Raw genomic sequence first — 57,425 nt, 5'->3', positions numbered from 1 at the left:
CTTCTTCTTCTGGGACTTCTCGCTGCCACTCGGCGTCACCGTGCTGCTGTCGATGATCGGCGGCGCGCTCGTCATGGCCTCGGTGGGCGGCGTGCGCATCCTGCAGCTGCGCCGCGCGGCCAAGAAGGTCTGACGCGCCGGATCACAGCAGCGTGGACAGCACCAGCCAGGAGACGAACGCCGAGGGGAGCATGGAGTCGAGGCGGTCCATGATGCCGCCGTGGCCCGGCAGCAGCGTGCCCATGTCCTTGATGCCGAGTTCGCGCTTGATCTGCGATTCGATCAGGTCGCCGCAAGTGGCCACCAGCACCAGGCCGACGCCGAGGACGACGCCGATCATCGAGTTGGCATCCAACAGGAGCGTCACCGTGAGCAGACCGCCGATCACGCTGAACACCAGGGAGCCGCCGAAACCCTCCCACGACTTCTTCGGGCTGATCGAGGGCACCATCGGATGCTTACCGAACAGCACGCCCGCGACATAACCGCCGACGTCGGAGCAGACCACCAGGATCATGAAGGTCAGCACCCGCAGATTGCCGTCCGGCTCGAGCAGCAGCAGGGTGGCGAACGAGGCGAGCAGCGGAATCCAGGCCAGCGTGAACACCGTGATAGCGGTGTCGCGCAAGAAGTTTCGTGGAGCTGTCCGTAAGCCGTGGTCGAACAGCCGCCACGCCATGCAGATCAGCGTGGTCGCGGCGAACGCGCCCGCGACACCGCTGGCGCCGTACGGCCAGCCCAGCCAGAACACCGCTTGGCCGCCCACGATCAGTGGAATCCGCGGGACGAGCACATCGGCCTCGCGCAGGCGCTTGGCGACCTCCCAGGTGGCCACGCCGACCCCGGCCGCCGCGACGCCGATGAACACCTTCGGCACGAACAGCAGGATCGCGATCAGCGAGAGGCCGAGGCCGAAGCCGACGGCCAGCGCGGCGGGCAGATTGCGACCCGCCCGCGAACCACTCGAGGCGGGAGCGGTGTGCGCCGCAGCGGGATTCGCGGGACCGCCTAACCGTTCATAACCGGAAGCACCAGCATCGTGCGCGTGCTGTCGCATCGCATCGGCTGTTCCGTTCACCGGCGGCTCCTCTGCCGCACCGGTCGCGGCGGCGTTCTCGGCCACGATTGTCCCGTCGCTCAACTCGTCGTTCCGTTCGTCCCCCGCCCGGGCGGGCCTCGGCGCTGTCACGGGCGGCACTCGCGGTGACTTGGGCCTCCTCCGGGCCCGGTCACGCCTGCCGACCGATCCGCGTCAGACCTCGAGCAGTTCGGCTTCCTTGTGCTTGACCAGTTCATCGATCTGGCCGACATACTTGGCGGTGGTCTTGTCGAGCTCCTTCTCGGCACGCCCGACCTCGTCCTCGCCCGCCTCGCCATCTTTCTGGATGCGGCCCAGTTCGTCCATCGCCTTGCGACGGACATTGCGAATGGCGACCTTGGCGTCCTCGCCCTTGCCTCTCGCCTGCTTGGCGAGCTCACGGCGGCGCTCCTCGGTCAGCTGCGGCACCGAGATGCGGATGATGTCCCCGTTGTTGGTGGGGTTGACGCCGAGATCCGAATTGCGGATCGCGGTCTCGATCGGCCCGAGCTGGGCCGCCTCGTAGGGCTTGATCACGACCATGCGCGGCTCCGGCACCGTGATGCTGGACATCTGGGTGATCGGGGTCGGCGATCCGTAGTAGTCGACCACGACCCGAGAGAACATGCCCGGATTCGCGCGACCGGTGCGAATGGTTCCGAGATCGTCCTTCGCCACCGAGACGGCCTTCTCCATCTTCTCCTCGGCGTCGAAGAGCGCTTCTTCAATCACGACCGTTTCCTCCACAGCGTCGTCATGTCATGATCCGCGGTCGGCGGGTATCAGGACCGAACCAGTGTGCCGATCTTCTCACCGGCGACCGCGCGGGCGATATTGCCCTTGGTCAACAAATTGAACACCAGAATCGGCATCTGGTTGTCCATGCACAAGCTGAAGGCGGTCGCGTCCGCGACCTTGAGGTCGCGCTCGATGACCTCTTTGTGGGTGATCTCGGTGTACATGGTCGCGGTCTCGTCGACGCGCGGGTCGGCGGTGAACACTCCATCGACCGCCTTGGCCATCAAGACCACGTCCGCGCCGATCTCCAGCGCGCGCTGCGCGGCGGTGGTGTCGGTGGAGAAGTACGGCATGCCCATGCCCGCTCCGAAGATGACCACGCGGCCCTTCTCCAGATGCCGCTTGGCGCGCAGCGGGAGGTAGGGCTCGGCGACCTGGCCCATGGTGATCGCGGTCTGCACCCGGGTGTCCACGCCTTGCTGCTGCAGAAAGTCTTGCAGCGCAAGGCTGTTCATCACCGTGCCGAGCATGCCCATGTAGTCCGAGCGCGCGCGTTCCATGCCGCGCTCCTCGAGTTCGGCGCCGCGGAAGAAGTTCCCGCCGCCGATCACCACGGCCACCTGGACGCCGGTGGCGACCACCTCGGCGATCTGCTCGGCCACCGTCTGCACCACGTCCGGGTCGAGTCCGACCTTCCCGCCGCCGAACATCTCTCCGCCGAGTTTCAGCAGTACCCGGCGATATCCTGGGCGATCGGTCCCCGGGTCCGTCATGGGTCTCCAGTCTCCTTCGGCGAGGGATTGTCGTTCTTCCGGCGATTCGTTGCTCACGGCAGGCGCCTGTGACGTAGAGCAAGGCAGAGCGGCATCTATCCTGCCTTATTCGGTTGGAGCGGCAGCAGAAGGCCCCCCGTCAACCGGCGTTCGTTCGGTCGGCGGGGGGCCTGCACGCTGAAGGTGCGGCGAAACTCAGTTCGCGCCGACCTCGAAGCGGGCGAAGCGGGTGACGGTGACACCGGCCTCGTCCAGCAGAGCCTTGACGGTCTTCTTCGAATCGGTGACCGACGGCTGCTCGAGCAGCACGACGTCCTTGAAGAAGCCGTTGACCCGGCCCTCGGTGATCTTCGGCAGCGCGGCCTCAGGCTTGCCCTCCTCGCGAGCGGTCTGCTCGGCGATGCGGCGCTCGTTCTCCACGAGGTCGGCGGGAACCTCGTCGCGGGTCACGTACTTGGCCTTGAGCGCGGCGACCTGCATGGCGGCGGCGCGAGCGGCCTCGGCCGCGGCGTCGCCCTCACCGGTGTACTCGACCAGCACGCCGACGGCGGGCGGCAGATCGGAGGCACGCTTGTGCAGGTAGGTGGCGACCGGGCCGTTCAGCGAGATGACGCGGCGCAGCTCGAGCTTCTCGCCGATCTTCGCGGCGAGCGCCTGCACAGCCTCGTCGACGGTCTTGCCGCCCAGGTCAAGAGCCTTCAGCGTGTCCAGGTCGCCCGGCTTGGCGGACGCCGCCGCGGCGACGACCTGCTCGGCCAGCTGCTGGAACTCCGCGTTCTTCGCGACGAAGTCGGTCTCGGAGTTGATCTCGACCATGACGCCGTCCTTGGCGGCGACCAGGCCTTCGGCGGTGGTGCGCTCGGCACGCTTGCCGACGTCCTTCGCGCCCTTGATGCGCAGCAGCTCGACGGCCTTGTCGAAGTCACCGTCGGTCTCGGCCAGCGCGTTCTTACAATCCATCATGCCGGAGCCGGTCAGCTCCCGGAGCCGCTTCACGTCGGCAGCGGTGTAGTTCGCCATTCTCGGCGAGCCTCCTTTGGAGAAGTGTGGATGTTGACAGCGGCGATCACGATGGCACTGGCTCGTGATCGCCGCCGAAACAGCTGGTTACGAGTCCGCTCAGGCCTCGGCGGAGGTCTCTGCGGCCTCGGCGCCGGGGGCGGCCTGCGCGAGCAGCTCCTGCTCCCACTCGGCCAGCGGCTCGCCCGCGCCCGCCTCCGGCTTCTCGTCGCCCGAGGACAGACCGGCGCGCGCCTGCACGCCCTCGGCCACCGCGGAGGCGACGACCTTGGTCAGCAGTGCGGCGGAGCGGATCGCGTCGTCGTTGCCCGGGATCGGGTAGTCGACCAGGTCGGGGTCGCAGTTGGTGTCCAGGATCGCGATGACCGGGATGTTCAGCTTGCGCGCCTCACCGACGGCGATGTGCTCCTTGTTGGTGTCGACGACCCAGATGGCCGAGGGCACCTTCTGCATGTCGCGGATACCGCCGAGGGTGCGCTCCAGCTTGTTCATCTCACGCGTCAGCATGAGGATTTCCTTCTTGGTGCGACCCTCGAAGCCACCGGTCTGCTCCATGGCCTCGAGCTCCTTGAGGCGCTGCAGACGCTTGTGCACGGTGGAGAAGTTGGTGAGCATGCCGCCCAGCCAGCGCTGGTTGACGTAGGGCATCCCGACGCGAGTCGCCTCGGCCGCGATCGACTCCTGGGCCTGCTTCTTGGTGCCGACGAAGAGGACGGTGCCACCGTGGGCGACGGTCTCCTTGACGAACTCGTAGGCCTTGTCGATGTAGGTCAGCGTCTGCTGCAGGTCGATGATGTAGATGCCGTTGCGGTCGGTGAAGATGAACCGCTTCATCTTCGGGTTCCAGCGCCGGGTCTGGTGTCCGAAGTGTGCGCCGCTGTCGAGCAGCTGCTTCATGGTTACGACAGCCATAGCTCCCGTATCTCTCTTTCGTTTGCCGGTTGACGCAGCGAATCGGCGATCCGCTGCCCTGGCGCCACCGAATCGTCGGACCCGACCACGAAGGTGGGGACCAGCCGGCGATTCCCTGTTCCGAACACGCTGCCGCGAACCCAATTTGTCTCGAGCTCGATTCGAACAGCGCCGCTATGAACAAGCACGGTGGCGCGCGAAGTCGGTCCATGCACGCACAGACCGCTCGATCAGTTTACGACCTCGGGGCACCAGATCTAAATCGGTCCGATCCGAAGCCTCCGACCAGGCGGAACGGCGGCTTTCCACAGTCGAGCGGGTTATCCCCATTCCACGGATCGAGCCCTCGGCGACGCCGGAACCGCGGAAGGGTTGAGCCATGAAACCGATCTCCACCGCGACAACCCTTCTTCTTCCGCTGTTCTTCGCGCTCGGCATAGTGACCGCGCCGCCGGTCGGGGCCGAGACGCCTGCCGCGAAACCCGGGCTCGGGGCCTGCACGGGCTCCGTCTGCCTGCCGTCTCTGTCCGGCCTGCCGCGTCGCGCGCCGCTGCCCTTCCGGCAAGCCGGACTCGGAGGCGGTAAGGACGACCGGCATGAGACGAGTTCCGCCCCCGGTAGCGACCTGTGCGCACCGCCCGCACCCCTCTGCGGGCGGTAGTCGGCCCTCCCGGCGCGGCGCGAATGACCAGGTCGAATGCGATGCGGCGGCGGTCTTCTTCGGCGCTGGCTCTCGGCATCGCCGCAATCGTCGCGGCGGCGCCGACCGCGACAGCCCGACCCGAAGGGCGATTCGACTGGCCCCTGCAGCCGCGCCCCGCGGTGGTTCGGCACTTCGACAAACCCGCGCAGAACTGGCTACCGGGGCATCGGGGGGTCGATCTGGCAGGCGCCGAGGGGCAAGCTGTGCTCGCGGCGGGAGAGGGGATCGTCATTTTCGCCGGAACGGTGGCCGACAAGCCGGTCGTTTCCATCGACCACTCCGGCGGGCTGCGCACGACATACGAGCCCGTTCGCGCCGAAGTCCCCGTGGGAAGGCGGGTCGGACGAGGTACCCGGATCGGCACGCTGGAGTCGGGGCACCTGGGATGCGTGGCGGTGTGTCTGCACTGGGGAGCCCGCGTCGAGGGCGGTCTCCACCGCAACCGTGAGTATCTGGACCCCCTCGGGCTTCTGCATCTCACTCCCCTGCGGCTCAAGCCGGTGCGTCCTGGTTCCAGCGTCGGACGATCCGCCGCGTCGCAGCGCATCGGTCGGCGGCCTCGGCGCCCCCGGACCGGCGTGTCTGCGGCAGAAGGTGGCGAGACCGTAGGCCGTGGGGCGAAGATCAGGACATGGCGGATGGACTGGAGCCGTTCACGTACTCCGAACTCGGCGCGACCCGGGGTGTGGCGCCGGAGGGCTATCACGGGTTACGGCTGCGGCGGCGCATCGGCCGGGGACGCGCGCTGTTCGAGCAGGCGGGGGCGCAGATTCTGGCCTACCGCGTGCAGAAGGGCACCGGGATCTTCCGATCCGCCGATACTCCGACGGCCGAACCCGGCACCGCCGTCACCGTGCGGCTCGGAGTCGGGCCGTTCGGGATCACCGCTCCGTGCCGGGTGGTGTACGTCCTCGACGAACCCGACCGGCGGGGTTTCGCCTACGGCACCCTGCCCGGGCACCCGGCCTCCGGTGAAGAATTGTTCGCGGTCGAGTACGACTCCGCCGACGACATGGTGTACGGGCTGATCGTCGCGTTCTCCCGCCCAGCCACCTGGTACACCCGGCTCGGCGGACCCGTGATGCGGCTGACCCAGCGCTTCGTTGCGGGCCGATACCTCGCGACATTGCCGACGTCCGATTGAACGATGACGGAACGGCCGTACGTTCGGAACAACCGAAAAGTGCTTTGTATCAGAACTTTTGATCAACCAGCAGGGCAGCGACGACGGGGCGATACTGTTCCGGTGACCGGCGAACCCGAAATGGCCGAGGGTCCTGTGAATTTCCCTGTGGACAGCGATCCGGCCTCGCCCATTTACGGCGAGGCACTCGACAGCCGTGCCGAGATCCAGGAGATCATCGAATCTTCTCGACTGATGGGCGTCGAGTCCCTTTCGTTCGACCAGATGATGACCTACATCACGGCGAAGCGCGAATACCAAGCATCGGCCTATGCCGACACCGAGGCCGTCGACCGAGCTCGGCGCGACCATGAACTGCAGGCGGAGTCGCGCCGCACCGAGCTGATCAAAGAAGAGGCGGAGGCGAAGAACAAGATCCTGGAGGCGCGCTACCGCGCAGGACTCGCCGCCGCGCTGGTGGCGGGCACGGTGGCCGGAGTCATGTTCGGCATCGTCAAAGGTCTGCCCGCACAGGAACTGACGCAATACCTGGCGCCGGTGTCGGGCCTCGCCGGGATCGTGGTCGGATATTTCTTCGGCCGCGAGGCGAGATGAGCGAAGCGCGAACTATGGTGTGACGATCGCGAAATCGGGGTCCGGGGCGTCGAAGATGTCGACCAGTTCGGCGAGCTTGGTGACGTCTCCCTCGATGACGATGTCGCCGGCGGCCGCCGCGACGCCGAAGTCGTCGCCGGCCAGCAACACGCGGATCAGTGTTGCCTTGGCCAGCGTGAAGGTGGCATCGGCTTCCGGCAGGGACATGCCCGGGGCGACGTCGAAGTGGGTGAGGCGGCCGTTGCGCAACTCGAGCCGATGGGTGCGGTCCTGGTCGGTGAGGATCCAGTCCGTCACCAGCCGATGGTTCCACGCCTTCGGGCCGTCGACGCGCAACGCCAGCGCGTCGAAGATCTGGTCGACGGACAGCGCCGCCGCCATGGTGGCCGATTCCGTCTTGGTGGGCGTGCCGAACGAGCCGTAGCGCAGTTCGTAGGCGCCGCTGAGATAGAAGTTGCGCCACGTGGCGTTCTCCGCGCCGTAGCCCAGTTGCTCGAACGTGCTGGCCTGCAATTCTTTCGCGGCGTCGTTGTCCGGATCGGCGAAGATGACATAGTTGACCACCTGCGCCACCCAGCGGTAGTCCCCGGCGTCGTAGGAGGCCCGCGCTTTGCGGAGCACTTCTTCCGCACCGCCCATGAATTCCACGTGCCGCCGGGCGGATTCGACCGGCGGATGCTCCCACAGATGTGCGGGGTTGCCGTCGAACCACCCCATGTAGCGCTGATAGACAGCCTTCACGTTGTGACTGACCGAGCCGTAGTACCCGCGCGCGTGCCAGGCCTCCTCGATGGCGGGCGGGAGGGCGACCAGCTCGGCGATCTCCGCGCCGACGTAGCCCTGGTTCAGCAGGCGGACGGTCTGGTCGTGCAGATACCCGTACAGATCCCGTTGCAGGGAGAGGAACTCCACCAGGCGGTCGGTGCCCCAGGTCGGCCAATGGTGCGAGGCGAAGACGACGTCGGAGTCACGGGCGAACAGGTTGATCGCCTCGGTCAGGTATTTCGCCCAGACATGCGCGTCACGCACCAGCGCGCCGCGCAACGTGAGCACGTTGTGCAGGGTGTGGGTCGCGTTCTCCGCCATGCACAGCGCGCGACGGTCGGGGAAGTGGAAATTCATCTCCGCGGGCGCTTCGGTGCCGGGCGTGAGCTGGAAGACCATCCGTATGCCGTCGATCGTCTTCTCTTCCCCGGTGGCGGTGATGTCGACGGTCGGGGGGATCAGCGTGACCGTGCCGACCGACGTGGTCTGGCCCAGCCCGGAGCCCACCGCGCCCAGCGGACCGCGCGGCAGCACGGCGCCGTACATGTACCCCGCACGGCGCGCCATCGCCGTGCCCGCGTAGATGTTCTCCGCCACCGCGTGTTCCAGGAATCCGGCAGGCGCCAGTACCGGGCAGCGTCCCGTCTCGACCTCCTCGGCGGTGATGACGCCGCAGGCTCCGCCGAAATGGTCGGCGTGCGAATGCGTGTAGATCAGACCGGTCACCGGGCGGTCGCCACGATGCGCGCGGTAGAGCGCGAGACCGGCCGCGGCGGTCTCGACCGAGATCAGCGGATCGATCACGAGGACTCCGGTCTCGCCTTCGACCAGCGTCATATTGGATATGTCGAAACCACGGATCTGATAGATGCCCGCGCACACCTCGTACAACCCCTGTCGCACCGCGAGGCCGGACTGCCGCCACAGGCTCGGATGGACCGAGGGCGGGCAGGGTTCGCGCAGGAACGAGTAGGAGTCGTTGTCCCAGACGACGGTTCCGTCTTCGGAGGTGACCACCCCGGGTTCCAGCGCGGCCACGAAGCCGCGATCGGCGTCGGCCAGGTCGGTCCTGTCGGCGAATGGCAGCGCGGCGATCGCACGCTCGTGCTCCGCGACGATGAAGCCGCTCGGCTCGCTCGCTGTGCACATTGTCGTCCTCCTGTCGTCTCGGCCAACTTTGCTGGGCCGCTACCCGATCAAGGCAGCGGTTCGAGAGAACCGGCCGCCGCGGCGGCCAGCGCGACCACGACCACGGCCGCGGCCGTCGCGGCGATGACGCGACCACCGTGGGCGTAGCGGCCCCGGCGAAGACCGCGGTTGCGCAGATAACAAGCCCCCGTCAGCGCCGCCATCGCGATCGCGGCTCCGATGGGCGCGACCGCGGCCGCACGCCATCCGCTGCCGAGAGCCTGATGCAGGAACAGCGTGCCGACGACCATCGCCGACACGGCGGTGCGCCGCCACGCCAGTGCGGTGCGTTCGGCGGATAGATGTGGCGCGCTCACCGCAGCAGCACCGCCACCGCCGCCAGTACCGAGACGATCGCGATGCCCGCCGACAGGATCGGCACCAGCACCGTCTCCGGCAGCGGATCGCCGCGCCGCATGGCCACGCCGATGCGCCGCCAGTGCCCGTACGCGCCGATCGCGACGACCGCCGCCAAGACCAGGCAGCTGAGCGCGATCGCGCGCCGCAATCCCGCGATCCGGAACGACTGAACCAGTGTGTGCACCGCGACGCCACCGGCCAGCAGTCCGAGCGAGGTCCGCATCCAAGCCAGGAAGGTGCGCTCGTTGGCGAGCGTGAAGCGGTAGTCGAGCTCCTCCTCACCCTCTTCCCCTTCGGCTCCGGGGTTCGGGTTCGGGAGCGTCACGCCGCCTCGGTTCGGGTCGAACGACATCGGGCGTCCGCCCACCTGCGCCTCGCGAGGGCGACCCGCTCGCGCCCCGCGGGTCTGCATGTCGTTGCGCCAGGCGGTGTTCCGATGCGCAGGAGGACGCCGGACTGCACGGTGGTCACGACACACCACGCTAGTGGGGATCGGGGCAGCTCGCGGCGCACCATCACCGGCGGCGGGAACGCGACCGACTCCGTCACGTGTCCTGAGAATCTTGTCCGGGCGAGCACACTGACCATCGAGCGGTCCGGTCGGCCGGCCGAAGACCCGAACGTTTCTGAATAACTCAGCAACCAGAGTTTCGGCGCGTATCCGGTACCGGAAATCACTTGCGCAAGCCACCCGAAATCGTGCGATATCCGCTGTTCACAGCGCCCATCAGCGACGCAGGTCCGGTCGGCGACGATCACGGGCACACTCCATAACTTAGAGCGCTGGCAAACAATCCGCTAAGCCAGGCTAACCGCAGCCGCGCCGGACCGTCCACGTACCCCACCCGCCCGTGACCGGGTGGTTATGCGGAAGGCACGTCAGATCGAGATCGCGTCTTCGAACGTCATCGCCAGCCGCGAGACGGACGACGACATCGACGCACGCCGCGGCAGACCGAGCGACCGGAGTTCCGCGGCGATCGCATGGTCGCCCAGCGTCAGCTCCGCCCCGCCGAAACGCGCACGCATGCCGGAAGGCCGCATCTCCCAGCGCGTGCAGCGAGTGACGCCGTCGATGTGCGAGTAGGCGTCGAACGAGGACGCCGCGGCGCGACCGTTCGGGGTCGCGAATCCCGGCCGCACCGTGAGATCGGCGATGAGCTGCCCGTCCTGGTGCAGCGCGCCGCTGCGCGTCCGGCCGTCGTGATCGACGACGAATTCGGCGAGTTCCTTCGGAAAGCCCCAGATGCCACGCCCTGCGGCCAAAGTGAACTCGCCGTCCACCGGCAGCTTGTGGATGAACACGCCGGCCTGCCCGGTCACCAGCGCCCGCAGGTCGCCGATTCCGGAGGGCGCCCCCGCGGTGTGGTGGCGCACCATGAACGAGACGCCGAACTCGTTGTACGGACCCAGATCGCCGTCGACGTAGTCGACGAAGACCAGCGTGCACATCGCCCGCCCGCCCGGGAGCCGGAGAATCCCCAAGCCGGAGTAGTCGATGAGGCGCTGCGCCCGTTCAGCGGGCACCAGATAGGTGGCCATGAACGCGTGCGCGAGCCGGATGCGGACCGGCATGCGCACCTCTCGGCCGAGAACGGTGTGCGTGCTCACGTCAGACGCCTTTCTGCGCATCGGCGCTCGGGCGCGCCGCGTGGCCATGCGTGATCCGGTACCGGATCACGTCTATAGAACACGTTTCAATTTATCGGCACAATCCCGATTTTCAGCCCGTTTCAACTACCGATAACCTGTTTCATGTTTGTTCAGCGTCACCCCCGGGCGATCCTGCCGCCCGCGACTCTTGCCCGGGTTCCCGCAGGTTGCGCAGGCGAGCTTCCAGGCCATCGAGGACGCAGAGCAAGCCGAAGTCGAACGCCATCGCACGCCCGGCCTCCTGGTCGGTCGGCACGGTCGCCCGATAGTCCGCCAGCATCTCGGGATAGTCGCCGGCCACGTCCTGCATCACGCGCAGCACGCCGTCGGCGTCGATCTCCATCCCCTCGGATACCTTGTCCCATGCGATCTCCGGAATCACCTGGCCTAAGACGAAACACATCACCGTGCCGCTCGCCAGATAGATGTCCACGCCATGAAAACCCGCCCGGACGAACGCGCGGCGCAGCCGATCGCTCAGACGCAGCGAGTTGGGGCCGATGCTCGGCAGTTGCCCGACCAGCGACGCCATCCATGGGTGCTCCCTGATGGACGCGCGCAAGTTGTAGGCGAAGGTGTTCAGCAGTTCACGCCAGGACGCCTCCTCGGGCTCCGGGGTCCGGACCAGACCCCAGAACTCGTCGAGCACCAATTCCAGCAACTCGTCCTTGTTGGAGACGTGCCAGTAGAGACTGGTCGCCCCCGCACCCAGTTTCGCGCCGAGCTTGCGCATGCTCAGCGACTCCAGCCCCTCGGCGTCGAGAATCTCGACGGCCGCCGCGATGATCTGCTCGCGGCGCAGCCCGGGCGATTTGGGCTGGCGCGGCTGCTTGGTCCATACCGACGCGAACTGCTTGGTCACAACACGATCTTATAATCGCTCGCACACTGTTCGAGTTTCTCGTACGCTGTGCGAGTGGAATCGAACATTGTGCGAGACCCCCGGCGCTGGTGGGTCCTGGGGGTCCTCTGTCTGTCCTTGCTGGTGCTGATGCTCGACAGCACCGTGCTGAATCTCGCCATCCCCTCGCTGATCCGGGAACTGGGCGCGACACCGTCGGATGTCCAGTGGATCCTGGACGCCTACGTGCTGGTCTTCGCCGGGCTCCTGCTCACCGCGGGCAGCTTGTCCGACCGGTTCGGCAGGCGACGAGCGCTGATCACCGGGCTCGCCGTGTTCGGGATGGCCTCGCTGGCCGCCGTACTGGCGACCGAACCGTGGCAGGTCGTGGCCGCCCGCGTCGCGATGGGCGTCGGTGGGTCGCTGTTGATGCCGTCGACGCTGTCGATCCTGATGACCAGCTTCGCCGAGGACGAACGGCGCACGGCGATGGCGGCGTGGTCGACGGTCTCCATGGTCGGCATCGTCGCCGGTCCCACGCTGGGCGGCTTCCTGCTCCAGCACTACTGGTGGGGATCGGTCTTCCTGCTCAATATCCCGGTGGCGGCGCTCGCGATCATCGCGGCCGTCGTGCTGATGCCGGAGACCACCGGTGAGCAGCGACCGGTCGACATCGTCGGCGTCGTCCTTTCCGTCGTGGCGCTGAGCGCCACGGTCTACGTGATCATCGAACGGGAATGGAACTTCGGCGTGCTCGCGCTGGCCGCTGTCGCGGCGACCGCCTTCGTCATCTGGGAGAGCCGTTCGGCACATCCGATGCTGCCGTTGGCGGTGTTCCGCAGCCGCGATTTCACCGGCACCTGTTTCACCCTGTTGCTGATGGTCTTCGGCATGGGTGCGGTCATGCTGATGCTCACTCAGTACTTGCAGTTCGTACTCGGCTACGGCCCGATGAAGGCCGGACTGGCGTTGCTCCCGTACGCCGTGGCCGCCGCGGTCTGCAACGGCCTCGGCGCGACGCTCGGCAAGACGCTGAGCAACAAGACACTCGTCGTGTCCGGCCTGCTCGTCATGGGAGTGGCCTTCGGCATCCTCGCGCTCGGGAGCGGATATCTCTGGGTGCTGGTCAGCATGCTGGTGATGGGTGTGGGCGGCGGCTTGGCGGGTCCGGCCGCCTACGCGGCCATCATGAGCGCCATTCCGCTGGAGCACGCCGGTGTCGGCTCCGCGATGAACGACACGATCCAGCAAGTCGGCATGGCGATCAGCATCGCCGTCCTCGGTAGCGTGCTGGCCGGTGTGTTCACCTCGAACATGCCCGCCGACGCGCCCGACACGGCGCGTGAATCCATCGGCGCCGCCTTCCAGCTCGGCTACGTCGAGCCCGCCAAGGACGCCTTCACCGCCGCGATGTCCACGGGCGCGTGGATCAGCGCCGGATTCAGCATTGCCGCCGCCGCGCTCGGCGCGGTGCTGCTGCGCGCCCGGCGTCCGCAACCGGCCGAGCAGCCGGATCCCGCTCCGGTCGCGCACGGCTGATCGTTTCGGCGGGCCGCGCCGGGCAGGTGAGATCACCGTCCGGCGCGCCGCCGCCTGATTCGACGGCCACATTCGGTTCGCGCAGAATAGCGATTCCGATGTCATCTCGCCTCCTCCGGTATGAATGATTCCGACCCGGAGGCTGATGGCCTCTTGCGCTTGCTCCGAGCAGAGTTGGTTGTGTGTTCACACTGAGGCCTTCAACAAACGAGGGCTGGTGAAGCAATCAACCACTGGAGACACATCATGATCACGAACAAAATGCGCGTAACGGCGGCGGCGGTAGCGCTCGCACCGATCATCGCCCTCGGGTCAGGTTTCGCTTCCGCAGCCCCGGACGTAGCACCGGGACCGGTGCAAGTGGCGGACCATCCGGTACCTGTTCAGGTCGAGCCCGCGACACTGGGCCTGATTTGGCCGCTGGGCATTTTCTGCGCTCCTCTGTTGCTGCTTCCGCCGGTGGCCAATGCGGTTGCCGTGGCCATTTGCGCCGCCTGATCGCGTTTCGTCATAAGCTCGTCGAACACGAGTGCGCCTCGGGCGTAGACCCGAGGCGCATCACTTCTGACCATCGATTCCCGTCCCGATGAAGAAATTCGTTTCGAGCCGTATCCCTGCCACGTGAACATCTGGGAATCGACGGTGACGCACGGACAAGTGCGGTTGAATTACCGGATGACCAAGTTCAGGAAACTCGTGGGCGCTGCGGCGGCATTCGCCGCGCTGACAGCGCCGTTCGGAGCACCTGGGACCGCGCAGGCCGCGACGCCATCCGTGCTGGGTGGCGGCTCCGGCATCGTCGTCGGCGGTCAGAACATCTGCACTCTGACCACGATCGGACGCGACTCCGGTGGTCGGCTGGTCGGGTTCACGGCGGGGCATTGTGGTGGGGCGAATGCCGCCATCGTCTCGGAGAACGATCGCGATGCCGGCACCCTCGGCACCATCGTCTACGCCAACAACGACATGGACTACGCCGTCATCGAATTCGATCCGGGGAAGGTGACGCCGGTCAACCAAGTGGGCGGAACCACCATCACCGGCCTGGGCGGACCGGCTCGATTCCCGGACACCGTCTGCAAGGAAGGCAGGACGACCGGCCGGACCTGCGGGCCTGCCTACGGCGATATGTTGACGGGCGGCAATTCGACGTGGAGCCAAACATGTGTCGCCGAGGGAGATTCGGGCGCTCCGCTCGTCGTCGGAACGACACTCGTCGGCATGGTCAACGGTTACTTGGGGGTGCCGTGTCTCGGACCGGAACTCGGCGCCGACATCACCGCGGTCGTCGCGGACGTGAATGCACGCGGCGGGGCAGGGTCCGGTTTTCAGCCGATCTGATCGGATTTCATTTCGTTCCCAGCCGGAGCCTTACCTCTCCTGGTCGGTTATGATGCCGAATTCGATAGCGCGTTCGACCAGGAACAGCCTTTTCTGGTTCGGGGGTAAGGCTTCGACCTGGAATATCCGGAACAGCGCCCGCATATGCGTCTTCACCGTGGACAGACTCAGACACAAATTGTCCGCGATCTGCCGGTTGGAGGCGGGGTACGAGTACGCGTCGCGCGCGTCGTACGGGTGACACAGAGCCTCGAGAACCACGTACTGGGCCGGGGTAAGGGAGTTTCGGGTCGGCAATGGTGAATGGGCGAGAGTCATTTCCTCGTCGAAGGACTCGTCGACCCGCAAGACGAATACCGATCGACCCACGCGAATCATGTCGCCGGAACCGAGCTTCCGCCGACCGCCCACACGTTCGCCATTGACGAATGTCCCATTCTTGGACAATCCGTCGTCGACGATGGTCCAGCATCCGCCCACTCGCTCGAGAATGGCGTGCAGCCGGGACACGGTCGGGTCGGAAGTCACGATGATGTCGGCGGCGACGGAGCGCCCGATCGTCATCCTGGACGCGCCGCCGTCGAGGGAGATCTCCCGCGCCCCGTCCGGTGCGGCGGGCTGCGGCGAGGCGGAAGCGATGGCCGAGCGTCGCCACGCGGACTGCCCCACCAGTGGGTACAGTTCGCGACGCAGGGCCTCCGGTCCGCTGGACGTAGACATCGCTCGTCTTCCCACTCGAAGTACGCCGTGAACTGCGGGCACTGATTCGCTACCTCAAGGGTGCCCTTTCTCAACGCCGATCACATGCGTATTCGACTACTTCGCTGCGCGAGCGAGGCGGTACCGGACCGCAGTGCACGACAATGAACGGAAATCCAACCGACCGGTCTGAATAATGCTGCCTCCAGCGTGGGGCAGTAAGAATGGTCGAGATGAGCGTCATCATTCGACCGCGCACCGAGGGTGATCTCGACGCCTGCGCCGCGGCACTGCGGCACGTCCACGACAGCGATCGGTATCCGGACGTGTGGCCTGCGAACCCGGCAGGCTGGCTGTCGCCGCCCAAACTCCTCGCGGCCCTTGTCGCCGAACACGACGGAGCGGTGGTCGGGCACGCCGGACTCGGCACGGGCGGCGGAATGCCGGAGGTCGTGCGCGAATCGGTCGGCGCGGAGACTGTCGTCTCGGTGATCCGGCTGTATGTCGTCCCGGCCGCGCGCCGGGTGGGAGTGGGTTCGCAGTTGCTGACCGCGACTGCGCGCATGGCCGCGAGCCTGGGGCACCGTGCTGTACTCACCGTGGCCTCCGACAGTGGCGCGGCGATAGCGATGTACGAGCGGCACGGTTGGCGGCAGGTGTACAGCGGGCTCGGCGGTTGGCATACCTCGGATGGACAAGAGGCGCGGGTGCATTACTACGTCAGCCCGTGACGGGTCGGATGTTGTCGCTTGTCCACTCACTCCCTTCCGGGAGATCGCGGCCTGCGACGATGCCGGGTGTCGTAGTGGCGGCGCGCGCCGCCTGGGCGGAACCGGCGACCGCACTGCGAAGGTGCGGGTTCGGCAGGGGCGCGACGAGCAAAATGGATGCGGCTCACTCGATAAAGCCCACACGGCCTCCCACGCACACGCGCCGGCAGGCAGGCAAGCTAAGGCACTGGCCCCGCCCACACTCGCACAGTCCAGCAGGCCAAGAGCACCGGCCGCCCACACTCCGGTAGGCCAACGCACAGGCCACGCCTCCCTCACCCACACTCTCCAGCAGGCCCACGCACGAACCGCCGCCCCCACACACTCCAGCAAGCCAAGGGCACTAGCCGCCCACACTCGCACACGCTTCGGCAGGGCAAAGCACGGACCGCCGCCCCTCACACACTCCAGCAGGCCAACACACGAACCGCCGCCCCCAGACACTCCAGCAGGCTTACGCACGAACCGCCCCCACGCACATTCCAGGATGGCCAGCACGGGCCGCCAGCACTCGCACACGCTCCAGCAGGCCAACCACACAAACCACCGCCCCAGACACTCCAGGATGGCCAGCACGGCCCGCCAGCACTCGCACACGCTCCAGCACAGGCCAACACACGAACCGCCGCCCCCACGCACACTTCAGGATGGCTAGCACGGGCCGCCAGCACTCGCACACGCTCCAGCAGGCCAACCACACGAACCACCGCCCCCAGACACTCCAGGATGGCCAGCACGGCCCGCCAGCACTCGCACACGCTCCAGCACAGGCCAACACACGAACGCGCGCCTTCACGCACACTCCAGCAGGCCCAGCGGCGCGCCACGGGGCCGCCCACACTCTCACATGCTCCAGCAGGCCAACACACGGACCACCGCCCTCCCGGCAGGCCCAGCGGCACGCCACGGGCCGCACGCGCTCCAACAGGCCAAAGCATGGGCCCCGCTCACTGTGCACGTACGCGCCCGCTGGCGGTACCGGAGGACAGCGTGCCCGGCCATCCGACCGGTTGCCGACGCCGTGATTGGCGTCGACAGCCGGGCTATTTGTCGTCGCCTTCAAGATGCCGCCGTCTCCGCGTGACCCCAAAGGGCCGAAGCCGATGGACGCCGCGTCGCCGAAGGTGAGCTGCATGCACTCGTTCGCTCGGCCCTCACCCGGACCGATCACTTGGGTATCGGCGAAACCAACGTGCACGCACTACGCCCCGTCGCCGCCACCGCCCCACGAGCGGGTCAGGCGCGGGGGTGAGCCTGGTCGTGCACCTTCTTGAGACGGTCGATGGAGACGTGGGTGTAGAGCTGAGTGGTGGCCATGCTTGCGTGTCCGAGGAGTTCCTGGACCACGCGCAGGTCGGCACCGCCCTCGAGGAGGTGGGTCGCCGCGGTGTGCCGCAGACCGTGCGGCGCCAGGTCCGGTGCGCCGGGGATGGCCGAGACCACCTCGTGCACAACGGTTCTGGCCTGGCGCTGATCCAAGCGCCTGCCGCGGCGGCCGAGCAGCAGCGCTCGACCCGAGTCCGCGGTGGCGAAAGCGGGGCGTCCGTAGCGCAGCCAGTTGCCTACCGCCTCGTCGGCGGGCGTGCCGAACGGCGCCGAGCGCTCCTTGTTGCCTTTGCCGAGCACCCGCACCACGCGCCGCTCGCGGTCCACGTCTTCGATGTCCAGCCCGCACAACTCGCTGACCCGGATACCGGTGGCGTACAGCAACTCCACGATCGCCCGATCGCGCAGCGCCATCGGATCGCGCTGCGCGGCACCGGATTCCGCCGCGTCCATGGCACCGAGCGCCTGTTGCCGCCCGAGTACGGCGGGCAGCACGCGATGCGCCTTCGGCGACCCCAAACGCAGTCCGGGATCGACAGGCAGCCGGCCGGTCCGGGTGAGCCACGCGGTGAACGTGCGCGCCGATGACGCCCGCCGGGCCACGGTCGTGCGCGCCGCACCCGTGGCGGCTTGCCGGGCCAGCCACGAACGCAGCAACATCAGGTCCAGTTCGCGAATCGCCGAATCCGCCGATCGCGCGTACAGATGCTCCAGCAAGGATCGCGCGTCCCCCAGATACGCGCGCACCGTGTGCTCCGAGCGGTTGCGCCCGAGCCGCAGATGCCTGCCGTACTCCGTCAGCAGCGCTTCCAGATCTTCGGGCAGTTCCTCCATGCCTCCACCGTCCCCACCCGTGGCCCGGATGGCAAGCGACCGCGCCGAACACGCTCATCGACCCCGTACCGTTCGGTGCCAACCGCTTTCGTCACTGGACACCAGACCCGCCAATTCGAGAGCGGACAAAGTCGCACGGACCACCGGGAGCGACAATCCGCACTGCCGGGCGACCTCCAGTGGCAGTCGTGAGCCGATTCTCGGCAGCGCGGCGAAGACCAGCGCGTCGTCTCCGGTCAGCTGATCCTCCCGATTGCCGCCCGCTGCCGTCGCGGGGATCGACAGCCGCAACGGTCCGGCCTCGTCGACGACTTCTTCGGCTCGGGTCACCAGCAGGGCTTCGCCGTCGCGGATCATGCGGTGACAGCCCACCGAAGCGGCCGAGGTCACCGGACCCGGCACGGCCAAGGCGGGACGACCCATGCGGCGTGCCCATTTGACGGTGTTGCGCGCGCCGCTGCGCAGGCCCGCCTCGACGACGAGCACGCCGTCGGCGAGAGCGGCGATCAAGCGGTTCCGGGCCAGGAACTGATGCTTCTGTGCGGTGACGCCGGGCGGGTATTCGCTGACGACCAAACCTGATTCGGCTATATCGGCCAGCAGGCGTTCGTGCTGCACCGGATAGGGCCGGTCGATGCCGCAGGCCAGCACGGCGATCGTGGAGCCTTCCACCGCCAGCGCTGCCCGGTGCGCCATGCCGTCGATACCGAACGCCGCTCCGGACACGATGGTCCACCCCTGCGCGGCGAGGTCGCCCGCGATCTCCCCCGTGACCCGGTTTCCGTAGCCGGTGCTGCACCGCGCACCGACCACCGCCACCGCGCGTTCACTGGATTCCAGCAACGAGCGCGGGCCACGTACCCACAACACCAGCGGTACCGCGCCGTCGCGATCCTTGCCCGGCTCGAGCTGGGCGAGACCGAGCATGCGCCAGGCGGGCCATTCCGGATCGTCCGGCGTCACCACGCGCCCGCCGATCCGCTCGACGGTCTCGAGATCCCGCGCCGCGAGGTGGATGTCGCGCCGCTGCGCCGTGGGCCCGCGAAGCGGCTCGGGCAACGCGCACTCCCGCACGGCACGGGCCGCCTCGACAACCCCGACCGACTCGATGAGCGCCGACAGCGGAGCACACGGCCCCTGCACCACGCGCGACAGATACACCCACGCGAGCCGCGGGTCGTCGCATTCACCGGACGACGATCCCGCTCCGCTCACGGGCACACCAACCACCGCAGGCGCATCTACGACCCCAGGAACGCCCGCCGCTGCCGGCGTCTCGACAACCGGTACTCCGTTCGCCGTAGCAGCCACCTCCGCGAGCACAGAGCGATCCGCGCCTGCACTCGAGTCCCCGACTCCAGAGACCGCCACCATCGCGGGCACCTCGACAACGGCAGGCACATCCACCTCGCGCCATTCCGCATTCCCAGCCACGTCTACAACCACGGACAAACCCGCCCGGGCAGGCAGATCTATTGACGCGGGCACGTCCACGGCCTCACGCGCCTGTCCGACACCAGGAACAACCACCTCGGCGACTGCAGGCGCATCTGCGGCTGCGCGCATGTGGGCCCCCGCCATTGCCCCGAAGACCACAGGGGCGCCGACAATCGCTGGCAGATTCACGACGCCGGATAAATCAATGCTTCGAGGCATGTCCACCACCGCGGGCGCATCGGCGGCCACAGGCGCACTGCCGGCTGCACTTGCGTTCGCGCCCGCAATCACGTCCGCGCCCCCAGCCACATCCTCGGCGGTAGGCACATCGACCGCCACACACGCCCTATCGGCTGCAACTACGTCCGCGCCCGCAAGCACGTCCGCAACCCGAGGCCCGTCCTCGGCGGTGGACACATCGCCGACCACACACCCGCTGTCGGCCGCAGTTGCGTTCGCGCACGCAAGCACATCCACGACCCCAGCCACACGCTCGGCGGTAGGCACATCGACCGCCACAGGCAGGTCGTCCGCGCCTTCGGGCGGCACTGTCGCACTCATTGCGCACCCCGCTGACGGAAGTTCAACGCGGACAGTACGTCCTGCGCCGAGGGCAGCTCGTCGCCGCGCAGATCGCATATGGTCCACGCGACGCGGATGGCTCGGTCGGCACCCCGCGCGGACATGCGACCGAGGCGCAACGCGGCCTCGACCGGAGCGAGCGATTCGCGCGGCAACCGGAATCGTTGACGCAGGATGTGGCCGGGAACCTCAGCGTTGGTGAGCCATCCGTATTCGCGCCACCGGGCGGCGGCAGCGCGCCGTGCGACGGCGACCCGGCCGCGGACCACCTCGCTGCTCTCGGCCGCATCGGTGCTGAACGCCGCGCCGGACTGCCCGTGCATCCGCACCCAGATGTCGATCCGGTCCATCAGCGGACCGGACAATTTGCCGAGATAGCGACGGCGAGCCAGCGGCGCGCAGATGCAGTCGACGTCGCGCGCCGGAGCACATGGGCACGGATTGGCCGCCAGCACCAGCTGGAAGCGGGCCGGGTACCGCGCGACACCGTCGCGCCGGGCGATGCGCACTTCCCCTTCTTCCAACGGCGTTCGCATCGCTTCCAGCACTTTCGTGCCGAGCTCGGCACATTCGTCGAGGAACAGAACACCGCGGTGGGCTCGGCTGACCGCGCCCGGCCTGGCGGTCCCCGATCCGCCGCCGATCATCGCGGTCACCGAGGTCGAGTGGTGCGGGGCGACGAACGGCGGCGCGGTGACCAACGGGTGATCGCCTGCGAGTGTGCCCGCCATGGAGTGGATGGCGGTGACCTCCAGCGCCTCGGTCTCCGTGAGTGGTGGCAGCAGCCCAGGAAGACGTTGGGCCAGCATGGTTTTGCCGATGCCGGGCGGCCCGGTCAGCAGCAGGTGGTGCCCGCCCGCCGCGGCCACCTCCAAAGCCCAGCGGGCTTCTTCCTGCCCCACCACCTCGCTCAGATCGCCGCCGTGGCGCACCGTGTCCGGCAGGTCGCCGTCCGGCTCGTCGAGCGCGCCTTCCCCGCGCAACCAGGCCACCACCGCGCGCAAACTGCGCGCCCCGAAGACCTCGATGCCCTCGACGAGCCCGGCCTCCGCCAGGGTCACCGCGGGCACCACGACGGTCGACCAGCCCGCCCTGCGCGCGGCGAGCACGGCGGGCAGGATGCCGCGCACTCGCCGCACCCGTCCGTCCAGCGCGAGTTCGCCGAGCAGCACCGTCTTCGCGAGCCGTTCGGAGGGCACCGAGCCGGACGCGTCCAGCACGGCGATCGCGAGCGCCAAGTCGTACACGCTGCCCAGCTTCGGCAGTGTCGCGGGCGACAGCGCGAGAACCACCCGGCCGTCGGGCCACTTCTCCCCCGAGTTCGCCACCGCGGAGCGGATCCGGTCACGGGATTCCTGCAACGCGGTGTCGGGAAGCCCGACCAGGTGGACCGATGGCAGGCCCTGTCCGATATCTGCCTCGATCTCGACGAGCAGACCGTCCACGCCGGTGACGGCGACCGAGTGCGCCCGCCCCAGCGCCATTCAGAACACCGCCTCGAGATGGTCGATGACCGGCGTACGCCCCCGCGCCACCAGCACCGACACCACGTCGAACCGGATGCGCCGCCACGGCCCCTCCTGCTCGGCCAGCCACAGCAGCGCCAGCCGCCGGATCCGCTGCCGCTTGGCGAAGGTGACCGACTCCGCGGGTGTGCCGTAGCCCAACCCGGAGCGGGTCTTGACCTCGACGAACGCGGTCACATCCCCGTCGCGGGCGATCAGATCGAGCTCGCCATATCGGCACCGCCAGTTCCTGGCGACGATCTCCATCCCCGCGGCGCGCAGAAAGTCCGCCGCCAGTTCCTCCCCGTGCGCGCCGAGCGCCTGTTTGTCCGTCACCCGGCCAGCGTGCGCCGCAGCCGGATCAGGTCAGCGCCGCCGACCTGGGGAATCGGAAAATCTGTTGATAACCGAGTCGCTGTGCAGAACGCCGGGCGGGCTCACTCGGGCAAGCGCAGGTCCGGCTTCTCCAGCTCCTCGATGTTGACGTCTTTGAAGGTGATGACCCGGACGTGCTTGACGAAGCGGGCCGGGCGGTACATGTCCCAGACCCACGCGTCGCTCATCCGCACCTCGAAGTACACCTCGCCGTCCGCGTTCTGCGGCCGCAGCTCCACGGAATTGGCCAGGTAGAAGCGGCGCTCGGTCTCCACCACGTACGAAAACTGACCGACGATGTCCTTGTACTCGCGATACAGCGAGAGCTCCATCTCGGTTTCGTACTTCTCGAGGTCCTCGGCACTCATCGGGTGGGACGTCCTCCTTCTCGCCGCATCGCGTCGTGTGGTGACATCATCGCGCATGCGCTGCATCGGTAGCTACTCGGCCAGCCGTACGCCCGTTCGGAAACTGCTCCGACAGCGCCTCGTCCAAGCCCTCGGCCAGTACGGCGTCCGCGACATCGGCCGCCGCCGCGACCGGGCGCAACCCGGCGGCTTCGCGTACGTTGCGCCAGGAGCGCCGGTGCTCGCTGCTCGGGCCGAGACGTTGCAACGCGGCGGTGTGCTCGGGCGTGTTGTAGCCCTTGTGGGCGGCGAATCCGTAGCCGGGGAACCGCCCGTCCAGCTCGACCATGATGCGGTCCCTGGTGACCTTGGCCAGGATGCTGGCCGCCGCGATGCAGGCCGCCGCACCGTCGCCGCCGATCACCGGCAGCGAAGGCACCGGTATGCCGGGCACCCGGAACCCATCGGTCAGCACGTAGCCGGGAGTGCGCCGGAGCCCGGCCACGGCGCGGCGCATCCCCTCGATATTGGCGACGTGGATGCCGATCGAGTCGATCTCCCAGGCCGGGATCACGACGACCTGATAAGCGAGTGCCAGACGGACGATCACCGGATACAGCTCTTCGCGAGTGGCCTCGGTGAGCTTCTTGGAGTCGTCGAGGCCGGCCAGCCTGTCGTAGGCCTTCGGGGCCAGCAGGCACGCCGCCACCACCAGTGGTCCCGCGCAGGGGCCGCGCCCCGCCTCGTCGACACCCGCGACCGGCCCCAGACCACTGCGGATCAACGCCGCCTCGAGCGTGCGCAATCCTCCGGCCCTGCGCATCACCACACGCGGCGGCCAACCGTTACCCACCGGCACTCGACCTTGCCCCACCGTTCAATTATCCAGCGCCTCGCGTGATCAGTTCTGCTGGGGATTCTCCGAGTGCACCGGACCGATCCGTCCGGGCGGCCAGATCTTGAACACCGCCTTGCCGCGGACGTTCTCCACGGGGATGGTGCCCTGCAGTTCGTCGGTGATGTGGGCGCGGGAGTCGGCGGACTGGTTGCGGTTGTCGCCCATCACCCACAGATGCCCTTCGGGCACCTTCACGGGCTTGAACTCGCGGCCGCCGGACGCGTTGTAGGGCTGGCCGGGCACGTACGGGGCGAGGTACCGGGCGTACGGCTCGTCCAGCGGCTTGCCGTCCACGATGACCCGCCCCTGCGGGTCGCAGCACTCCACGGTCTGGCCGCCGACCGCGATGACGCGCTTCACCAGATCGTTCTCGTCCGGCGGCACCAAGCCGAAGAAGGAGAAGAAGTTCTGCACGCCACGGACTGCGGGATTGTCCGAGCGGATCGACTGGTAGCGGGTGTTCCACGACGGCGGGCCGACGAACACGACCACGTCGCCCGGTTGCGGGTCACCCCAGTAGTAGCTCAGCTTCTGCACGTAGATGCGGTCGCCGGTGCATCCGGCGCATCCGTGCAACGTGGTTTCCATCGACTCCGAGGGAATCACGTACGGCCGACCGACAAAGGTAACCATCAGCGCGGCGATCACCGCGGCGATCACGATGAGGATCGGCAATTCCTGCCAGAACGGCCGCTGCTTCTTCTTCGATCGCCGCTTGGCGCGACCCGCCCGCGTACTCTCGTCGCCCGATTCGGACACCGATACCGACCCACTTTCGTCTGCCACGCCGAACAGATTAGCCCGGCAGCGAAACCGAGGTCCGATGCCGGGCTGAGGAAGATCTGTTGTGCCGAAAAGCTAACTCAGCGCTTTTCCTTGATCTTGGCGGCCTTGCCACGCAGGTCGCGCAGGTAGTACAGCTTGGCGCGACGGACATCACCGCGGGTCACGACATCGATGTGGTCGATGTTCGGGCTGTGCACCGGGAAGGTGCGCTCGACGCCGACACCGAACGACACCTTGCGGACGGTGAAGGTCTCGCGGATGCCACCACCCTGGCGACGGATCACGACGCCCTTGAAGACCTGGATGCGCTCCTTCGAGCCTTCGATGACCTTCACGTGCACGTTCAGCGTGTCGCCCGGCCGGAACTCGGGGACGTCGCTGCGCAGCGACTTCTCGTCGACGAAGTCAAGGGTGTTCATTTCCATCCTTATGGTTTCGCGCGAACAGAGGACCCTGGCGGCACTGGGCGTGCTCGGCCGGTTCATGCTCCGATCAATGGGATGCGCCGGGTCGACAACCACCCAGGGCAACCTGAGCATTGTGCCAGATCGGCGCGCCGTGGAAGAAATCGACCCTGGTGGTGGCGAGTCGGCGGTCTCTTCACGTTACGCCCGAGGCGGTGCGATCGGTTCACGACTCCGGCGGGAGTATGGGCGAGGCGAACACTTCTTCGAGCGGAATCGGGCCGGTGTAGCGGCGGCAGTTGCAACCGACCCACTCACGCAGGCCGTGGATGCCTTTGCGGGAGATCTCGGCGTGACAAGCGCCCGAGGAGCGGTCGTGCAGTGCCAGGTCGTGACCACAACCGCAGCGTGCGCGAAGCTCCTTCCCCGCCCGGCCTCGCCGAGGCACGAATCGACCACATACCCAGCCGACACCGACGAGGCCGGCGCCGACCGCAAGGCTGAGCGGATCCAACATGAACGCAGTATACGTATACGCATAGCCGCCGTCGATCGAAAAATGTCCTGCGACAGAACCATTTACGGGTTACGCGACACAGAGGCTTCCGGCAATCTCACGCGACCCCGATCATCCCCCGCCGCGAACGGCACGTTGCCCGGCCGACCCCTCCGCTGAGCGTTCGTCAGCGGTGCTGTTCGCCGGAGATCGCGTCCTGGACAGGCGGCGGGCCGGGCGTACGCGGCGAGCCGTGGTCGGAGTGCCAGAACGAATGGTCGCGGTGCGGAGCGGGCGGGGCGGGCACGACCGTACGGGTGAGTTCCGCCTCCGCCGCCGTGCGGACGTGCTCGACGTCCGGTTTTCCGGCGACCAGATCCTGCACGAAGATCTTGGCGCGGATGACCGGGCGACGGTATCGCCGTTCCCGGACGATGGCCCGGTACCTCAGGCGCCTACGGTCGCCGTAACGCCAGCGCGCCCAGGGCGCGCCAGGGCGGCTCAGCCGCAGCGCACCGACGACCAGCAACGGCAGGAAGAACATGCCGAACAGGCCGGTCCAGATCTTCCCTTTGGCGATCACGATGGCGGCGAGAGCGAGGTTGACCACGGCGAACACGACGACGAAGGAGCGGACCTCCAGGCTCGGATCGCGCCGGAAATCATTGATGTCCAGCAGCCACAGCGGGTGGAAGCCCAGCAGCAGCAATCCTGTCACGGCGAGCGCGACGAACACCGCGTCCACCGATGTCCGCCCCTGCTCCTCCCAATACACGTCGCGCAGATAGAAGATCAGCGCGAATTCGTCCAGCACCAGAGCGGCGCCCACGCCGAACAGCGCGGCGAGGATGCTGCCCGTGGCGGTGTCGGCGCTCTCGTACTGGGCGACCATGCCGACGCCGGAGGACAGCAGCAGGATCACCCCGAACACCATGTGGTGGATGTGCGTGTCACCGGCCCGGAGGTTGCCCGGCCACCAGCGCACCCGCGCGCGGATCAGCCGGACGCTGAGGCGGATGAACAGGAATCCGACGATGAATCCGAGCAGGAAGCACAGCAACGGCAGCCGCCCTTGGGCGATCACGTCCTCGTGGAGCCACCGTCGCATGGCCGCTACTTCCTCCTGCGGACCGGGCTACTGGCCGAAACCCGCCCTGCGCAAGGCGTCCGCCATCGCGCCGCTAGGTGCCGGCGCGTTCCTGCGCTGATTGCCGCCACGCCCCTGTCCTTGATTACGGTTCTGGCCCTGCTGCCTGTTCTGACCATTCTGCCGCTGCCGCTGATCGCCTCCACCGGATCGGCCGCCGCCTTGACCGCGCTGCCGGTTGTCGCCGCCCTTGGCGGGCGTGCCGGGTTCGTCGTCCAGGCGCAGGGACAGACCGATGCGCTGGCGCGCGACGTCCACCTCGAGCACCTTCACCTTCACGACGTCGCCGGACTTGACCACTTCGCGCGGATCCTTGACGAAGTTGTGCGACATGGCCGAGACATGCACCAAGCCGTCCTGGTGCACGCCCACGTCGACGAACGCGCCGAAGGCGGCCACGTTGGTCACCACGCCCTCGAGCACCATGCCCGGCTCCAGGTCGGCGACTTTCTCCACGCCCGCGGCGAACTCGGCGGTCTTGAATTCCGGACGCGGGTCGCGCCCCGGCTTCTCCAGCTCGGCGATGATGTCGGTGACGGTCGGGACACCGAAGCGCTCGTCGGTGAAATCGCCCGCGCGCAGCGAGCGCAGCGCCGTGGTGTTGCCGATGATCTCCGCGATGCCGCGTCCCGTCGATTCGAGGATGCGCCGCACCACCGGATACGCCTCCGGGTGCACCGCGGAGGTGTCCAGCGGATCGTCGCCGCCGCGAATGCGCAGGAAGCCCGCGCACTGTTCGAACGCCTTCGGGCCCAGCCGCGGGACGTCGAGCAGCGCGGTCCTGCTGCGGAACGGGCCGTTCTGATCCCGGTGCGCCACGATGCTCTCCGCCACCGATCCGGCGATGCCGGAGACCCGCGACAGCAGCGGCACCGAGGCGGTGTTCACGTCCACGCCGACCGCGTTCACCGCGTCCTCGACCACCGCGCCCAGCGAACGGGCCAGCAGCGATTCGGACACGTCGTGCTGGTACTGGCCGACGCCGATGGACTTCGGATCGATCTTCACCAGTTCGGCCAGCGGGTCCTGCAGCCGGCGCGCGATCGACACCGCGCCGCGCAGCGACACGTCCAGCTCGGGCAGCTCCTGCGAGGCGTAGGCCGAGGCGGAGTACACCGAAGCGCCCGCCTCGGAGACCACGATCTTGGTGGGCTTGTTCTCCGGGATGCGGGAGATCAGTTCGGCGGCAAGGGCGTCGGTCTCGCGCGAGGCGGTGCCGTTGCCGATGGCGATGAGTTCCACGCCGAATCGGGCCACCAGCGCGCCGAGCACCGCGAGCGACTTCTCGGTCTGGCCCTGCGGTTTGTGCGGGTAGATCACCTCGGTGGCGACCACCTTGCCGGTGGCGTCGACCACCGCCACTTTCACGCCGGTGCGGTAGCCGGGGTCCAGACCCATCGTCGTGCGGGTGCCCGCGGGGGCGGCGAGCAGCAGATCGCGCAGATTCGCGGCGAACACGTCGACCGCGTCCTTCTCCGCCGCCTGCCGCAACCGCATCCTGGTGTCGATGCCGAGGCTGACCTGCAGCTTGGTCCGCCAAGCCCAGCGCACCGTGTCCAGCAGCCAGGAGTCGGCGGGGCGGCCCCGGTCGGCGATGCCGAAGCGAGTGGCGATACGACCCTCGTAGACGGTGCGCTCGCCCGGCTGCGGCTCCTCGGTATCCGGTTCGAGGTGCAGGGTGAGCACCTCCTCCTTCTCGCCGCGCAGCAGCGCCAGGATGCGGTGGGAGGGCAGCTTGTCGAACGGCTCGCTGAACTCGAAATAGTCGGCGAACTTCGCGCCCGCCTCCTCCTTGCCCGCGCGCACGGTCGAGGTGACCTGCCCGCGGTTCCACATCAGTTCGCGCAACTCGCCGACCAGATCGGCGTCCTCGGCGAAACGTTCGACCAGGATGGCGCGCGCGCCGTCGAGTTGCTCGGCGGTGTACTGCGCCGGGTCGGTGTTCGGATCCTCGATCAGGGCGTCGGCCACCGGCTCGTGCCCGGCCTCACGCGCGATCTGCGCCTTCGTGCGCCGCTTCGGCTTGTACGGCAGGTAGATGTCCTCGAGCCGGGCCTTGGTCTCGGCGAGCAGGAGCTGCCGATGCAGAGCGTCGTCGAGTTTGCCCTGGCCCCGGATCGATTCGATGATCGCGGCCCTGCGCTCGTCGAGTTCGCGCAGGTAGTGCAGACGCTCGTCGAGCACGCGCAGCTGCGCGTCGTCCAGGCCGCCGGTGACCTCCTTGCGGTACCGGGCGATGAACGGCACCGTCGAGCCCGCGTCGAGCAGCTCGACGGCGGCGCGCACCTGGGTCTCGCGCACCGCGAGTTCCTCGGCGATGCGACGGTTCACGCTGGCTGGGCCCGCGGTGTCGGAGCGTGGCACGGCGGGTGTGGACTCTGCACTGGCAGTCTCGGGCGCTGTCGTCACGTCGGAGACACTACCGTCGCCGCCTGACACGCGGTCCACACCCAGGTGAACCTCCCTCGTCTCAGCTGTCGTCCAGGCCGAGCAGCCGCCGCGACAGTTCCCGCATCTGCGCCTTGCGAACCTTGCCGGTGACCGTCATCGGGAATTCCTCGACCACATGCACGTAGCGGGGAATCTTGAAGTGCGCCAGCTTGCCGGCGGCGAAGTCGCGCACGGCGGTGGCGTCCAACGGCGTTGCGCCCTCGCGCATCCGGATCCAGGCCATCAGTTCTTCGCCGTACTTCGGATCCGGCACACCGATCACCTGCGCGTCCAGGATGTCGGGATGGGTGTAGAGGAATTCCTCGATCTCCCGCGGGTAGACGTTCTCGCCACCCCGGATGACCATGTCCTTGATCCGGCCGGTGACGGCCACATAGCCCTCGTCGTCCATCACGCCGATGTCGCCGGTGTGCATCCAACGGGCGGCGTCGATGGCCTCGGCGGTCTTGTCCGGCTCGTCCCAGTACCCGAGCATCACCGAATAGCCTCGGGTGCACAGTTCGCCGGGTTCGCCGCGCGGCACCGTGAGACCCGTTGCGGGATCGACGATCTTGACCTCCAGGTGCGGCCCGACCCGGCCGACGGTGGCGGTGCGCCGTTCGATGCCGTCGTCGCGCCGGGTCTGGGTGCTGACCGGAGACGTCTCCGTCATGCCGTAGCAGATGCAGACCTCGCGCATGCCCATCCGGTCGATCACCCGCTTCATCACCTCGACCGGACACGGCGAGCCCGCCATGATCCCGGTGCGCAGCGTGGACAGGTCCGCGGCGGCCGAGTCCAGCGCGGCGAGCATGTCGATGAACATCGTCGGCACACCGTAGAGGGAGGTGCAGCGCTCGGCTTCGACCGCCGCCAGGGCCGCTCTCGGATCGAACGACGGCGACGGAATCACGATAGCGGCACCGTGGCTGGTGCTCGCCAGGTTGCCCATCACCATGCCGAAGCAGTGGTAGAACGGCACCGGGACGCAGATCCGGTCCTGCTCGGTGTATCCGCACAGTTCCCCGACGAAATAGCCGTTGTTCAGGATGTTGTGGTGACTGAGCGTGGCGCCCTTCGGGAAACCGGTTGTGCCCGAGGTGTACTGGATGTTGATCGGGTCGTCGGCGGAAAGCCGCGCGCCCAGTTCGACGAGCCGATCGGTGTCGATCTCGGTGCCCGACAGCGCCTCCCACTCCGGTGTGCCCAGCACGAGCACCTGCGTCAGCGCCGGACAGTTCGGCCGGACCTGCTCGATCATCGCCACGTAGTCCGAGGACTTGAACCGCTCGGCCGCGATGAGCATTCGCACGCCCGCCTGGCACAGCACGTACTCCAGTTCACTGGTGCGATACGCCGGATTGATGTTGACCAGGATCGCGCCGATTTTCGCCGTGGCGTACTGCACCAGAAACCATTCCGCGCGGTTCGGCGCCCAGATGCCGACCCGGTCGCCCTTGCCGATGCCCTGTGCGGCGAGGCCGCAGGCCAGGGCGTCGACCGCGGCGCCGAGAGCGCGATAGGTCCAGCGCCGTCCGCTCGGCAGGTCTACCAGGGCTTCCCGGTCCGGGAACGCCGCCACCGCGCGATCGAGATTGCCGCCGATGGTGTCGCCGAGCAGCGCGACGTCCGACACGCCCGAGGCGTAGCTGGGCAGGGGCAACATGGCCGAAGTCATCGGGCACCGCCCTGCCGCAGCACGAACCGCTGCACCTTGCCGCTGGGCGTCTTCGGCAGGCTCGCCACGAAGTGAACCCGGCGCGGGTAGGCATGCGCCGCGAACTTTCGCTTCACCAGGCTCTGTAGCTCGGCTTCCAACGCGGCATCGCCGACGGCGCCGTCACGCAGCACGACGAACGCCTCGAGCACTTCGCCGCGCAGTTCGTCCGGCATGCCGACCACCGCCGCCTCCGCGACCTGCTCGTGCAGCACCAGAACGCTCTCCACCTCGAACGGGCCGATGCGGTAGCCGGCCATGATGATCACGTCGTCGTCGCGGGAGGAGAAGCGGAAGAAGCCGTCCGCGTCCTGTGAGCCCGCGTCACCGGTCAGATACCAGCGGCCGTCGGCGGTGTAGCGCTGCGCGGTGCGGTCCGGAGCGTCGAGATAGCCGAGGAACCACAGCAGCGGACTGCGTTCCGTATCGATCGCGACCCGGCCCAATTCGCCGGGGGGAGCGATCGTGTCGGCGTCGTCGGAGAGCACGGCGCAGGTCCAGCCGGGCAGCGAGCGACCCATCGATCCGGCGGGGGTCTCGGTGTCCAGGTCTTCGTGCCAGGCGTTGCAGATAACCATGCCGTGCTCGGTCTGGCCGTAGTGGTCGCGCACCGCGACACCGAGGTACTCGACGGACCACGCGACCACTTCAGGGGTCAGCGGTTCTCCCGCCGAAGAGGCGCGGCGCAATCGGGAATGCACGGGCGGCGTGGCACCGTCGGCGCGCAACGCTCGATATACCGTCGGGGCGGCGGCGAAGTTGGTGACGCCGAACGTCTCCAGCACCTGCCAGGTCAGCGGTGCCGAGAAGCCCGCGTGCAGCAGGATGCTGCGGATGCCGGTGGCCAGCGGGCCGAGGATGGCGTAGTAGAGCCCGTAGGCCCAGCCCGGATCGGCGGCGTTCCAAAAGACGTCGTCGGGGCGGACGTCCAGCGCGAATTCCTGGTACGCGTGGAAGGAGGCGAGCGCGCGCAGCGGAATCGGGACGCCCTTGGGCGTGCCCGTGGTGCCGCTGGTGAACAGTTGGACGAGCAGTCCGTCACCGCCGACCGCGATCGGCTGAGCCTGCGGAGAGGTGGCCGTATGAGCGTGGAGCAACTCGTCCATCCGCAGCGCCCCTTCGGGCGCCTCTGCTCCGGTGACGATGAGCCGCCAGGACGGATCGCCGGGCAGATCGGGTCCCGGCGCCAGCTTCGGCGCCTGGTCGGCATCGGCGATGACGACCGAGGCGCGACTGGCGTTCAACCGCAGGGCGATCGCGGGCGGAGCGAAGGCGGTGAACAGCGGAACGTGCACCGCACCCCGGCGCCAGATCCCGAGCAGAGCGACCACCAGGTCCGCGGATTTCGCCATCAGCGTGGCGACCCGGTGGCCGGGTTCGACGCCGAGTCCGGCGAGTGCGTCGGCGAAGCGGGCGGAGCGTTCGCGCAGTTCGCCGTAGGTGAGGTCGGTCGAGGACAGGTCTGCCTCGACGATCGTGAAGGCGACCCGGTCGGCCGGGTGCCGATCACACAGCAGGTCCGCCGCCGACGCGTCGGTGCGGTCGTAACAGTCCAGCAGTTCGCGCACCCGCTGATTCAGATCGGTGCCCATCTTCAGTTCTCCTCGTTCTGTGATCCAGCTCAACCCGGGTGTGCAATAGGATGTGGGTCACATCCCGCTGCCCACTACCCCCGAAAAGGGGTGAGTCTCGTGACCCACACCGCACTGCTGCGTCCGCGCGACAGCGACGCGCTGCGCGCCGAGATCCGCTGGGTGGCGAGCGCGGCGGGCGTGCCGGTGGCATTCGGCGGCGAAGTGCACGGCGACGCGCTGCTGCTGTCGGAATTCGTCGGCACGCTGACCAACGGCCTGCGCGGTCTGGCCGTCGTGCGGGCTTCCGGGCTGGGCGGACGGGTGATGGATTCCGGACGGCCCGCGGCGGTCTCCGACTATCGCCGCGCCTCCTCGATCACCCACGACTACGACGGGCCGGTCTCCGGCGAGGGCATCCGCTCGGTGCTCGCCGTGCCCGTGGTGGTGGACCAGCGCTCCCGCGCGGTGCTCTACGCCGCCACGCGCGGCGCGAGTCCGCTGGGCGACCGCACCGCGGATCTGGTCGTGCAGGCCGGGCGCCGCTTGGCCACCGAGATCGCCGTTCGCGACGAGGTCGACCGTCGGCTGCGCATGCTGGAGGCCACCGCGCCGTCGGCGGCCGCGGCACCGGCGATCACGGAGGAACTCCGCGACATCCACGCCGAACTGCGCGGCATGGCGCGCTCGACCGAGGACGATCGGCTGCGCGGACGCCTGCACGCGGTATGCGAGCGCCTCACCCGGGTCATGACCGGCGACCCGCGGCCGGACGGCCCGAAACTGTCCCGCCGAGAACTCGACGTGCTATCCCAGATCGCCTTGGGTTGCACCAATCAGGAAGCGGCGCAACGACTCTCACTCGGCCCGGAGACCGTGAAGAGCTACCTTCGCAACGCGATGGTCAAACTCGACGCCCACTCCCGGCACGAGGCGGTGGTGGCCGCCCGCCGCCATGGTCTGCTGCCCTGACGATCCCCGCTGCAGTCCACCGAGGGCAACGTTCCGTTGTCGGTACACCTCTCGGCGGTGACGTCGGTGCCGAAGGCCCGAGCACGGCTGATGACGCATGGCTGCTCGAGAATTCGGATTCAGGTGGGTGAGGAGGTCGTCGACCAGGTCGGTGGGGTCGGCGTTGCCTTTCCATCGGCCGCGAGGTGGCCCGCCGCGGCGAGGTCGGCGGCGCCGTGCGCGAGAGCGCGGAGCAGGGCGGCGAGGCGGATGGGGTCGCCGGGCGGGAAGGTCGCCCGCGGCTTGGCATCGGGCGACGATGTCGATCTGCGCCTCTTGCGCGGCGTGAGCGGCCGTGGCGAGTTCGGGCGAGTCGATCGTCCACGCGCCGAAGACCAGCTTGAAGCGGGCCGGATAGGGGCCAGTGCCCACTCGATGTAGCCGTGCATCGGTCTATCGCTCGGGTCCGGCCGTGCCGTGGTCCGCGAGCAGGTCCGGACGACGCTCGCGGGTCCGCGCGAGTGATTGCTCGCGCCGCCAGGCCGCCACCTTCGCGTGGTCGCCGGACAGCAGGACCGGCGGGACGTCCAACCCGCGCCAGGAGACCGGACGGGTGTAGCTGGGACCTTCGAGCAACCCGTCGGAGAACGAATCCTCTTGATGTGATTGCTGATTGCCGAGGACACCGGGCAGCAGCCGGACCACAGCCTCGGTCATCACCAGCACGGCCGCCTCGCCGCCGATCAACACGTAGTCGCCGATGCTGACCTCTTGCACCCGGACGCGGCGGGCGGCGTCGTCGAAGACGCGCTGGTCGATGCCCTCATAGCGGCCGCAGGCGAAGACGAGATGCCGCTCGGCGGCCCAGCTGTGTGCCATGGCCTGCGTGAACGGCACCCCCGCGGGCGTGGGGACCACGAGCAGCGCGTCATCGGGACATACTTCGTCGAGCGCGTCGCCCCACACGGTCGGTTTCATGACCATGCCCGGCCCACCCCCGTAGGGGGAATCGTCGACGGACTTGTGCACGTCATGCGTCCAACGGCGCAGGTCGTGCACCGTGAGCGAGATCAGTCCCTTGTCGATCGCCTTACCCAGCAGTGCCGTGCGCAACGGCTCCAGGTACTCGGGGAAGATCGTGACGACGTCGAGTTTCATGACTGTCTCCTAGCGCCGCCGGGCCGCAGGTCGTCGGCCGGGGCGAGCGACGCGCGGTCGGACGCCCACCGTGTCATTCCGGGTCGAGCAAACCTTCGGGCGGATCGATCACGATCACGCCCTCGGCGAGGGACACCGTGGGCACGATGGCGGTGACGAACGGGATCAGGATCTCCCGCCCGTCGTCCGCGGCCCGCACCTCCAGCAACTCACCCGCCGCGGAATGCAGCACTTCGCGCACGGAGCCGACCACGGTGCCGTCGGTGAGCCGTACCTCCAGCCCCTCCAGTTCATGGTCGTAGAACTCGTCCGGATCCTCGGAAGGCGGAAGGTCGGCACTGTCGACCACGAACAGCATGCCGCGCAACGCGTCGGCAGCGGTGCGGTCGGTCACACCGGACAGGAACACCAGAAGTCGGCCCGAGTGCTCCCGGGCCGACTCCACGGTGAACTCGCGAACCTCCGCCGCTCGCGGCAGCCGACCGCGCAACCTGACGCCCGGCGCGAAACGCGCCTCCGGCTCATCGGTGCGCACCTCGACGACGAGTTCGCCGCGCACGCCGTGCGACTTGGCGATCCGCCCGACGACGAGTTCCATCTACTGGTCGGTGTCGACCACGTCGACCCGGATGCCCCGGCCGCCGATACCGGCGACGAGGGTGCGCAGCGCGGTCGCGGTACGTCCGCCGCGACCGATCACTTTGCCCAGGTCATCGGGGTGAACGTGCACCTCGACGGTGCGTCCCCTGCGGCCGGTGATCAGCTCGACGCGGACGTCATCGGGATTGGCGACGATACCGCGCACCAAGTGCTCGACGGCATCGGCGACGACGGCGCTCACTGCTCCATCACCTCACGACGCAACTCACCCGTCGGCGGGGCCGGTCTGCGCACGGCTCGTGACGGGTATCGGATGGACGGGTATCGCCCGCTCATTACTCGCCGGCCTCGGCAGCCTCGGCGCCCTCCTCGGCGTCCTTCTTGCCCTTCTTCTTGGGGGTGACCGCCTCGGCGACCGGCTCGTTGTCGGCGGCGGCCAGCGCGGCGTTGAACAGGTCCAGCTTCGACGGCTTGGCCGGCTTGACCTTCAGGGTGCCCTCGGCGCCCTCGATGCCCTTGAACTTCTGCCAGTCGCCGGTGATCTTCAGCAGCTGGAGGACCGGCTCGGTCGGCTGCGCGCCGACGCCGAGCCAGTACTGCACGCGCTCGGAGTTGATCTCGATCAGCGAGGGCTCTTCCTTCGGGTGGTACTTGCCGATGGACTCGATGGCCCGGCCGTCACGGCGGGTGCGGGCGTCCGCGACGACGACGCGGTACTGCGGGTTGCGGATCTTGCCCAGGCGGGTGAGCTTGATGCGAACAGCCACTGCTGATCTGCCTTTCGTTGGTTGGTCACGACGCAATTCGGCGACCCGCATGGTCTGCGAGCCCGGTTTTGCGCTTTCGAGTGTGTGACCGCCGCGCGGTACGGAACCGGAGACGGGCTGACACTTGTCCGGAAGGACGGTGGTCCATTGTGCCAGACCGGACGATCCCGCCAGAAATCGCGTGCGTGTTCACACAGCGATGCCCACCCGCCATAACCAGGCATGCGACTGTTCCGACGCCACCGCACACGACCCGCCCGCATCACCCGCGACATCGCGAGCGAACTCGGCGATGAGGCTGCCGTCGAGTACGTCGTACCCGGCGTGTTCCGGGTGCTGCGACTCGTTGCCGCGGGCGTCGCCCGCGCCATGGAGTGCGGCTCGGCGTCTCGATGCGGCTAGCCCGGGACGGTGGCGGTGAGCGCACGGGTGGGGACCCAGGGGCCGCCCCACCACATCTGCCACCCCACGGGGCGCAGGGTGAGGGCGGTCGCGCCGTTCGCCGCCAGGACGGCGCGGTACGCCCGGGTGTCGCCGATATCGACGATGACCAGTTTGCCGCCGGGACGCAGCACGCGGCACGCCTCCCGGAGCGCCGCCGCCCGGCCCTCGGCGGTCTTGATGTCGTGAATCGCCAAGCTGGAGACGACGACGTCGAACACGCCGTCCGGGAACGGCATGCGGGTCATGTCGCCGGTGCGCAACTCGATCCGGTCGGCGACGTTCTCCGCGAGCGCGTTCCGCTCCGCGGTGGCCGGGGTGTTCTCGCAGTGGTCCGCGGAGCACCACAGATCCAGGCCCACCGCACACCCGGCGGGCAAGCGGCGCGCGGCGGCCAGCAGCACCGCGCCGCGCCCGCACCCCATGTCGAGCAATCGTTCGTCGCCACGCAGTTCGAGGTCGTCGAGCAGGCGCGCCCAGACCCGGAACTTGCCCCGGCGGGTCGCGTGCAGGAACAGCCCGAACTGCGTGGCCAGCACGACGCCGATCAGCAGGAGCAGCAGGCTCGGGCGCAGTTGCTGGAACAGCGCCACCACCAGCGCGGCGGCAAGATACCCGACCGCGAGAACTCCCAGCAACAACAGCACCGACGGCGCGTCGACACCGTACGACGCGCGCCACGGAGGGGCTATCATTGCCCGATCATAACCAGCGCCAACGGTATTCGCGCCGGGTTCGCGCTCGTCAGCGCACCAAGGGAGCGAAGGTACGCCCGGCGAGTTCGACCGCACCCGGCTCGTGCCCGTTGAACACCATATTGATGATGAGACCGTCTACGCCGTGGTCCAGAACGCGAGTCCGCAGCTGTTCGGCAACCTCGTCCGGTGTGCCGACGAACTGGCGGTCGGCCGGGCTCTGCGCGAGCTCGGCGTCCGACAGGGCCGACAGGTCGATACCCATGCGGCTCAAGTAATCCCGCTGCTGCTTGCGCACGAGGTCACCGTCTTCGTCCATCATGACGAAGCACAGGTAGCTGGTCTCCAGGGTCCGCGGATCCCGGCCGACCTCCGCGCAGCGCGCCCGCAGCGCCTCGATCTTGCGCGGCAGCTCGGACGCGTTGCAGATGATGTTGAGATGGTCGGCGAAGCGAGCGGCAAGGCCGAAGGTCTTCTTCTCACCGCTGCCGCCGAGCAGGATCGGCAGATCGTCGCGTACGCGCGGCTCGTTCATCGCGTTCTCGACCCGGTACCACTTGCCCTGGAAGGTGGGCCGCTCGCCGCGCAGCATCGGCTGGATGATGTGCAGCGCCTCGTCGAGCCGCTCGAAGCGGTCGGTGAAGGTGCCGAACTCGTAGCCCAGGGAGCGGTGCTCGAGTTCGAACCAGCCCGCGCCGATGCCGAGCACCGCGCGGCCACCGCTGACCACGTCCAGCGTGGTGACCGTCTTGGCGAGCATCGCCGGGTTGCGGTAGGTGTTGCCGGTGACCAACGCCGACAACTGGATCCGCTCCGTCGCCGTGGCCAGGCCGCCGAGCGCGGTGTAGGCCTCGAGCATCGGCTCGTCGGGCGTGCCGATGCCGGGCAACTGATAGAAGTGGTCCATGACGAAGGCCGTGTCGAAACCGGCGGCTTCGGCCTCTCGGGCCTGCGCGATCACCGTGGGGAACAGCTCGCGCACCGACTTGCCGTAGCTGAAGTTGGGCATCTGATATCCGAGGCGAATTGTCACGAAATCCGACCTTACGCCCCTTTCGGATACGCGCGGGTGAGCCGCGGCGCCGAGTTATCTATGGCCGGTGACCGGACCGTGCCCGCCGTACACGCGCCCGCGCAGCACGACGGCATACGGCGTGGTGAGCGTCTCGGGGTGGCTACGCGGATCCTCCTCGTAGACAACGAAATCCGCGGGAGCACCGTCCTCGATGCCGGGTCGCCCGAGCCACTCGCGCGCCTGCCAGGAGGCCGCGCCGAGCGCGTCGTGCCGGGACAGTCCCGCGGCGCCGAGCGCGGCGATCTCGTCGGCGATGCGCCCGTGGCGGATGGAACCGCCCGCGTCCGTGCCCGCGAAGATCGGCACGCCCGCCTCGTGCGCGGCGGCGACCGTGCCGCGCACCCGCCGGTGCAGATCGCGCATGTGCGCGGCGTAGACGGGGAATTTGCCCGCGCTGTCGGCGATACCGGGGAAGGTGTCGATATTGATCAGGGTGGGAACCAGGGCGGTGCCGTGCTCGACCATCATCTCGATGGTCTCGTCGGTGAGACCGGTGCCGTGCTCCAGGCAGTCGATACCGGCGTCGATCAGGCCGGGCAGCGCGTCTTCGCCGAAGACGTGTGCGGTGACCCGCGCACCGTTGGCGTGCGCTGCGGCGATGGCCTCCTTCAGGATCGCGTCGCTCCACAACGGCCGCAGGTCGCCCACCGAGCGGTCGATCCAGTCGCCGACGATCTTCACCCAGCCGTCGCCGTGGCGGGCCTGCTCGGCGACGATCTCCGGCAGGTCGCGTTCGTCGTCGAGCTCGATGCCCAGTTCGCGGATGTAGCGCTTCGGACGGGCGATGTGGCGGCCTGCGCGGATGATCCGCGGCAGGTCCTCGCGGTCGTCGACGAACCGGGTGTCGATGGGCGAGCCCGCGTCGCGCAGCAGCAGGGCACCGGCGGCGCGCTCGGTCTCGGCCTGTGCGACGGCGCCGGCGTGGTCCTCGTGGCCCCCGCCGTACCGGATCCCGACGTGGCAGTGGGCGTCGACCAGTCCCGGCACGATCCAGCCCGAGCCGCACAGCGTTTCGGCTCCGGGCGCGGGCTCGAACGACACCAGGCCGTCGCGCACCCAGAGGTCGCGCACCTCGCCTTCGGGAAGAACCACACCGCGCAGATGCACCGCAACCTCCTGGAACTCGTCGGCGGCCGCCAACCTGGTGTCCGACTCCCGGATCGGACATTTCGCGCGAAGCACGGCCACGCGGCAGCGACGCCGCGCACACGGCGACCGACCGGCGAGGCACACAGGCACGCCGCCCACGAACAGCGTGGGCGGCGTAAGTGGCCTACTTCTTCGGGAACTTCAGTTTGCTGAGATCGAAGCCCTCCAGGCCGGGCGGCAACTGGTCCAGACCGGCAGGCATGTTGGACAGGTCGGGCATCCCCGCGGGCAGGCCGGGCATGCCGCCCATCCCGGGGAAACCACCGCGCACCTTCGGCGGCGTCGGGCCGCGACCACCCTTCTTGCCCTTCTTGCCCTTCTTCGCGTTGCCGCGACGGGCGCCGGGCAACCCCATCTGGCGGCCCATCATCGTCATCATCTTCTTGGCCTCGAAGAAGCGGTCGACGAGCTGGTTGACCTCGGAGACCTGGACACCGGAACCGTTGGCGATGCGCAGGCGGCGCGAGGCGTTGATGATCTTCGGGTTCGCCCGTTCGGCCGGGGTCATACCGCGGATGATCGCCTGCACCCGGTCCAGCTGCTTGTCGTCGACCTGGGCGAGCATGTCCTTCATCTGGCCCGCGCCCGGCAGCATGCCGAGCAGGTTCCCGATCGGGCCCATCTTGCGGATGGCCAGCATCTGGTCGAGGAAGTCCTCGAGGGTGAGCTCGCCGCTGCCGATCTTGCGGGCGGCCTCCTCGGCCTGCTTGGCGTCGTAGACCTGCTCGGCCTGCTCGATCAGGGTGAGCACGTCGCCCATGCCGAGAATGCGGCTGGCCATGCGATCCGGGTGGAAGACGTCGAAGTCCTCGAGCTTCTCACCGGTCGAGGCGAACAGGATCGGCACGCCGGTGACCTCGCGGACACTCAGCGCCGCACCACCGCGGGCGTCGCCGTCGAGCTTGGTGAGCACCACGCCGGTGAAGCCCACGCCGTCACGGAACGCCTCGGCGGTGTTGACCGCGTCCTGGCCGATCATGGCGTCCAGCACGAACAGGGTCTCGTCCGGTTGCACGGCGTCGCGGATGCCCGCGGCCTGGCGCATGAGCTCTTCATCGATGCCGAGACGGCCCGCGGTGTCGACGATGACGACGTCGTACTGCTTCTGCCGCGCCTCTTCGACACCCCCGCGCGCCACGTTCACCGGATCGGCGGCGGAGATGCCGAGCGGGTTCTCACCGCCACCGATCGAGGTGCCGGGGTGCGGCGCGTAGACGGGCACGCCCGCGCGCTCGCCGACGACTTGCAGCTGGGTGACGGCGCCGGGGCGCTGCAGGTCGCACGCCACCAGCAACGGTTGATGGCCCTGCCCCTTCAGCAGTTTGGCCAGCTTGCCCGCGAGCGTGGTCTTACCGGAACCCTGCAGACCGGCCAGCATGACCACCGTCGGCGGGTTCTTGGCCAGGTTCAGCCGCCTGGTCTCGCCGCCGAGGATCCCGATGAGTTCCTCGTTGACGATCTTCACGACCTGCTGGGCCGGGTTCAGCGCCGCGGAGACCTCCGCGCCCTTGGCGCGCTCCTTGATCCGCCCGATGAACCCGCGGACCACGGGCAGCGCGACGTCGGCCTCCAACAAGGCCAGGCGGATCTCGCGGCAGGTGGCGTCGATGTCGGCCGGTGACAGACGCCCCTTACCGCGCAGATCCTTGAGGGCACCGGTAAGCCGGTCGGACAGGGATTCGAACACCGATCGCGCTCCTGATCTCGGGGGACGTCACATTCTCTCCCAGGGTAATGGGATCGCCCGCGTGTTCGCGCAGGCGGTGCGTCCTTCCCGGCGCGGCGGGCTCGCTAGTCGAGCACGCGACGGCGCGGCCTGGCCGTTTTGCGGTAGTCGTGGTTCTCCTCGGCCACCATGAAGACCGCCTCGTTGGCGGTCAGGCCCAGCTCGAGGGCCAGGCCGTCGAGAACGGCCCACTCGGCCCTGCTCGGGATGGGCGAGGTGGCGACCGTGGAGGCGATCGTCATCGCGGTAACCGCCTGTCGCCCGGTCAGCGTGCGACCAGGAAGCCAGGAGACCACCCACCGGTCGCCGCCGACGCAGCGCGCCATGTGCGCGGTCTCGTCACTCGTCATCGTGGATGCCGAAACGACTTCAATTGCCATCGACCTGCTCCCCTCGTGCTCGCGATAGCCGGACGCTCTAGATCGTAGGGTCAGGTCGCGAGACGAGAGTTGGGATGCAGCAAATATTGCGCAACAGATTTATCACCGGATAAAAGTGCTGCTAATCACCATTTTCCGAATCTCGAGCACCGTCAGCAGGCGGTTTCGGCGCGGTTCTGGGAACCACCGCGATAAGCGCTTTCTCGATCGTTTCGCGGCGCGCGGGGCTGTCCTCGGCGCCCAGCTCGAGGCAGAAGCTGTCGACCACCGCGGACCCCATCGTGACCACCTTGGCCCAACGGACGTCGGCTCCGCAGCCGGCCAGCTCCGCGGCCAGGCGGCTGAGCAAGCCGACCCGGTCCTCGGCGCGCAATTCCAGGATCACCTGCCCCGGTACCGAGGTGTTCGACCAGATCACCCGGGGTTGGGCCTGCGCGTACCGGCTCCGACCGATCGTGCCCGCCTCCCGCTCGCGTTTGGCCAGCGCCGCCGCCACATCCAGGTCGCCGGCCGTGGCCCGGATCAATTCCTGGCGCAACAGCCCCGGGTCCGGCGGATCGCCGAACTTGGGCGCGACGACGAAGGTGTCCACCGCGGAGGCGCCTTCGACGCCGAGCGCGGCCGACAGCACGCGCAGCGAATGCAGCGCGAGCACGCCCGCGGCGTCGGACAGCAGCCCGGAACTGTCGGGCGCGATGACGGTGACCACATACGTGTGCTTGCTCTCACCGGGCTGCAGATCGACGTGCACACCGCCCGCCCTGGCCTTCTCGACCAAGTCCGGTGCGATCGGTTCCGGTGTCGGCAACTGGTCGCCCGCCATGACCAACCGGCAGCGCCGGACCAGTTCGCCGATCAGCGACGCCTTCCAGTCGCCCCACACGCCGGGACCGGTGGCCTGCGAATCCGCCTCGGCCAGGGTGTGCAGCAGCTCCAGCAGTTGCGGATCGCCGTCGAGCGCCTCGACGACGTGCCGCACCGTCTCCGGATCGGACAGATCGCGCCGGGTCGCGGTTTCCGGCAGCAGCAGGTGATGGCGCACGACCGCGCTGAGCGTGCGCACGTCCGACGGCCACAGTCCGAGGCGGCGGCCGATATGGGTGGCCAGTTCCGCGCCGACCACGCTGTGATCGCCTGCGCGACCCTTGCCGATGTCGTGCAGCAGCGCACCGAGGGCGAGCAGGTCGGGGCGGGCGACCCGGGTGCTCAGCCCGCCCGCGTAGGCGACCGTCTCCATGAGATGCCGGTCGACGGTCCAGATGTGCTGGACATCGCGCGGCGGCAGGTCGCGCACGGCGCCCCATTCCGGCAGCAGCCTGCCCCACAATCCCGTCCGGTCCAGCGCCTCGATCGCGTCGATCGTGCCGCGGCCCGCGCCCAACAGGACCAGCAAGTCGTTGAGGGCGTCCTTGGGCCACGGCTCGCGTAGCTCGGGAGCGTCCTCGGAGAGCCGGTTGAGGGTGGTGGCCGACATCGGCAGGCCGGTCTGCGCCGACGCCGCCGCGACGCGCAGGATCAGCCCGGGGTCGCGCTGCGGGCGGGCGTCTCTGGCCAGCACGACCTCACCCGCGTGCTCGACCACGCCTTCGTCCAGCGGCCTGCGCACCGGCATCCGGCGCAGGCGCGCCAATCCCCGGCGGGGCAGTGCGTTGGCCGCGGTACGCAGCCCGACGTCCACGGAGTAGCTGACCGTCCGGGCCGAATCGCTCAGTGTGCGGGCCAGATCGAACCGATCGCCGATGCGCAGGGCAGCGCCGATCTCGTCGGCGTCCTGTGCGCGCAGCTGGTCGCGGGCTCGTCCCGCCACACGGTGCAGTTCGGTGCGCACGTCCAGCAGCCGACGGTGCGCCTGCTTCAATCCGCCGCCGGGCACGTCCGGCCCCAATCCGGGCATGGCGTCGGTGAGCTGGGCGATCGCCAGCGCGTCCAGCAGCTGGATGTCGCGCAGGCCGCCGCGCCCGTTCTTCAGGTCGGGCTCGGCGCGGTGCGCGATCTCGCCGTTGCGCTCCCATCTGGCCTTGGCCTGGGCGATGAGCTCCTCGAAGCGGGAGCGGATGCCGGTGCGCCACTCCCGGCGCACCCCGCCGATCAGCAGATTGCTCAGTTCCTGGTCGCCGACGATGTGCCTGGCCTCGAGCATGCCGAGCGCGGCGATGAGATCGTCCGCGGCCACCCGAAGCGCCTGCGGAACGGTACGCACGCTGTGGTCGAGTTTGATGTGCGCGTCCCACAGCGGATACCAGAGCTGGTCGGCGACCTCGGCCACCCGGGCCGGGTCGACGTCGTCGTGCAGCAGAACCAGGTCCAGATCGGAGTACGGCAGCATCTCCCCGCGCCCGAGACCGCCGACGGCCACCACGGCCAGACCGCTGTCGGGGGCGATGCCCAGTTCGGCGCCCTTGCTGGTGAGCCAGAGTTCATAGAGGTCGACCAGCGCCTGGCGCAGCGACTGGGCGTCCAGCCGGGGATTGCGCGGCTGGCCGCCGTCGAGCAGTTGGGTTCGCGCGCGGACCAGGTCGGCCGCCCCGTTGGACACCTTGCCGTTGCCTTGTTCGGTGACCTTCGGATCACCGTCGTGCTCGTACTGACTAGCCACAACCCACCGCCCATTTGATGCGCGCGGCCCCGCCCCGACCGGGAGCTCCGGTGGGAGCGGGGCCGCCGCTCGACTCGTTTCCGCTACAGCGCGTCGGTGCCGCGTTCGCCGGTCCGCACCCGGATGATCGCCTCCACCGGAGTGATCCAGACCTTGCCGTCGCCGATCTTGCCGGTGCGGGAGGCCTCCACGATCACCTCCACGACCTTGTCGACGGAGGCATCGTCCACGACGACCTCGACGCGAACCTTCGGCACGAAGTCGACGGAATACTCCGCGCCGCGGTACACCTCGGTGTGGCCCTTCTGCCGGCCGTACCCTTGGACCTCGCTGACGGTCATGCCCAACACACCCGCCTGCTCGAGACCCGACTTGACGTCTTCGAGCGTGAACGGTTTGACGATTGCGGTGATCAGTTTCATGTTCGTCATGCCTCCTTGACGGCCGAACGTGCCGTGCTACCCAGAGCGGCGAAGTCGTAGGCGGTTTCCGCGTGCTCGGACTCGTCCAAGCCGACCGACTCTGCTTCCTCGCTCACGCGCAGCCCAATGGTGAACTTCACGATATAGGCAATGATCAGGGTCGCGATGAAGGAGAAGGCAAGTACCACACCGGCGCCCACCGCCTGCCGCCACAGCTGATCGAAACCGCCGCCATAGAACAGACCGGTCTTGGCCGCACCCGCCTCGGGCGCCGCGACGAAACCGACCATCAGGGTGCCGACGATACCGCCGACCAGGTGCACGCCGACCACGTCGAGCGAGTCGTCGAAACCGAACTTGAACTTCAGGCCGACCGCGAGGGCGCACAGCGCGCCGGCGACGACGCCGATGGCGAGCGCGCCGAGCACGTTCACCGAGGAACACGACGGCGTGATGGCGACCAGACCCGCCACGATGCCCGAGGCCGCGCCCAGCGAGGTGGGCTTGCCGTCGCGGATCTTCTCCACCAACAGCCAGGCCAGCATCCCGGCGCAGGTCGCGATGGTGGTGGTGACGAAGGTCGAACCGGCGAGGCCGCCGGAGGTCACCGCGGATCCGGCGTTGAAGCCGAACCAGCCGAACCACAGCAGACCGGCGCCGAGCATGACGAACGGCAGATTGTGCGGGCGGAACGGGGTGGTCGGCCAGCCCTTGCGCTTGCCGAGCACCAGCACCAGGGCCAGACCGGCCGCACCGGCGTTGATGTGCACCGCCGTTCCACCGGCGAAGTCCACCGCGAGCAGCTTGTTGGCGATCCAGCCGCCCTCGTGCACGACGTTGCCGTCGGCGTCCTTGACGTCGAAGTCGAACACCCAGTGCGCGACCGGGAAGTAGACCACCGTGGACCAGATGCCCGCGAACACCAGCCACGCGCCGAACTTCAAGCGGTCGGCGACCGCACCCGAGATGAGGGCAACCGTGATGATGGCGAACATCAGCTGGAAGGCGACGAAGACGGTCGCCGGAATAGTGCCCGCGAGCGGGATGTTCACCGCGTCGGTGGTGACCGCGCCCGCCGCGTCCTTGACCTCGGCGACGGAGTTGCCGCCGATCAGGCCCTTCAGGCCGAAGAACTGCGTCGGGTCACCGATCACGCCGAACGTGTTGTCGCCGAAGGCCGTCGAGTATCCGTACAGCGACCACAGAACGCCGACCAGGCCCATGGCGCTGATGCTCATCATGATCATGTTGAGCACGTTCTTCGACCGGACCATGCCGCCGTAGAAGAAAGCCAGGCCCGGCGTCATCAGCAACACGAGCGCCGAACTCGCCAGCATCCAAGCGGTGTCACCGGTATCCGGTGCACCGGTAAGTGGAAAAGCCACCTTAATGTCCTCCTCATCTCGGGCCCAGCCGCTTCCGGCAAATGGACCTGAACAGAAGGGTCCTAACTCGGTGTTTCATCCGTAGAGCTGCCGTGTTTCACCTACGTGAACGGATGGAGCAGCTGTGTTGCCACTAGGTTTCGTCCCACGCACCAGCGGTTTTCCGGCTCTGTGAGCACGGTGTTCGGGAAATCGGACATTCGTTACCGCGCACGAGGAGTCGGCAAACTTCCGGGGTGTGACCGCCCTCGCACCGAGGGCGGCGGCGATCGAACGAGCGCCCTCGGCGCACCTCGTGGATGGAACGCCGCGGGCGGCAACCTCTTTCGACCGGTCTCGGCGAGTGGAACGGCTCAGCCCAGCAGCGCGTCCACGAACGCGGCGGGCTCGAACGGAGCCAGGTCGTCAGCCCCCTCACCGAGCCCGACCAGCTTCACCGGCACGCCCAATTCGTGCTGGACCTGGAAGACGATGCCGCCCTTCGCCGTCCCGTCGAGCTTGGTCAGCACGACGCCTGTGATATCGACCACTTCGGCGAACACCCTGGCCTGGGTCAGTCCGTTCTGCCCGACGGTCGCGTCCAGCACGAGCAGGACCTCGTCGACGGCGGCCTTCTTCTCCACGACGCGCTTGACCTTGCCCAGCTCGTCCATCAGACCCGTCTTGGTGTGCAGCCGACCGGCCGTATCGATCAGCACCACGTCGACGCCGTGCTCGACGCCCGCGGCCACCGCGTCGAACGCGACCGCGGCCGGGTCGGCGCCCTCGCGGCCGCGGACGGTGTCGGCGCCGACCCGCTCGCCCCAGGTCTGCAACTGGTCGGCGGCCGCGGCGCGGAAGGTGTCGGCCGCGCCGAGCAGCACCCGGCGGCCGTCGGCCACGAGCACGCGGGCGAGCTTGCCGGTGGTGGTGGTCTTGCCGGTGCCGTTCACGCCGACCACGAGCAGGATCGACGGGTGATCGGGATGCGGCAGCGCGCGCACCGAGCGATCCAGCTCCGGTCGCAGCTGCTCGATCAGCACGTCGCGCAGCACGGCACGTGCCTGGTCGGTGGTCCGCACGCTGCGTGCCGCCATCTCCGAGCGCAGCCGGGAGACGACAGCGGTGGTGCTCGCGGTGCCGAGGTCGGCCAGCACGAGGGTGTCCTCCACCTCTTCCCACGAGTCGTCGTCCAGGTCACCGCCGCCGAGCAGGCCGAGCAGGCTCTTGCCGACCGCGTTCTGCGAGCGTGACAGTCGTCCGCGCAGCCGGACCAGGCGGCCGGCGGTGGGCTCGATCTCCTCCAGCGCGACGGGTGCTTCCACCCCCGCGGGCGTGTCGGGCGCGACGATCTCGGTGGCGGCTTCGGTGTCCGGCCCCGCGGTGTCGGTGGGCGGCTCGGCGGTCGCGTCCTCGGCCGTGGCCGGGCTCTCCTGGGTTTCCAGCTGGTCGGGCGCCTGCGCTGGCGCCTCGGCCGCCGGAGTGCCCGCCTCGGGCTCGGCGGCCGGCTCGACGACGTCCGGGGCGACGGAGGCCTCGGTGACGTCCGCGTCCGGCAACGGAACGTTGGTTATGCCGCGTTTGGGCGCGTCGCGTGGAATCGCGGCGTCGTCGCCGACGTGCGGCTGTCCTTCGGTGTCGGTGCGCTCGACCGGTTGCGGTTCGGTCGCCGCGCCGCCCCGGCTGAAGGTGAATCCGCCGGACGCGGCATAACCACCGGACCGGTCGGTCACCTCTTTCTCCTGCGTGGGCGGAGTCAGCGACACGCGGCCGCGCTTGTACCGGACGAAACCGGCGACGAGCACGACGAGCAGCAGTGCGGCGACCGCGGCGATCAGGATCCAGACTTCAGGACTCACGCGGACCATCCTTGCAGACCGACCGTCACGGGATCGGCCCCGAGCCGCACCCGGCGCGCGCGTCGCGCGCCGGGGCCGGGGGCGCGAACTCGGCGAACATCGCAGGTGCCGGGCCGAGGGCGGGTGCGAGCGGGCACCGACACAGCCCTCCAGATTTCTTGTCCTGCGGAACTTCTCGCGAAGGGACAATAGGATCGGCGACGTGACCGATCGAAACGTGCTTGGGGGGCCGCTGGAAGAGTGCGGCACCGATCCTCTCACCGGCTTCTACCGGGACGGCTGCTGCAGTACCGGGCCGGAGGATCTGGGCAGCCACACTGTGTGCACCGTCGTCACGGCAGAATTCCTGGAGCATCAAGCTTCCATCGGAAACGATTTGAGCACGCCGCGTCCGGAGAACAATTTTCCCGGTTTGCAGCCGGGTGACCGATGGTGCGTGGTCGCCGTGCGATGGCTGCACGCGCACGAGGACGGCGTCGCCGCGCCCGTGGTGCTGGCCGCCACGCACGAGAACGCCCTGGAAGTGATCTCGATGGACATCCTGCGCAAGTACGCCGTCGACGTGCCCGACGACGTCAGCGACCTGCTCTGAGCCACCGGTAACCCTACGGCGGGCGCAGCGTGGACCACCGGCTCACCCGAATCGCGGGCCGGTGTCCGATGGGTTCGTGGCGCAGCGGAGAACCGATTGGCACAAATGCGCCATTCGGCTCAGCGCGCCGCCGCGATGCGCCGGCGATGAGCTTTCTGACGACATGCCGCCGAGCAATATCTCGCCCGTCGGCCCGTCCCAGCGCGGGACAACGCCGCGTGACATATCGGGCAGCTGTCGGCTCCACTTTCGTTACGATCGACAGTTTCGTTACGGACTTCGGCCACCGCATCCCGTTTCGTCACCATCAGCCCTACCGGCTCCGCGCGCAGCGCGTCCAGCACGATGGCGGCGCTACGGTCCATGCCGCCCCGCGCCTTCCGTAGCCGTTGGATCGCAACGCATCCGGTGAAGATCGCCAGCACGTCGTCGAGTTCGATGTCGGCCCGGACCGCCCCGTCGCGCTTGGCCGCGTCGAGCAGAGCGGCCAACGCGTCGTGGAAACGCGCCCCCGCGCTGCGCAAAAGCGCACGCGGCCAGCCGTCGTCGGACTGAACGATGTCGCATAACGCCTGGTTGTCCGGCGTTGTGGTGATCACCGCGGTGCAGAAGTCGAAGAAGGCGGCGCCCGGATCCGGCGCGGCGAGATGGTCTGCGGCCATCTTCGCCAACCGGTCGACGCGCTGCTGCATAACCGCTTCCAACAGTGCGGCTTTCGTGGGGAAGTGCCGGTAGACGGTGCCCGCGCCGACACCCGCCCTGCGGGCGACCTCGACGAGCGACACGGAGGCGCCCTGCTCCGCGAAGGCGCGTTGCGCGGCAGCCAGCACGAGGGCGCGATTGCGGCGGGCATCGGCTCGCGACGTCGCGCCCGGGGCGAGCGATGCGGTCATTTCGTTACGGCCTTCCGTTGAGCAGCCTGGTCAATCGGGTCGAGGCACCCGTATCGTTCGAATCCGGGTCAACCAACCCGATTCTACCGAGCAGAGAAGGCGGAGCATGTCCCCTCAGCACAACCTCATCCTGGTCACCGGCGCCACCGGCAAGCAAGGCGGCGTGACCGCCCGGCGACTGCTGGCCGACGGCAGGGCGGTGCGCGCGCTGGTCCGCGACGCGCAGTCGCCCGCCGCGCGGGAGTTGGCCGCGGCGGGCGCGGAACTCGCCGTCGGCGACTTCGACGCCCCCGAGACCTTGCCCGCGGCGCTGGCCGGCGTCAGCGGACTGTTCCTGGTCCCGCCCGCCGCGTACGGCCCCAAAGGCTGGGATGTCGAATTGGAAGCCGCGCGCGGAGAAGCCGTCGTGGACGCCGCGCGTGCGGCCGGTGTGTGGCAGATCGTGTTCACCGGCATCGCGTCGATGGGCGACGACGTCTCGTGGGGGGCCAGGGGCAAGAAGCGCATCGAAGACGCCGTCATCGCCAGCGGCGTGCGGTACACCCTGCTGCGCCCGGTGCGCTTCATGGAGAACTACCTGCTGCGCACGTCCCCCGTCGACGGCATCTTCGACGGCGTGCACCGGCACCTGTTCCCGGCCGAAGGTCCGATGAAGGTCATCGCCGTCGCGGACATCGGCGATATCGCCGGTCTCGCGTTCGCCGACCCGGATCGCTTCCACGGCCGCGTCCTCGAACTCGCGGGCGATGTGCTCGTCCCACCCGCGGCCGCCGCGGCGATCAGCGCCGCCACCGGGCATCAGGTGCGCTACCACGAAGTCACCGAAGCCGAGGCGGACGCGCTCGGCGAGGAGATCGGCAATACGTGGCGCCTCATGCGCCACACCGGCGGCTGGCTCGCCGACGTCGACGAGATCCGCGAGATCCACCCCGGGCTGCGCACGTTCGACACTTGGCTCGCCGAGACCGGCGCGGCGCAGATCAAAGCGCTGCTCGACCACGAAAGCGCGCGCATCGCAGGGTGATTGGAGGCGACTATTCGCCCTGTTCAACGGGATGATCGTGCGGCGAGGCGTACCCTCGGCGCGTTGATACGCCCGCGCGGAGGATCCCGGCCGCGCCCGGCGCGACCCGGTCGGCGCGGAGGTCGACGAGTATTCGGCCCGTCGCGCAAGCACATCCACGAGCGCAAGGAATGGGTGGCGATCGCGAAGGTCGACGATCGGGTCTCCGGTGACGATCCGCTGGTCGACCTGGACTCCGGCACCGTCACCCTCCGCGCACGCCGCGGGTGACCGCGCGGCGCGGCTCAGCCCGCCGCGCCGACCGGGGCCAGGTTCTCCCCGCGCAGCCGCTGGGAGATCACCTGGGTGATGCCGTCGCCGCGCATGCTGACGCCGTAGAGCGCGTCGGCGATCTCCATCGTCGGCTTCTGGTGGGTGATGACGATCAGCTGGCTCTTCTCCCGCAACTGCTCGAACAGGCCGATCAACCGGCGCAGGTTGGTGTCGTCGAGCGCGGCCTCGACCTCGTCCATCACGTAGAACGGCGAGGGCCGGGCGCGGAAGATGGCCACCAGTAACGCGACCGCGGTCAGCGACTTCTCCCCACCGGACAGCAGCGACAGCCGCTTGACCTTCTTGCCCGGCGGACGTGCCTCCACCTCGATGCCGGTGGTGAGCATGTCCGAGGGGTCGGTGAGCAGCAGCCTGCCCTCGCCACCGGGGAACAGTTTCGCGAACACCTCGACGAACTCGCGTTCCACGTCGGCGTATGCCTCGGTGAACACCTGGAGGATGCGGGCATCGACCTCGGCGACCACGTCGAGCAGATCCTTGCGCGCGCTCTTGACGTCTTCGAGTTGCGTGGCCAGGAAGTTGTATCGCTCCTCCAGCGCCGCGAATTCCTCCAGCGCCAGGGGATTCACCTTCCCCAGGGTGGCGAGATCCTTCTCCGCACGCTTGGCGCGACGTTCCTGGGTCTGCCGGTCGTAAGGCATCGGCGCGGGTTCGCTGACTTGCTCGCCGCGCTCCTTGGCCTGTTCATATTCCTGCAGCTCCAGCGCCGAGGGCGGCAGCGGCACGTCCGGACCGTACTCGGCGATCAGGTCGTCCAGCGCGATGCCGAACTGCTCGGCGATGGTCGCCTCCAGTTGCTCGATGCGCAGCGCCGCCTGAGCCTTCGCCACCTCGTCCCGATGCACCGCGTCGGTGAGCTGGGAAAGCTGCGCGGTGAGCGCACGCACCCGCTCCTTGACCTGCTCCACCTGCGCGGCACACTCGGAGCGCTTGCGCACCAGTTCGTCCCGGCGCGCGCCCGCCTCGGCGACCACGCGCTCGAGTTCGCCCGCGATCTTCGCGCCGGATTCGGCGACGGCGGCGGCCACCTCCGCCGCCTTCTTGCGCGCGGCCTGGGCGCGCTCGGCCCTGGCCCGGGTCTCCCGCTCGGCGCGCGCGGCCCGGCGCAGCGAGTCCGCCTTGCCGCGTACCGATTCCGCTCGTTCCTCGGCCGTGCGCACGGCGAGCCTGGCCTCGACCTCCATCGCCCGCGCCTCGGCCAGCGCGGCCGCCGCCTCCTCCCGCGCCCGGCCCGCGGACTCGGTGCCCGCCGCGCCCGCACCGTCGGCATCGACCTCGGCCTGCTCGAGTTCCGCATGACGCAGGCGGTCTTCCAGTTCGGCGAGCGAGGCGAGTGCCTCTTCCCGGCTCGTCTCCGCGTCGTCGCGCTGGCCGACCAGCCGTTCGCGGTCCGCGTGTGCGGTGCGGGCGGTCTGGCCGAGCCTGCCCAGCCGCTCGTAGATCGCCACCAGCGCCTGGTCGGATTCGTGCAGGGCGAGCAGCGCGTGGTCGACGGCGTCCTTGCGATCGGCTTGCTCTTCGAGCGCGCCGGACAACGCGGCCTCGAGTTCCTCGGCGCGCCGCTGCGCCGCGACCAGTTCGGTCCGGGCGGCGTCGATGTCGGCCTGGATCTCCAGCTGGCTGGGCGCGCGATCGGAACCGCCCAGCAGCCAGCCGTTTCCGGCGAGATCGCCGTCGCGGGTGACCACGCGCAGCTCGGGCCGCACCGCGACCAGCGCGCGGGCGGCGGGCAGATCGTCGGCCACGGCGATCCCCGCGGTGAGCGCCGCGATCGCGCCGCGCACCGTATCGGGGCACTCCACCACGTCGACCAGCCAGCGGGCGCCGTCGGGCAACGCGCCCGGCTGCGGCCGATCGGTGCGCTCGGCGCCGAAGACGACGGCGGCGCGGCCACCGTCGGCGTCCTTGAGCGCCTGGATCGCGGCGTGCGCGGACTCGCCGGTGTCGGCGGCGACGGCGTCGGCCAGCGGGCCGAGCGCGGCGGCGACCGCGGCCTCGAAGCCGCCGTGCACACGCAGCAGCGCCGAGAGCGGGCCGAGCAGACCTTGTTCGCGGTGCTCCACCAGCCAGGCGACGCCGTCCCGGCGCGCCAGGTTCATGCCGAGCGCCTCGATCCGCGCGCCGAGCGATGCGACTCGCTTGCTCGCGTCGCGGTCCTGTTCACGCAGTTCGGTGACCCGCTGATCGGCCAGTTCCAGCGCCTGTACCGCGTGCTCGTGCTGGGCGTCCAGACCGGCCTCGCCCGCGTCGAGTTCGGCGAGTTCGGCTTGCACCGTGTCGAATTCGGCTTGGGCGGCCTCGCCGCGGTGACGGGCGTCGGCGATGGCGACCGACAGTCGCGCGATCTCCGCGTCCACCGACTGCGCCCTGGCCCGCAGGGTGTCCACCTTGCCGGACAACCGGGCCACGCCCTCGCGCCGGTCGGCGATCGCCCGCACGGCGGCCAGGTGCGCCTGCTCGGCGGCCTTGGCGGCGTATTCGCGTTCGGCCAGTTGGTCTCGGGCCGCCTCCAAGGTCTCCGCGGCGATCTCCACCGCTTCGCGCAGTTCGGCCTCCTCGGCTTCGACCCGGTCGGCCTCGGCCTCGAGCTGCTCGGGGTCGCGGCCGTTGCTGACCGGAGCTGCGGTGTCCAGGTGCCGCGCCCGGTCGCCGGCGATGCGAATGGTCGCGTTGACCCGTTCGGCGAGCGCGGAGAGCTGGAACCACAGCTGTGCGGCGGCCTCGGCGCTCGGCGTCAGCCGGGACAGCTGGAATTCCTGCTGCGCCAGCGCCGCGTTGGCGGCGTCCAACTCGGAGTGCACGGTGATCTGCTGCTCGCGCGCGTACGCTTCCTTGCTCTGCTGGCTCGCCAGCTCTCCGCGCCGGGTGACCAGATCGTCGGCGGCCAGCCGCAACCGGGCATCGCGCAGGTCGGCCTGCACGGTCTGCGCCCTGCGCGCCACCTCGGCTTGCCGGCCCAGCGGTTTGAGCTGGCGGCGCAGTTCGGTGGTGAGGTCGGTCAGCCGGGCCAGGTTGGCCTGCATCGCCTCGAGCTTGCGTACCGCTTTTTCCTTGCGTTTGCGGTGCTTGAGCACACCGGCGGCCTCCTCGACGAACGCGCGGCGGTCCTCCGGGCGCGACTCCAGGATGGCCGACAGCTGACCCTGCCCCACGATGACGTGCATCTCGCGGCCGATACCGGAGTCGCTGAGCAGTTCCTGCACGTCCATCAGGCGGCAGGAGTTGCCGTTGATCTCGTATTCGCCCGCGCCGTCGCGGAACATGCGCCGGGTGATGGACACCTCGGCGTAGTCGATCGGCAGCGCGCCGTCGGAATTGTCGATGGTCAGCGTAACCTCGGCGCGGCCGAGGGGGGCGCGGCCCGCTGTACCCGCGAAGATCACGTCCTGCATCTTGCCGCCGCGCAGCGCCTTCGCGCCCTGCTCGCCCATCACCCAGGTGAGCGCGTCGACGACGTTGGATTTGCCCGATCCGTTGGGACCGACCACACACGTGATGCCCGGTTCCAAGCGCAGGGTCGTCGCGGACGCGAAGGATTTGAAGCCCTTCAACGTCAGGCTCTTCAGGTGCAAGTTCGACGACCTTTCCGTGTTCTGCCCGGTCGGCGTTTCGCGTCGCGGCAGCGCATCCGGCGACCTGTCATGGTATCCGTCGCGTACCGGGAGCCTCCGGGGCCCGACGGCGTGCGCGGCCGAGTGGTGGTTCGGCGATATCCGTAGGTTATCGACTCGCCGCCGGTTCGCGCGCATTTCGATGTGCTCGAGGTTTGCCGGGATGGGCGGCCACGCTGCCGGTCGGTGTCAGCGGCACGACCCATTCGGCCCTCTCGCCGCGACCGGGGAACGCCCGCCCGCGCTCGGCCTGCCACCGGTAGCCTCCCCACCCGTGGGTCCGCCGATTCCGCGCGGTCTCGAACTGGCACTGACGCCACACCCTCCGGCCACATACGATCCCTCTGATTCGCCAGCGGAATTTCGGGAGCGCACCACGATGTCTGCCCCCTCACCAGGGACAAGTACCCGGTTCCGCCTTGCCCGGATCGCGGGGCTGGTACTCGGCAGCCTGCTGCTCCTGCACGCCTGTGAACGCAGCAAGAGCGCGCTGCTGAGCGATGTGCGGGTGGAGGTCGCGATAGCGGCCGCCTTCGGTGCGGCCGCCCTGGGCGCGGCGTGGTTCGAGATCAAACTGCGGGCGCAGGAGCAGGACGCGGACCCGCCGTGGGACGACGACGAGGAGGACGAAACTCCCAGTTCTGGGAATTTTCCCGGTCGAGCCGGGCGATCCGCCGACCCCGGGTACGGCAGGGGCGAGCGTGCCGGACGCACCGGCACCGGCGCGCGGGCGACGCCCATGGCTCACTTCGAGGACGAAGACCTGCCCGAACCCGCGGAAGCCCCCGGGCGCGCGGATCTCGTCGCCGGGATTGCGCGGACATTGCGGATCACCCGCTCCGGCGACTCGGACGACCGGCAGCCGCTGCTCCCGCTGGGCGCGGTGACGAAGTGGATGCGCCGCGTCGACCCCGACGACGACATCGAGCCCGGCGAACTCGACGACCATGACGAGACGGAGCAGATCACCCGCAGCGAGACCGGCGAACTAGTCATCGAATCCGGCACGCGAACGGTGCGGGCGAAAATCTCCCGCTCCGGCGACCTCGTCCTGCACGGCCGCCGACACGGTGAGGCGCGGTCGGAATGGAAGTGGACGTTCCCCGCGGACGTCTTCCCCGCCATCCGCGGCGCACTCGGCGACGGGCGCGGTGACCTGCTCGATCTGCTCGAGGACACCCTTCCGTGGCTGGACGCCGCCGCCCGCCACGACCCGGGTGCGTGGCTGCGCGCTCACGACATTTCCGCGAAGTATCAGGAGAAAGGCGTCAGCGCCACCCAGGACACCCGGGAACTTCCCGTGCTCCAGCCGGGGCGTCCGCCGCAGCCGCCCCACGCGATCGGATCCCACCGGAAGCCGCCGAACGACGCGTCCGGCGCACGGGAGGCCCGCGCGTCCGCGAAAGCCTCCGACGACCATGACCACCGCGGAAAACCCGCTGCGACACGATCCCGCGAGTCCCTAGCCGCGCACGGCGATACTCGCTCCACCCGGCGCGGAGCCGCCGACCCACCGCCCTCATCCCCGCGCACCGATACCGATCGACGAACTCGCGGCGACAAACCCCGGCCCACGGGACAAGCGAAGCGTCCGGCCGACGACTACGGTTCGCCCACGCCGTCGCGCCGTCGCCGTGACGAACCCGAACCCACTCGGCGCGGCGATCGGCTCCCGCGCGGCGGCGGGACGGATGCACACCCGCGCCCTACACCCGGCCGCCCCGAACTGCCGAGACGTCGGCAGCAGGACGGGCACGACACACCACACGTCGCTGGACATCGCGACGACTACGACGAAGCGGATGCTCGATGGCCGCGAGCGAACCGGCGATCGGGGCGTGGCCAGGAGCCCAGGGACTTCGAGTCCGAGACCGGCCGACGAGAGCGACCCGATACTCCCTACCGCGACCGCCCCACCCCATCCGACCGAGCACCGGAACGGACCTACGACCAACCACCCAGCCGCCGCCATCGCGACGACCAGCGGTCACGCCGCGATACCTCGCTTCCCCCGCACGAGTCCTCGCGGCGCAGATGGTAGGACACGAAAACGGCGCTGTCACTCGATGATCCGGGTGACAGCGCCGAGGAATGACGCTCAGCTCGCGCGGTGGGTGAATCGGCCGTTCTCGAAGCCGGCCACCATGCGGAACGCCAGGACGGCGCCCCACGGGCCGATCACCCAGACCGGCCAGAAGTAGGTCAAGGCGCCGACGCTCAGCGAGATCGCGCCCCAGATGACCAGCACCAGCGCGCTCACTGCGAGCCAGGTGCTGCCCTCGATGCGCTGCCAGATCGGGATGCGCGGGCGTGCGGTGGCCGGTGCGCCCGCGTCCTTGCTCAATTCGGGCAGATCGGACAACACCCCGCGCAAGTCCTCCCGGTCGGTGGTGGCGTACACCTGGGCGACGCGCTGGTCGTATTCGGGCAGATCGATCCGCCCGTCCGCCATATGCCTGCCGAGCAGGCGCACCACGGCGTCGCGTTCGGCATTCGAGGCGCGGGTGCCGGTGGAGATGTCCATGCCTGGTCCTATCGACGGGTTCCACCCTCCATAGTGGAATATGACTCAAGCATAACCCTCCAAAGTGGAATGTCAACCCCCGCCGTGATTCCGGGCCGAAACTCGAGCCTTCCCGCGATCCGGCGGTAGTGTTCGCACCGAGAACAACTGTATGGACAGGTGTTCGGCTTGCGGGTCCACGGAACGGCCGGATCCGCGTCCCGAGAACTCGCTCAGGAGGCACAGGTGTCGGAAACCGTCCGCGGGATCGTGGCCCGCAGCAAAGGCGCACCAGTCGAGCTCGTCGAGGTGGTGATCCCCGATCCGGGCCCGCACGACGTGGTGGTGCGGGTGCAGGCGTGCGGGGTCTGCCACACCGACCTGCACTATCGCGAAGGTGGCATCACCGACGACTTCCCCTTCCTACTCGGCCACGAGGCGGCGGGCGTGGTGGAAGCCGTCGGCGCCGAGGTAACCCACGTGGCCGAGGGTGACTATGTGATCCTCAATTGGCGCGCGGTCTGCGGCGAGTGCCGGGCGTGCAAGCGCGGCAAGCCCTGGTACTGCTTCGACAGCCGTAACGCGAGCAAGAAGATGACGCTCGCCGACGGGACGGAGCTGACTCCCGCCCTCGGCATCGGCGCGTTCGTCGACAAGACCTTGGTACACGAAGGCCAGTGCACGAAGGTCGATCCGGCCGCCGACCCGGCGGTGGCGGGCCTGCTCGGCTGCGGGGTGATGGCGGGCATCGGCTCGGCGATACACACCGGCAACGTCTCGATCGGCGACACCGTCGCGGTGATCGGCTGCGGCGGCGTCGGGGACGCGGCCATCGCCGGAGCCCGGCTGGCGGGCGCGCGCACCATCATCGCGGTGGACCGCGACGCCCGGAAACTGCGGTGGGCCACGGATTTCGGCGCCACCCACACCATCGACGCGAGCACCGAGGACGTGGTCGAGAAGATCCAGGAGTACACCGACGGCTGGGGTGCGGACGTGGTCATCGACGCGGTCGGACGGCCGGAGACCTGGCAGCAGGCCTTCTACGGTCGCGACTTGGCGGGCACAGTGGTCCTCGTCGGGGTGCCGACCCCGGAGATGACCCTCGAGATGCCATTACTGGACTTCTTCTCGCGCGGCGGCGCGCTGAAATCCGCTTGGTACGGCGACTGTCTTCCCGAACGCGACTTCCCCACCCTGATCGACCTCTACCGCCGGGGACGGCTGCCGCTGGACCGCTTCGTCTCCGAGCGCATCGGGATCGACCAGGTGGAGCAGGCCTTCGCGAAGATGCACGCGGGCGACGTGCTGCG

General features: G+C 68.8%; 54 protein-coding genes and 1 pseudogene (2 of these 55 only partly in view). 15 read left to right on the top strand and 40 right to left on the bottom strand.

Annotated elements, in window-relative coordinates; translation table 11 throughout:
* Window positions 1-133: the final stretch of a lipopolysaccharide assembly protein LapA domain-containing protein gene (locus tag ACIHAX_RS03400; protein ID WP_355069930.1), read on the top strand. It extends 224 nt beyond the left edge of the window; the window shows 133 of its 357 coding nt (coding positions 225-357); its start codon lies beyond the left edge, outside the window; it ends in the stop codon at window positions 131-133.
* Between the two features lie 9 nt (window positions 134-142).
* On the opposite strand, the gene ACIHAX_RS03395 is transcribed toward ACIHAX_RS03400, so the two are convergent.
* The 5 genes from ACIHAX_RS03395 to rpsB all read right to left on the bottom strand — a co-directional run bounded on the left by ACIHAX_RS03395 (window position 143) and on the right by rpsB (window position 4,521).
* Window positions 143-1,057 carry a phosphatidate cytidylyltransferase gene (locus ACIHAX_RS03395; RefSeq protein ID WP_379251573.1) on the bottom strand — a complete coding sequence of 305 codons (915 nt, stop codon included), beginning with the start codon at window positions 1,055-1,057 and terminating at the stop codon, window positions 143-145.
* Window positions 1,058-1,252: 195 nt separating this feature from the next.
* Entirely contained in the window at window positions 1,253-1,810 is a 558-nt protein-coding gene (gene frr / locus ACIHAX_RS03390) for a ribosome recycling factor (RefSeq protein ID WP_355069927.1), read from the bottom strand.
* Between the two features lie 50 nt (window positions 1,811-1,860).
* Window positions 1,861-2,589: a UMP kinase gene (gene pyrH, locus ACIHAX_RS03385; protein WP_039799499.1), complete on the bottom strand. Its 729-nt coding sequence runs from the start codon at window positions 2,587-2,589 to the stop codon at window positions 1,861-1,863.
* Window positions 2,590-2,784: 195 nt separating this feature from the next.
* Window positions 2,785-3,609: a translation elongation factor Ts gene (tsf, locus tag ACIHAX_RS03380; protein ID WP_355069925.1), complete on the bottom strand. Its 825-nt coding sequence runs from the start codon at window positions 3,607-3,609 to the stop codon at window positions 2,785-2,787.
* 99 nt (window positions 3,610-3,708) lie between these two features.
* Entirely contained in the window at window positions 3,709-4,521 is an 813-nt protein-coding gene (gene rpsB / locus ACIHAX_RS03375) for a 30S ribosomal protein S2 (RefSeq protein ID WP_355069923.1), read from the bottom strand.
* Between the two features lie 379 nt (window positions 4,522-4,900).
* Between rpsB and ACIHAX_RS03370 the strand changes: the two genes are divergently transcribed.
* From ACIHAX_RS03370 to ACIHAX_RS03355, 4 genes and pseudogenes are all read left to right on the top strand, one after another.
* Entirely contained in the window at window positions 4,901-5,182 is a 282-nt protein-coding gene (locus ACIHAX_RS03370; protein WP_397275570.1) for a hypothetical protein, read from the top strand.
* A gap of 23 nt (window positions 5,183-5,205) precedes the next feature.
* Window positions 5,206-5,727: pseudogene (locus tag ACIHAX_RS03365) on the top strand (M23 family metallopeptidase); the annotation flags it as partial.
* A gap of 128 nt (window positions 5,728-5,855) precedes the next feature.
* Entirely contained in the window at window positions 5,856-6,368 is a 513-nt protein-coding gene (locus tag ACIHAX_RS03360; protein WP_355069919.1) for a DUF1990 domain-containing protein, read from the top strand.
* 3 nt (window positions 6,369-6,371) lie between these two features.
* A complete protein-coding gene (locus ACIHAX_RS03355; protein ID WP_364427164.1) occupies window positions 6,372-6,962 on the top strand; it encodes a hypothetical protein in 591 nt (196 codons plus the stop codon).
* Window positions 6,963-6,974: 12 nt separating this feature from the next.
* Here the strand turns inward: ACIHAX_RS03355 and ACIHAX_RS03350 are convergent, their stop codons facing one another.
* The 5 genes from ACIHAX_RS03350 to ACIHAX_RS03330 all read right to left on the bottom strand — a co-directional run bounded on the left by ACIHAX_RS03350 (window position 6,975) and on the right by ACIHAX_RS03330 (window position 11,790).
* Window positions 6,975-8,876: an alkyl/aryl-sulfatase gene (locus ACIHAX_RS03350; protein WP_397275568.1), complete on the bottom strand. Its 1,902-nt coding sequence runs from the start codon at window positions 8,874-8,876 to the stop codon at window positions 6,975-6,977.
* Window positions 8,877-8,923: 47 nt separating this feature from the next.
* A complete protein-coding gene (locus tag ACIHAX_RS03345; RefSeq protein WP_355069915.1) occupies window positions 8,924-9,232 on the bottom strand; it encodes a DUF202 domain-containing protein in 309 nt (102 codons plus the stop codon).
* Window positions 9,229-9,627, bottom strand: a complete 399-nt coding sequence (locus ACIHAX_RS03340) for a DUF202 domain-containing protein (protein WP_355069913.1) — start codon at window positions 9,625-9,627, stop codon at window positions 9,229-9,231. The genes ACIHAX_RS03345 and ACIHAX_RS03340 overlap by 4 nt, the downstream gene beginning before the upstream one ends.
* Window positions 9,628-10,154: 527 nt before the next feature.
* On the bottom strand, window positions 10,155-10,886 hold the full coding sequence (locus ACIHAX_RS03335; protein WP_397275565.1) for an acetoacetate decarboxylase family protein: 732 nt from the start codon (window positions 10,884-10,886) through the stop codon (window positions 10,155-10,157).
* Window positions 10,887-11,028: 142 nt separating this feature from the next.
* Entirely contained in the window at window positions 11,029-11,790 is a 762-nt protein-coding gene (locus tag ACIHAX_RS03330; RefSeq protein WP_397275564.1) for a TetR/AcrR family transcriptional regulator, read from the bottom strand.
* Between the two features lie 54 nt (window positions 11,791-11,844).
* On the opposite strand from ACIHAX_RS03330, the gene ACIHAX_RS03325 reads away from it, so the two are divergent.
* From ACIHAX_RS03325 to ACIHAX_RS03315, 3 genes are all read left to right on the top strand, one after another.
* Window positions 11,845-13,308 carry an MFS transporter gene (locus ACIHAX_RS03325; protein ID WP_364427176.1) on the top strand — a complete coding sequence of 488 codons (1,464 nt, stop codon included), beginning with the start codon at window positions 11,845-11,847 and terminating at the stop codon, window positions 13,306-13,308.
* A gap of 246 nt (window positions 13,309-13,554) precedes the next feature.
* On the top strand, window positions 13,555-13,806 hold the full coding sequence (locus ACIHAX_RS03320; protein WP_039799516.1) for a hypothetical protein: 252 nt from the start codon (window positions 13,555-13,557) through the stop codon (window positions 13,804-13,806).
* A gap of 177 nt (window positions 13,807-13,983) precedes the next feature.
* Complete coding sequence (locus ACIHAX_RS03315; protein ID WP_364427182.1) at window positions 13,984-14,649, top strand: serine protease; 666 nt, start codon at window positions 13,984-13,986, stop codon at window positions 14,647-14,649.
* A gap of 30 nt (window positions 14,650-14,679) precedes the next feature.
* On the opposite strand, the gene ACIHAX_RS03310 is transcribed toward ACIHAX_RS03315, so the two are convergent.
* Window positions 14,680-15,369 (bottom strand): FHA domain-containing protein, encoded by a 690-nt coding sequence (locus ACIHAX_RS03310; protein WP_355069905.1) that lies wholly within the window; start codon window positions 15,367-15,369, stop codon window positions 14,680-14,682.
* Window positions 15,370-15,581: 212 nt separating this feature from the next.
* Between ACIHAX_RS03310 and ACIHAX_RS03305 the strand changes: the two genes are divergently transcribed.
* Complete coding sequence (locus ACIHAX_RS03305; RefSeq protein WP_364427187.1) at window positions 15,582-16,079, top strand: GNAT family N-acetyltransferase; 498 nt, start codon at window positions 15,582-15,584, stop codon at window positions 16,077-16,079.
* Window positions 16,080-17,354: 1,275 nt separating this feature from the next.
* On the opposite strand, the gene ACIHAX_RS03300 is transcribed toward ACIHAX_RS03305, so the two are convergent.
* The 13 genes from ACIHAX_RS03300 to ACIHAX_RS03240 all read right to left on the bottom strand — a co-directional run bounded on the left by ACIHAX_RS03300 (window position 17,355) and on the right by ACIHAX_RS03240 (window position 31,994).
* Window positions 17,355-18,278 (bottom strand): tyrosine recombinase XerC, encoded by a 924-nt coding sequence (locus tag ACIHAX_RS03300; protein WP_364427191.1) that lies wholly within the window; start codon window positions 18,276-18,278, stop codon window positions 17,355-17,357.
* A 54-nt stretch (window positions 18,279-18,332) separates the two neighbouring features.
* Window positions 18,333-19,493 (bottom strand): DNA-processing protein DprA, encoded by a 1,161-nt coding sequence (dprA, locus tag ACIHAX_RS03295; RefSeq protein WP_397275563.1) that lies wholly within the window; start codon window positions 19,491-19,493, stop codon window positions 18,333-18,335.
* A 779-nt stretch (window positions 19,494-20,272) separates the two neighbouring features.
* The gene (locus tag ACIHAX_RS03290; RefSeq protein WP_397275561.1) at window positions 20,273-21,781 is read right to left on the bottom strand and encodes a YifB family Mg chelatase-like AAA ATPase; all 1,509 of its coding nucleotides are present in this window, start codon (window positions 21,779-21,781) and stop codon (window positions 20,273-20,275) included.
* Complete coding sequence (locus ACIHAX_RS03285; protein WP_364427202.1) at window positions 21,782-22,138, bottom strand: YraN family protein; 357 nt, start codon at window positions 22,136-22,138, stop codon at window positions 21,782-21,784.
* 101 nt (window positions 22,139-22,239) lie between these two features.
* Window positions 22,240-22,545 carry a DUF2469 domain-containing protein gene (locus tag ACIHAX_RS03280; RefSeq protein ID WP_011210678.1) on the bottom strand — a complete coding sequence of 102 codons (306 nt, stop codon included), beginning with the start codon at window positions 22,543-22,545 and terminating at the stop codon, window positions 22,240-22,242.
* Between the two features lie 46 nt (window positions 22,546-22,591).
* On the bottom strand, window positions 22,592-23,398 hold the full coding sequence (locus tag ACIHAX_RS03275; RefSeq protein WP_397275559.1) for a ribonuclease HII: 807 nt from the start codon (window positions 23,396-23,398) through the stop codon (window positions 22,592-22,594).
* Between the two features lie 27 nt (window positions 23,399-23,425).
* The gene (lepB, locus tag ACIHAX_RS03270; RefSeq protein ID WP_355069897.1) at window positions 23,426-24,208 is read right to left on the bottom strand and encodes a signal peptidase I; all 783 of its coding nucleotides are present in this window, start codon (window positions 24,206-24,208) and stop codon (window positions 23,426-23,428) included.
* Between the two features lie 77 nt (window positions 24,209-24,285).
* The gene (rplS, locus tag ACIHAX_RS03265; RefSeq protein WP_014352079.1) at window positions 24,286-24,627 is read right to left on the bottom strand and encodes a 50S ribosomal protein L19; all 342 of its coding nucleotides are present in this window, start codon (window positions 24,625-24,627) and stop codon (window positions 24,286-24,288) included.
* 211 nt (window positions 24,628-24,838) lie between these two features.
* Window positions 24,839-25,129 carry a hypothetical protein gene (locus ACIHAX_RS03260; RefSeq protein ID WP_355069896.1) on the bottom strand — a complete coding sequence of 97 codons (291 nt, stop codon included), beginning with the start codon at window positions 25,127-25,129 and terminating at the stop codon, window positions 24,839-24,841.
* A 166-nt stretch (window positions 25,130-25,295) separates the two neighbouring features.
* On the bottom strand, window positions 25,296-26,216 hold the full coding sequence (locus ACIHAX_RS03255; protein WP_355069895.1) for a hypothetical protein: 921 nt from the start codon (window positions 26,214-26,216) through the stop codon (window positions 25,296-25,298).
* A gap of 27 nt (window positions 26,217-26,243) precedes the next feature.
* Entirely contained in the window at window positions 26,244-28,619 is a 2,376-nt protein-coding gene (locus tag ACIHAX_RS03250; protein ID WP_397275732.1) for a Tex family protein, read from the bottom strand.
* 106 nt (window positions 28,620-28,725) lie between these two features.
* Window positions 28,726-30,363 (bottom strand): AMP-binding protein, encoded by a 1,638-nt coding sequence (locus tag ACIHAX_RS03245; protein ID WP_397275556.1) that lies wholly within the window; start codon window positions 30,361-30,363, stop codon window positions 28,726-28,728.
* On the bottom strand, window positions 30,360-31,994 hold the full coding sequence (locus ACIHAX_RS03240; protein ID WP_397275554.1) for an AMP-binding protein: 1,635 nt from the start codon (window positions 31,992-31,994) through the stop codon (window positions 30,360-30,362). Before ACIHAX_RS03240 ends, ACIHAX_RS03245 begins: the two co-directional genes overlap by 4 nt.
* A 99-nt stretch (window positions 31,995-32,093) precedes the next feature.
* Here ACIHAX_RS03240 and ACIHAX_RS03235 point away from each other — a divergent pair, with 99 nt between their 5' ends.
* Window positions 32,094-32,945 carry a LuxR C-terminal-related transcriptional regulator gene (locus tag ACIHAX_RS03235; protein ID WP_356961296.1) on the top strand — a complete coding sequence of 284 codons (852 nt, stop codon included), beginning with the start codon at window positions 32,094-32,096 and terminating at the stop codon, window positions 32,943-32,945.
* Window positions 32,946-33,377: 432 nt separating this feature from the next.
* Here ACIHAX_RS03235 and trmD read toward each other — a convergent pair whose 3' ends face one another.
* The 4 genes from trmD to rpsP form a co-directional block, all read right to left on the bottom strand.
* Window positions 33,378-34,082, bottom strand: coding sequence for a tRNA (guanosine(37)-N1)-methyltransferase TrmD (gene trmD / locus ACIHAX_RS03230; protein ID WP_355069887.1), 705 nt, complete (start codon window positions 34,080-34,082; stop codon window positions 33,378-33,380).
* 73 nt (window positions 34,083-34,155) lie between these two features.
* A complete protein-coding gene (rimM, locus tag ACIHAX_RS03225; protein WP_397275551.1) occupies window positions 34,156-34,680 on the bottom strand; it encodes a ribosome maturation factor RimM in 525 nt (174 codons plus the stop codon).
* The gene (locus ACIHAX_RS03220; RefSeq protein WP_011210690.1) at window positions 34,681-34,923 is read right to left on the bottom strand and encodes an RNA-binding protein; all 243 of its coding nucleotides are present in this window, start codon (window positions 34,921-34,923) and stop codon (window positions 34,681-34,683) included.
* A gap of 94 nt (window positions 34,924-35,017) precedes the next feature.
* Window positions 35,018-35,449, bottom strand: coding sequence for a 30S ribosomal protein S16 (gene rpsP, locus ACIHAX_RS03215; protein ID WP_355069884.1), 432 nt, complete (start codon window positions 35,447-35,449; stop codon window positions 35,018-35,020).
* A gap of 222 nt (window positions 35,450-35,671) precedes the next feature.
* Here rpsP and ACIHAX_RS03210 point away from each other — a divergent pair, with 222 nt between their 5' ends.
* On the top strand, window positions 35,672-35,851 hold the full coding sequence (locus ACIHAX_RS03210) for a hypothetical protein (RefSeq protein WP_397275549.1): 180 nt from the start codon (window positions 35,672-35,674) through the stop codon (window positions 35,849-35,851).
* On the opposite strand, the gene ACIHAX_RS03205 is transcribed toward ACIHAX_RS03210, so the two are convergent.
* The 9 genes from ACIHAX_RS03205 to ftsY all read right to left on the bottom strand — a co-directional run bounded on the left by ACIHAX_RS03205 (window position 35,848) and on the right by ftsY (window position 47,165).
* Complete coding sequence (locus ACIHAX_RS03205) at window positions 35,848-36,585, bottom strand: class I SAM-dependent methyltransferase (RefSeq protein ID WP_355069881.1); 738 nt, start codon at window positions 36,583-36,585, stop codon at window positions 35,848-35,850. The genes ACIHAX_RS03210 and ACIHAX_RS03205 overlap by 4 nt on opposite strands.
* Before the next feature lie 49 nt (window positions 36,586-36,634).
* On the bottom strand, window positions 36,635-37,618 hold the full coding sequence (locus ACIHAX_RS03200) for an LLM class F420-dependent oxidoreductase (protein WP_355069879.1): 984 nt from the start codon (window positions 37,616-37,618) through the stop codon (window positions 36,635-36,637).
* Between the two features lie 54 nt (window positions 37,619-37,672).
* On the bottom strand, window positions 37,673-38,767 hold the full coding sequence (locus tag ACIHAX_RS03195) for an amidohydrolase family protein (protein ID WP_355070987.1): 1,095 nt from the start codon (window positions 38,765-38,767) through the stop codon (window positions 37,673-37,675).
* 166 nt (window positions 38,768-38,933) lie between these two features.
* On the bottom strand, window positions 38,934-40,496 hold the full coding sequence (ffh, locus tag ACIHAX_RS03190) for a signal recognition particle protein (RefSeq protein ID WP_355069877.1): 1,563 nt from the start codon (window positions 40,494-40,496) through the stop codon (window positions 38,934-38,936).
* 104 nt (window positions 40,497-40,600) lie between these two features.
* Window positions 40,601-40,915 carry a hypothetical protein gene (locus ACIHAX_RS03185; protein WP_355069876.1) on the bottom strand — a complete coding sequence of 105 codons (315 nt, stop codon included), beginning with the start codon at window positions 40,913-40,915 and terminating at the stop codon, window positions 40,601-40,603.
* 121 nt (window positions 40,916-41,036) lie between these two features.
* Window positions 41,037-43,451 (bottom strand): [protein-PII] uridylyltransferase, encoded by a 2,415-nt coding sequence (locus ACIHAX_RS03180; RefSeq protein ID WP_364427367.1) that lies wholly within the window; start codon window positions 43,449-43,451, stop codon window positions 41,037-41,039.
* A gap of 143 nt (window positions 43,452-43,594) precedes the next feature.
* Window positions 43,595-43,933: a P-II family nitrogen regulator gene (locus ACIHAX_RS03175; RefSeq protein ID WP_330249397.1), complete on the bottom strand. Its 339-nt coding sequence runs from the start codon at window positions 43,931-43,933 to the stop codon at window positions 43,595-43,597.
* A gap of 5 nt (window positions 43,934-43,938) precedes the next feature.
* Window positions 43,939-45,318, bottom strand: coding sequence for an ammonium transporter (locus ACIHAX_RS03170; RefSeq protein ID WP_355069874.1), 1,380 nt, complete (start codon window positions 45,316-45,318; stop codon window positions 43,939-43,941).
* A 353-nt stretch (window positions 45,319-45,671) separates the two neighbouring features.
* Window positions 45,672-47,165, bottom strand: a complete 1,494-nt coding sequence (gene ftsY, locus ACIHAX_RS03165; protein WP_397275545.1) for a signal recognition particle-docking protein FtsY — start codon at window positions 47,163-47,165, stop codon at window positions 45,672-45,674.
* Window positions 47,166-47,358: 193 nt separating this feature from the next.
* Here ftsY and ACIHAX_RS03160 point away from each other — a divergent pair, with 193 nt between their 5' ends.
* A complete protein-coding gene (locus ACIHAX_RS03160) occupies window positions 47,359-47,748 on the top strand; it encodes a DUF2237 family protein (protein ID WP_019048221.1) in 390 nt (129 codons plus the stop codon).
* Between the two features lie 119 nt (window positions 47,749-47,867).
* Here the strand turns inward: ACIHAX_RS03160 and ACIHAX_RS03155 are convergent, their stop codons facing one another.
* Window positions 47,868-48,641 (bottom strand): TetR/AcrR family transcriptional regulator, encoded by a 774-nt coding sequence (locus tag ACIHAX_RS03155; RefSeq protein ID WP_397275543.1) that lies wholly within the window; start codon window positions 48,639-48,641, stop codon window positions 47,868-47,870.
* Window positions 48,642-48,747: 106 nt separating this feature from the next.
* On the opposite strand from ACIHAX_RS03155, the gene ACIHAX_RS03150 reads away from it, so the two are divergent.
* Window positions 48,748-49,665: an NmrA family NAD(P)-binding protein gene (locus ACIHAX_RS03150; protein ID WP_397275541.1), complete on the top strand. Its 918-nt coding sequence runs from the start codon at window positions 48,748-48,750 to the stop codon at window positions 49,663-49,665.
* A gap of 284 nt (window positions 49,666-49,949) precedes the next feature.
* On the opposite strand, the gene smc is transcribed toward ACIHAX_RS03150, so the two are convergent.
* Window positions 49,950-53,570 carry a chromosome segregation protein SMC gene (gene smc, locus ACIHAX_RS03145; protein ID WP_364427239.1) on the bottom strand — a complete coding sequence of 1,207 codons (3,621 nt, stop codon included), beginning with the start codon at window positions 53,568-53,570 and terminating at the stop codon, window positions 49,950-49,952.
* A gap of 418 nt (window positions 53,571-53,988) precedes the next feature.
* On the opposite strand from smc, the gene ACIHAX_RS03140 reads away from it, so the two are divergent.
* Window positions 53,989-55,650 (top strand): hypothetical protein, encoded by a 1,662-nt coding sequence (locus tag ACIHAX_RS03140; protein ID WP_364427242.1) that lies wholly within the window; start codon window positions 53,989-53,991, stop codon window positions 55,648-55,650.
* 57 nt (window positions 55,651-55,707) lie between these two features.
* Here the strand turns inward: ACIHAX_RS03140 and ACIHAX_RS03135 are convergent, their stop codons facing one another.
* Window positions 55,708-56,133 (bottom strand): DUF1707 domain-containing protein, encoded by a 426-nt coding sequence (locus ACIHAX_RS03135; RefSeq protein WP_364427245.1) that lies wholly within the window; start codon window positions 56,131-56,133, stop codon window positions 55,708-55,710.
* Window positions 56,134-56,358: 225 nt separating this feature from the next.
* Between ACIHAX_RS03135 and ACIHAX_RS03130 the strand changes: the two genes are divergently transcribed.
* A protein-coding gene (locus ACIHAX_RS03130; protein ID WP_397275538.1) for an S-(hydroxymethyl)mycothiol dehydrogenase crosses the window boundary here: on the top strand, window positions 56,359-57,425 show its 5' portion. The gene runs 19 nt beyond the window's last position; only the first 1,067 of its 1,086 coding nucleotides appear in the window; it begins with the start codon at window positions 56,359-56,361; its stop codon lies off the right edge, out of view.

This window comes from Nocardia sp. NPDC051929, assembly GCF_044548645.1.
In the GTDB taxonomy this organism is placed as follows: Bacteria; Actinomycetota; Actinomycetes; order Mycobacteriales; family Mycobacteriaceae; genus Nocardia; species Nocardia sichangensis.
Note: the sequence above shows the minus strand (reverse complement) of the source record. Positions and strands in the feature narration are given on the sequence as shown.

Bases quoted from the DNA above. Each gene is read 5' to 3' on its own strand.
- ACIHAX_RS03395 (WP_379251573.1), bottom strand. From the start codon at position 1,057: ATGCGACAGCACGCGCACGATGCTGGTGCTTCCGGTTATGAACGGTTA.
- ACIHAX_RS03185 (WP_355069876.1), bottom strand. From the start codon at position 40,915: ATGGCAATTGAAGTCGTTTCGGCATCCACGATGACGAGTGACGAGACC.
- ACIHAX_RS03305 (WP_364427187.1), top strand. From the start codon at position 15,582: ATGAGCGTCATCATTCGACCGCGCACCGAGGGTGATCTCGACGCCTGC.
- ACIHAX_RS03310 (WP_355069905.1), bottom strand. From the start codon at position 15,369: ATGTCTACGTCCAGCGGACCGGAGGCCCTGCGTCGCGAACTGTACCCA.
- ACIHAX_RS03155 (WP_397275543.1), bottom strand. From the start codon at position 48,641: ATGACCGCATCGCTCGCCCCGGGCGCGACGTCGCGAGCCGATGCCCGC.
- ACIHAX_RS03300 (WP_364427191.1), bottom strand. From the start codon at position 18,278: ATGGAGGAACTGCCCGAAGATCTGGAAGCGCTGCTGACGGAGTACGGC.
- ACIHAX_RS03255 (WP_355069895.1), bottom strand. From the start codon at position 26,216: ATGCGACGGTGGCTCCACGAGGACGTGATCGCCCAAGGGCGGCTGCCG.
- rpsB (WP_355069923.1), bottom strand. From the start codon at position 4,521: ATGGCTGTCGTAACCATGAAGCAGCTGCTCGACAGCGGCGCACACTTC.
- ACIHAX_RS03320 (WP_039799516.1), top strand. From the start codon at position 13,555: ATGATCACGAACAAAATGCGCGTAACGGCGGCGGCGGTAGCGCTCGCA.
- trmD (WP_355069887.1), bottom strand. From the start codon at position 34,082: ATGAAACTCGACGTCGTCACGATCTTCCCCGAGTACCTGGAGCCGTTG.
- tsf (WP_355069925.1), bottom strand. From the start codon at position 3,609: ATGGCGAACTACACCGCTGCCGACGTGAAGCGGCTCCGGGAGCTGACC.
- ACIHAX_RS03175 (WP_330249397.1), bottom strand. From the start codon at position 43,933: ATGAAACTGATCACCGCAATCGTCAAACCGTTCACGCTCGAAGACGTC.
- rplS (WP_014352079.1), bottom strand. From the start codon at position 24,627: ATGAACACCCTTGACTTCGTCGACGAGAAGTCGCTGCGCAGCGACGTC.
- ftsY (WP_397275545.1), bottom strand. From the start codon at position 47,165: ATGGTCCGCGTGAGTCCTGAAGTCTGGATCCTGATCGCCGCGGTCGCC.
- ACIHAX_RS03355 (WP_364427164.1), top strand. From the start codon at position 6,372: ATGACGGAACGGCCGTACGTTCGGAACAACCGAAAAGTGCTTTGTATC.
- ACIHAX_RS03360 (WP_355069919.1), top strand. From the start codon at position 5,856: ATGGCGGATGGACTGGAGCCGTTCACGTACTCCGAACTCGGCGCGACC.
- ACIHAX_RS03240 (WP_397275554.1), bottom strand. From the start codon at position 31,994: ATGGGCACCGATCTGAATCAGCGGGTGCGCGAACTGCTGGACTGTTAC.
- rimM (WP_397275551.1), bottom strand. From the start codon at position 34,680: ATGGAACTCGTCGTCGGGCGGATCGCCAAGTCGCACGGCGTGCGCGGC.
- ACIHAX_RS03140 (WP_364427242.1), top strand. From the start codon at position 53,989: ATGTCTGCCCCCTCACCAGGGACAAGTACCCGGTTCCGCCTTGCCCGG.
- ACIHAX_RS03210 (WP_397275549.1), top strand. From the start codon at position 35,672: ATGCGACTGTTCCGACGCCACCGCACACGACCCGCCCGCATCACCCGC.
- pyrH (WP_039799499.1), bottom strand. From the start codon at position 2,589: ATGACGGACCCGGGGACCGATCGCCCAGGATATCGCCGGGTACTGCTG.
- ACIHAX_RS03315 (WP_364427182.1), top strand. From the start codon at position 13,984: ATGACCAAGTTCAGGAAACTCGTGGGCGCTGCGGCGGCATTCGCCGCG.
- ACIHAX_RS03340 (WP_355069913.1), bottom strand. From the start codon at position 9,627: ATGTCGTTCGACCCGAACCGAGGCGGCGTGACGCTCCCGAACCCGAAC.
- ACIHAX_RS03370 (WP_397275570.1), top strand. From the start codon at position 4,901: ATGAAACCGATCTCCACCGCGACAACCCTTCTTCTTCCGCTGTTCTTC.
- ACIHAX_RS03350 (WP_397275568.1), bottom strand. From the start codon at position 8,876: ATGTGCACAGCGAGCGAGCCGAGCGGCTTCATCGTCGCGGAGCACGAG.
- ACIHAX_RS03205 (WP_355069881.1), bottom strand. From the start codon at position 36,585: ATGATAGCCCCTCCGTGGCGCGCGTCGTACGGTGTCGACGCGCCGTCG.
- ACIHAX_RS03150 (WP_397275541.1), top strand. From the start codon at position 48,748: ATGTCCCCTCAGCACAACCTCATCCTGGTCACCGGCGCCACCGGCAAG.
- ACIHAX_RS03290 (WP_397275561.1), bottom strand. From the start codon at position 21,781: ATGGCGCTGGGGCGGGCGCACTCGGTCGCCGTCACCGGCGTGGACGGT.
- ACIHAX_RS03245 (WP_397275556.1), bottom strand. From the start codon at position 30,363: ATGACTTCGGCCATGTTGCCCCTGCCCAGCTACGCCTCGGGCGTGTCG.
- ACIHAX_RS03260 (WP_355069896.1), bottom strand. From the start codon at position 25,129: ATGTTGGATCCGCTCAGCCTTGCGGTCGGCGCCGGCCTCGTCGGTGTC.
- ACIHAX_RS03280 (WP_011210678.1), bottom strand. From the start codon at position 22,545: ATGAGTGCCGAGGACCTCGAGAAGTACGAAACCGAGATGGAGCTCTCG.
- ACIHAX_RS03135 (WP_364427245.1), bottom strand. From the start codon at position 56,133: ATGGACATCTCCACCGGCACCCGCGCCTCGAATGCCGAACGCGACGCC.